This is a genomic window from Peribacillus sedimenti (assembly GCF_046237635.1).
Lineage (GTDB): Bacteria > Bacillota > Bacilli > Bacillales > DSM-1321 > Peribacillus > Peribacillus sedimenti.
On the sequence record NZ_CP143547.1, the window covers coordinates 360001 to 417671 of the forward strand.

The 57671-nt window shown below is 42.1% G+C and carries 52 protein-coding genes, 1 tRNA gene, 3 rRNA genes, 1 pseudogene and 3 riboswitches (2 of these 60 only partly in view); of the genes and pseudogenes, 39 read left to right on the forward strand and 18 right to left on the reverse strand.

Going from position 1 to position 57671, the window contains the following annotated elements:
• The 5 genes from V1500_RS01970 to tsaD all read left to right on the forward strand — a co-directional run.
• A tRNA-Met gene (locus V1500_RS01970) sits at positions 1 to 37 on the forward strand (it extends 37 nt beyond the left edge of the window).
• A 154-nt stretch (positions 38 to 191) separates the two neighbouring features.
• On the forward strand, positions 192 to 644 hold the full coding sequence (gene tsaE, locus V1500_RS01975) for a tRNA (adenosine(37)-N6)-threonylcarbamoyltransferase complex ATPase subunit type 1 TsaE (RefSeq protein WP_409305890.1): 453 nt from the start codon (positions 192 to 194) through the stop codon (positions 642 to 644).
• A complete protein-coding gene (tsaB, locus tag V1500_RS01980; RefSeq protein ID WP_409303969.1) occupies positions 644 to 1336 on the forward strand; it encodes a tRNA (adenosine(37)-N6)-threonylcarbamoyltransferase complex dimerization subunit type 1 TsaB in 693 nt (230 codons plus the stop codon). The genes tsaE and tsaB overlap by 1 nt, the downstream gene beginning before the upstream one ends.
• A 23-nt stretch (positions 1337 to 1359) precedes the next feature.
• Entirely contained in the window at positions 1360 to 1809 is a 450-nt protein-coding gene (rimI, locus tag V1500_RS01985; RefSeq protein ID WP_409303970.1) for a ribosomal protein S18-alanine N-acetyltransferase, read from the forward strand.
• Between the two features lie 11 nt (positions 1810 to 1820).
• The gene (gene tsaD / locus V1500_RS01990) at positions 1821 to 2822 is read left to right on the forward strand and encodes a tRNA (adenosine(37)-N6)-threonylcarbamoyltransferase complex transferase subunit TsaD (protein ID WP_409305891.1); all 1002 of its coding nucleotides are present in this window, start codon (positions 1821 to 1823) and stop codon (positions 2820 to 2822) included.
• Positions 2823 to 3084: 262 nt separating this feature from the next.
• Here tsaD and V1500_RS01995 read toward each other — a convergent pair whose 3' ends face one another.
• Positions 3085 to 5010 carry an ABC-F family ATP-binding cassette domain-containing protein gene (locus V1500_RS01995; RefSeq protein WP_409303971.1) on the reverse strand — a complete coding sequence of 642 codons (1926 nt, stop codon included), beginning with the start codon at positions 5008 to 5010 and terminating at the stop codon, positions 3085 to 3087.
• Between the two features lie 142 nt (positions 5011 to 5152).
• On the opposite strand from V1500_RS01995, the gene moaC reads away from it, so the two are divergent.
• Positions 5153 to 5650 (forward strand): cyclic pyranopterin monophosphate synthase MoaC, encoded by a 498-nt coding sequence (gene moaC / locus V1500_RS02000; RefSeq protein ID WP_409303972.1) that lies wholly within the window; start codon positions 5153 to 5155, stop codon positions 5648 to 5650.
• Positions 5651 to 5683: 33 nt separating this feature from the next.
• Entirely contained in the window at positions 5684 to 6349 is a 666-nt protein-coding gene (locus tag V1500_RS02005) for a redox-sensing transcriptional repressor Rex (RefSeq protein WP_409303973.1), read from the forward strand.
• A 205-nt stretch (positions 6350 to 6554) separates the two neighbouring features.
• Here the strand turns inward: V1500_RS02005 and V1500_RS02010 are convergent, their stop codons facing one another.
• Entirely contained in the window at positions 6555 to 6764 is a 210-nt protein-coding gene (locus V1500_RS02010) for a YdiK family protein (protein ID WP_409303974.1), read from the reverse strand.
• Positions 6761 to 7495, reverse strand: coding sequence for a lysostaphin resistance A-like protein (locus tag V1500_RS02015; RefSeq protein WP_409303975.1), 735 nt, complete (start codon positions 7493 to 7495; stop codon positions 6761 to 6763). The genes V1500_RS02010 and V1500_RS02015 overlap by 4 nt, the downstream gene beginning before the upstream one ends.
• A gap of 384 nt (positions 7496 to 7879) precedes the next feature.
• On the opposite strand from V1500_RS02015, the gene groES reads away from it, so the two are divergent.
• From groES to V1500_RS02060, 9 genes are all read left to right on the forward strand, one after another.
• Positions 7880 to 8164, forward strand: coding sequence for a co-chaperone GroES (gene groES, locus V1500_RS02020; RefSeq protein WP_409303976.1), 285 nt, complete (start codon positions 7880 to 7882; stop codon positions 8162 to 8164).
• A 58-nt stretch (positions 8165 to 8222) separates the two neighbouring features.
• Positions 8223 to 9854, forward strand: a complete 1632-nt coding sequence (gene groL / locus V1500_RS02025) for a chaperonin GroEL (protein ID WP_409303977.1) — start codon at positions 8223 to 8225, stop codon at positions 9852 to 9854.
• Positions 9855 to 10269: 415 nt separating this feature from the next.
• Positions 10270 to 11496 carry a Bcr/CflA family multidrug efflux MFS transporter gene (locus V1500_RS02030; RefSeq protein WP_409303978.1) on the forward strand — a complete coding sequence of 409 codons (1227 nt, stop codon included), beginning with the start codon at positions 10270 to 10272 and terminating at the stop codon, positions 11494 to 11496.
• 423 nt (positions 11497 to 11919) lie between these two features.
• Positions 11920 to 12627, forward strand: a complete 708-nt coding sequence (locus tag V1500_RS02035; RefSeq protein WP_409303979.1) for a hypothetical protein — start codon at positions 11920 to 11922, stop codon at positions 12625 to 12627.
• A 565-nt stretch (positions 12628 to 13192) separates the two neighbouring features.
• Positions 13193 to 13399, forward strand: a complete 207-nt coding sequence (locus V1500_RS02040; RefSeq protein ID WP_409303980.1) for a histidine phosphatase family protein — start codon at positions 13193 to 13195, stop codon at positions 13397 to 13399.
• Positions 13400 to 13409: 10 nt separating this feature from the next.
• Positions 13410 to 13715, forward strand: coding sequence for a histidine phosphatase family protein (locus V1500_RS02045; RefSeq protein ID WP_409303981.1), 306 nt, complete (start codon positions 13410 to 13412; stop codon positions 13713 to 13715).
• 761 nt (positions 13716 to 14476) lie between these two features.
• Positions 14477 to 14755, forward strand: coding sequence for a hypothetical protein (locus V1500_RS02050; protein WP_409303982.1), 279 nt, complete (start codon positions 14477 to 14479; stop codon positions 14753 to 14755).
• A gap of 141 nt (positions 14756 to 14896) precedes the next feature.
• A complete protein-coding gene (locus V1500_RS02055) occupies positions 14897 to 15382 on the forward strand; it encodes a hypothetical protein (protein WP_409303983.1) in 486 nt (161 codons plus the stop codon).
• Between the two features lie 927 nt (positions 15383 to 16309).
• The gene (locus V1500_RS02060) at positions 16310 to 17407 is read left to right on the forward strand and encodes an L-dopachrome tautomerase-related protein (RefSeq protein ID WP_409303984.1); all 1098 of its coding nucleotides are present in this window, start codon (positions 16310 to 16312) and stop codon (positions 17405 to 17407) included.
• A 584-nt stretch (positions 17408 to 17991) separates the two neighbouring features.
• Here the strand turns inward: V1500_RS02060 and V1500_RS02065 are convergent.
• From V1500_RS02065 to V1500_RS02080, 4 genes are all read right to left on the reverse strand, one after another.
• On the reverse strand, positions 17992 to 19128 hold the full coding sequence (locus tag V1500_RS02065) for a zinc-dependent alcohol dehydrogenase (protein ID WP_409303985.1): 1137 nt from the start codon (positions 19126 to 19128) through the stop codon (positions 17992 to 17994).
• Positions 19129 to 19146: 18 nt separating this feature from the next.
• Complete coding sequence (locus tag V1500_RS02070) at positions 19147 to 19515, reverse strand: spore coat protein (RefSeq protein ID WP_409303986.1); 369 nt, start codon at positions 19513 to 19515, stop codon at positions 19147 to 19149.
• Positions 19505 to 19750 (reverse strand): spore coat protein, encoded by a 246-nt coding sequence (locus V1500_RS02075; protein ID WP_409303987.1) that lies wholly within the window; start codon positions 19748 to 19750, stop codon positions 19505 to 19507. Before V1500_RS02075 ends, V1500_RS02070 begins: the two co-directional genes overlap by 11 nt.
• A 78-nt stretch (positions 19751 to 19828) precedes the next feature.
• The gene (locus tag V1500_RS02080; RefSeq protein ID WP_409303988.1) at positions 19829 to 19951 is read right to left on the reverse strand and encodes a hypothetical protein; all 123 of its coding nucleotides are present in this window, start codon (positions 19949 to 19951) and stop codon (positions 19829 to 19831) included.
• 187 nt (positions 19952 to 20138) lie between these two features.
• Here V1500_RS02080 and V1500_RS02085 point away from each other — a divergent pair, with 187 nt between their 5' ends.
• Both V1500_RS02085 and V1500_RS02090 read left to right on the forward strand, forming a co-directional pair.
• Positions 20139 to 20348: a hypothetical protein gene (locus V1500_RS02085; RefSeq protein WP_409303989.1), complete on the forward strand. Its 210-nt coding sequence runs from the start codon at positions 20139 to 20141 to the stop codon at positions 20346 to 20348.
• The gene (locus V1500_RS02090; RefSeq protein ID WP_409303990.1) at positions 20345 to 20644 is read left to right on the forward strand and encodes a spore coat protein; all 300 of its coding nucleotides are present in this window, start codon (positions 20345 to 20347) and stop codon (positions 20642 to 20644) included. The genes V1500_RS02085 and V1500_RS02090 overlap by 4 nt, the downstream gene beginning before the upstream one ends.
• 1052 nt (positions 20645 to 21696) lie before the next feature.
• On the opposite strand, the gene V1500_RS02095 is transcribed toward V1500_RS02090, so the two are convergent.
• Positions 21697 to 22185, reverse strand: coding sequence for a VOC family protein (locus V1500_RS02095; RefSeq protein WP_409303991.1), 489 nt, complete (start codon positions 22183 to 22185; stop codon positions 21697 to 21699).
• 11 nt (positions 22186 to 22196) lie between these two features.
• The gene (locus V1500_RS02100; protein ID WP_409303992.1) at positions 22197 to 22373 is read right to left on the reverse strand and encodes a hypothetical protein; all 177 of its coding nucleotides are present in this window, start codon (positions 22371 to 22373) and stop codon (positions 22197 to 22199) included.
• A gap of 295 nt (positions 22374 to 22668) precedes the next feature.
• Between V1500_RS02100 and V1500_RS02105 the strand changes: the two are divergent.
• Positions 22669 to 23086 (forward strand): annotated as a pseudogene (locus V1500_RS02105) (cytidine deaminase).
• A gap of 310 nt (positions 23087 to 23396) precedes the next feature.
• On the opposite strand, the gene V1500_RS02110 reads toward V1500_RS02105, so the two are convergent.
• From V1500_RS02110 to V1500_RS02120, 3 genes are all read right to left on the reverse strand, one after another.
• Entirely contained in the window at positions 23397 to 24713 is a 1317-nt protein-coding gene (locus V1500_RS02110; protein WP_409303993.1) for a hemolysin family protein, read from the reverse strand.
• A 63-nt stretch (positions 24714 to 24776) separates the two neighbouring features.
• A complete protein-coding gene (locus tag V1500_RS02115; RefSeq protein ID WP_409303994.1) occupies positions 24777 to 25466 on the reverse strand; it encodes a zinc metallopeptidase in 690 nt (229 codons plus the stop codon).
• A 16-nt stretch (positions 25467 to 25482) separates the two neighbouring features.
• Positions 25483 to 25857 (reverse strand): MerR family transcriptional regulator, encoded by a 375-nt coding sequence (locus tag V1500_RS02120; RefSeq protein ID WP_409305892.1) that lies wholly within the window; start codon positions 25855 to 25857, stop codon positions 25483 to 25485.
• 236 nt (positions 25858 to 26093) lie between these two features.
• On the opposite strand from V1500_RS02120, the gene V1500_RS02125 reads away from it, so the two are divergent.
• Entirely contained in the window at positions 26094 to 27413 is a 1320-nt protein-coding gene (locus tag V1500_RS02125; RefSeq protein WP_409303995.1) for a hemolysin family protein, read from the forward strand.
• 389 nt (positions 27414 to 27802) lie between these two features.
• Here the strand turns inward: V1500_RS02125 and V1500_RS02130 are convergent, their stop codons facing one another.
• Positions 27803 to 28402, reverse strand: a complete 600-nt coding sequence (locus V1500_RS02130; protein ID WP_409303996.1) for a lysozyme family protein — start codon at positions 28400 to 28402, stop codon at positions 27803 to 27805.
• 272 nt (positions 28403 to 28674) lie between these two features.
• Between V1500_RS02130 and V1500_RS02135 the strand changes: the two genes are divergently transcribed.
• Together V1500_RS02135 and V1500_RS02140 are read left to right on the forward strand one after the other, a co-directional pair.
• Positions 28675 to 29133, forward strand: coding sequence for a C40 family peptidase (locus V1500_RS02135; RefSeq protein WP_409303997.1), 459 nt, complete (start codon positions 28675 to 28677; stop codon positions 29131 to 29133).
• A gap of 143 nt (positions 29134 to 29276) precedes the next feature.
• Positions 29277 to 29435, forward strand: coding sequence for a hypothetical protein (locus V1500_RS02140; RefSeq protein WP_409303998.1), 159 nt, complete (start codon positions 29277 to 29279; stop codon positions 29433 to 29435).
• A 254-nt stretch (positions 29436 to 29689) separates the two neighbouring features.
• On the opposite strand, the gene V1500_RS02145 is transcribed toward V1500_RS02140, so the two are convergent.
• The 3 genes from V1500_RS02145 to cidR form a co-directional block, all read right to left on the reverse strand.
• Positions 29690 to 30061, reverse strand: coding sequence for a hypothetical protein (locus V1500_RS02145; protein WP_409303999.1), 372 nt, complete (start codon positions 30059 to 30061; stop codon positions 29690 to 29692).
• A 15-nt stretch (positions 30062 to 30076) separates the two neighbouring features.
• The gene (locus tag V1500_RS02150; RefSeq protein WP_409304000.1) at positions 30077 to 30595 is read right to left on the reverse strand and encodes an acyl-CoA thioesterase; all 519 of its coding nucleotides are present in this window, start codon (positions 30593 to 30595) and stop codon (positions 30077 to 30079) included.
• 225 nt (positions 30596 to 30820) lie between these two features.
• Complete coding sequence (gene cidR / locus V1500_RS02155) at positions 30821 to 31717, reverse strand: cidABC operon transcriptional activator CidR (RefSeq protein WP_409304001.1); 897 nt, start codon at positions 31715 to 31717, stop codon at positions 30821 to 30823.
• A gap of 267 nt (positions 31718 to 31984) precedes the next feature.
• On the opposite strand from cidR, the gene V1500_RS02160 reads away from it, so the two are divergent.
• The 11 genes from V1500_RS02160 (at position 31985) to rrf (ending at position 50770) form a co-directional block, all read left to right on the forward strand.
• Positions 31985 to 33040: a sulfite oxidase gene (locus tag V1500_RS02160; protein ID WP_409304002.1), complete on the forward strand. Its 1056-nt coding sequence runs from the start codon at positions 31985 to 31987 to the stop codon at positions 33038 to 33040.
• 973 nt (positions 33041 to 34013) lie between these two features.
• The gene (locus V1500_RS02165; RefSeq protein ID WP_409304003.1) at positions 34014 to 34970 is read left to right on the forward strand and encodes an AAA family ATPase; all 957 of its coding nucleotides are present in this window, start codon (positions 34014 to 34016) and stop codon (positions 34968 to 34970) included.
• Positions 34970 to 36187, forward strand: coding sequence for a DUF58 domain-containing protein (locus V1500_RS02170; RefSeq protein WP_409304004.1), 1218 nt, complete (start codon positions 34970 to 34972; stop codon positions 36185 to 36187). Before V1500_RS02165 ends, V1500_RS02170 begins: the two co-directional genes overlap by 1 nt.
• Complete coding sequence (locus V1500_RS02175; protein ID WP_409304005.1) at positions 36184 to 38379, forward strand: DUF4129 domain-containing transglutaminase family protein; 2196 nt, start codon at positions 36184 to 36186, stop codon at positions 38377 to 38379. Before V1500_RS02170 ends, V1500_RS02175 begins: the two co-directional genes overlap by 4 nt.
• A 127-nt stretch (positions 38380 to 38506) precedes the next feature.
• Positions 38507 to 38608, forward strand: a riboswitch (purine riboswitch).
• A gap of 124 nt (positions 38609 to 38732) precedes the next feature.
• Positions 38733 to 40304: a glutamine-hydrolyzing GMP synthase gene (gene guaA / locus V1500_RS02180; protein ID WP_409304006.1), complete on the forward strand. Its 1572-nt coding sequence runs from the start codon at positions 38733 to 38735 to the stop codon at positions 40302 to 40304.
• Between the two features lie 91 nt (positions 40305 to 40395).
• Positions 40396 to 40497: riboswitch (purine riboswitch) on the forward strand.
• A gap of 103 nt (positions 40498 to 40600) precedes the next feature.
• Positions 40601 to 41932 carry an NCS2 family permease gene (locus V1500_RS02185; protein ID WP_409304007.1) on the forward strand — a complete coding sequence of 444 codons (1332 nt, stop codon included), beginning with the start codon at positions 40601 to 40603 and terminating at the stop codon, positions 41930 to 41932.
• Between the two features lie 156 nt (positions 41933 to 42088).
• Positions 42089 to 42931: a glucose PTS transporter transcription antiterminator GlcT gene (glcT, locus tag V1500_RS02190; protein ID WP_409304008.1), complete on the forward strand. Its 843-nt coding sequence runs from the start codon at positions 42089 to 42091 to the stop codon at positions 42929 to 42931.
• A gap of 182 nt (positions 42932 to 43113) precedes the next feature.
• Positions 43114 to 45183, forward strand: coding sequence for a glucose-specific PTS transporter subunit IIBC (ptsG, locus tag V1500_RS02195; protein ID WP_409304009.1), 2070 nt, complete (start codon positions 43114 to 43116; stop codon positions 45181 to 45183).
• A gap of 439 nt (positions 45184 to 45622) precedes the next feature.
• A 16S ribosomal RNA gene (locus V1500_RS02200) occupies positions 45623 to 47172 on the forward strand.
• Positions 47173 to 47517: 345 nt separating this feature from the next.
• Positions 47518 to 50463 (forward strand): 23S ribosomal RNA (locus V1500_RS02205).
• Positions 50464 to 50653: 190 nt separating this feature from the next.
• A 5S ribosomal RNA gene (rrf, locus tag V1500_RS02210) occupies positions 50654 to 50770 on the forward strand.
• The 16S, 23S and 5S rRNA genes sit together here, the layout of an rRNA operon.
• 454 nt (positions 50771 to 51224) lie before the next feature.
• On the opposite strand, the gene V1500_RS02215 is transcribed toward rrf, so the two are convergent.
• On the reverse strand, positions 51225 to 52100 hold the full coding sequence (locus tag V1500_RS02215) for an IS3 family transposase (RefSeq protein WP_409305893.1): 876 nt from the start codon (positions 52098 to 52100) through the stop codon (positions 51225 to 51227).
• The gene (locus V1500_RS02220) at positions 52097 to 52390 is read right to left on the reverse strand and encodes a transposase (RefSeq protein WP_409300131.1); all 294 of its coding nucleotides are present in this window, start codon (positions 52388 to 52390) and stop codon (positions 52097 to 52099) included. Before V1500_RS02220 ends, V1500_RS02215 begins: the two co-directional genes overlap by 4 nt.
• A gap of 881 nt (positions 52391 to 53271) precedes the next feature.
• On the opposite strand from V1500_RS02220, the gene V1500_RS02225 reads away from it, so the two are divergent.
• The 6 genes from V1500_RS02225 to purS all read left to right on the forward strand — a co-directional run.
• On the forward strand, positions 53272 to 53478 hold the full coding sequence (locus V1500_RS02225) for an NETI motif-containing protein (RefSeq protein ID WP_409304010.1): 207 nt from the start codon (positions 53272 to 53274) through the stop codon (positions 53476 to 53478).
• Positions 53479 to 53571: 93 nt separating this feature from the next.
• A riboswitch (purine riboswitch) is annotated at positions 53572 to 53673 on the forward strand.
• Between the two features lie 125 nt (positions 53674 to 53798).
• Entirely contained in the window at positions 53799 to 54287 is a 489-nt protein-coding gene (gene purE / locus V1500_RS02230; RefSeq protein WP_409304011.1) for a 5-(carboxyamino)imidazole ribonucleotide mutase, read from the forward strand.
• Positions 54271 to 55431, forward strand: a complete 1161-nt coding sequence (purK, locus tag V1500_RS02235) for a 5-(carboxyamino)imidazole ribonucleotide synthase (protein ID WP_409304012.1) — start codon at positions 54271 to 54273, stop codon at positions 55429 to 55431. Before purE ends, purK begins: the two co-directional genes overlap by 17 nt.
• Entirely contained in the window at positions 55428 to 56720 is a 1293-nt protein-coding gene (gene purB / locus V1500_RS02240; protein ID WP_409304013.1) for an adenylosuccinate lyase, read from the forward strand. Before purK ends, purB begins: the two co-directional genes overlap by 4 nt.
• A gap of 74 nt (positions 56721 to 56794) precedes the next feature.
• A complete protein-coding gene (gene purC, locus V1500_RS02245) occupies positions 56795 to 57514 on the forward strand; it encodes a phosphoribosylaminoimidazolesuccinocarboxamide synthase (RefSeq protein ID WP_409304014.1) in 720 nt (239 codons plus the stop codon).
• Positions 57507 to 57671 carry the 5' portion of a phosphoribosylformylglycinamidine synthase subunit PurS gene (purS, locus tag V1500_RS02250; protein ID WP_409304015.1) on the forward strand. The gene runs 90 nt beyond the window's last position, so the window shows 165 of its 255 coding nt (coding positions 1-165); it begins with the start codon at positions 57507 to 57509; the stop codon falls past the right edge of the window. Before purC ends, purS begins: the two co-directional genes overlap by 8 nt.

Below are 57671 nucleotides of genomic sequence, written 5' to 3' on the forward strand. Positions count from 1 at the left end.
AACCCGAAGGTCGCAGGTTCAAATCCTGTCCCCGCAATCGTCAAAAAGCGAAACGTTGTTTCGCTTTTTTTTATGTCCAAATGGTGCAGTCAATGGATGATTTGTTTTACCACGCAAAAAAAGGTAAACTATCCATATACTTGTTTGCCTATCAAACAAACATAATGTCAATTAACATAAAAGGTGAGTTTATGCAGTCATACGAATTTATCTCTAATAGTGAACAAGAGACTGGTGAGCTGGCAAGGAGGATTGCAGAAATAGTCGTTCCTGGTGATGTCATCGCCCTTGAAGGGGATTTGGGGGCTGGGAAAACGGCTTTTACTAAAGGTATTGCGCAAGGCCTGGGAATAACGCGAACTGTTAACAGCCCCACTTTCACTATTATTAAAGAGTATCACGGCAAAATGCCGTTATATCACATGGATGTCTATCGAGTAAGTGATGATGAAGAGGACTTAGGATTTGATGAGTACTTTGAAGGACCAGGGCTTACAGTCATTGAGTGGGCACATTTAATAAAGGATCAGCTCCCTTCTGAACTTTTGACCATTTATATTTACAGGACCGGGGATACTAGCAGACGCTTGGTTTTGGAACCACAAGGTGAGAGATACCATAGATTATGTAAGGAGATTCTTTGATGAAGGTGCTAGCCATTGATACATCGAATTATGCTTTAGGCATAGCTTTAACTCAACAAGATACAATATTGGGCGAGTATATAACTAATATGAAAATCAATCATTCTGTCCGTGTTATGCCTGCGATTGAACAATTATTAAAGGATTGTGATACGGTTGCGGCTGATTTGGATAAGATTGTTGTGGCAAAAGGCCCTGGTTCCTATACTGGTGTCCGAATAGGCGTGACTATTGCCAAAACGCTGGCATGGACATTAAATATTCCTTTATCCGGAGTTTCCAGCCTGGAAGCATTGGCTGCCAGTGGACGATACTTTGATGGGCTGATTTCTCCATTATTTGATGCCAGGCGAGGACAGTTATATACAGGTTTATATCAATACAAGAACGACCGTCTGGAGTCCATACTAGAGGATACCAATATTCTGAATACGGATTGGGCGGAGCAGCTAAATGGATATAATGAAAAGGTATTATTTCTAGGATCAGATATAGAACTGCACCGGGAGCCACTGACGGAAATACTTGAAAATAAGGCAGTGTTTTCCCCTGTGCAGCTGAATAATCCAAGGCCGGGGGAACTTGCCTTTTTGGGAATGGAACGACCAAATGAAGATATCCACAGCTTTGTGCCAAATTATCTGCGTTTAGCCGAAGCAGAGGCTAAATGGCTTGAGAAGCACGGTAAATAAACAAAGGAAGAGGACAATCGCTGATGAATAATACGATGACTTTTCGGTATATGAGAGAAGAGGATATTGATCAGATTTTGATTGTAGAGAAGCTCTCGTTTACAATGCCATGGAGCAGGGATGCCTTTTATAATGAACTGCATCACAACCAATTTGCCAAATACATTGTACTAGAGGACGAGGGGAAAATAGTAGGGTATTGCGGCGCATGGCTGGTCATAGACGAGGCCCATATTACAAATATAGCCATACTGCCGGAGTACCGGGGCAAGAAGCTGGGGGAAGCCCTTTTGCTTAAAATGATGGAAATCGCGAAGAGACATGGTATTATACGAATGACTTTGGAAGTAAGGGTCAGCAATGTTGTCGCTCAGCGCCTGTACGAAAAACTTGGATTCCAAAGAGGAGGAATCCGGAAAAATTACTATACCGATAATCTTGAAGATGCTTATGTTATGTGGGTGAATATATAGTGAAAGACCTAATGGTACTAGGAATCGAAACCAGCTGCGATGAAACAGCGGCAGCAGTCATTAAAAACGGAACTGAAATAGTAAGCAATGTGGTTGCGTCCCAAATAGAAAGCCATAAACGTTTTGGAGGAGTAGTCCCTGAGATAGCATCCCGGCATCATGTTGAACAAATGACAATAGTGCTTGAGGAAGCACTGAACCAGGCTGGGATTACATACTCCGAATTAGATGCGATTGCAGTGACAGAAGGGCCTGGATTGGTAGGGGCCCTCCTTATTGGTGTCAATGCCGCCAAAGCGGTAGCGTTTGCCCATAATATCCCGCTGGTAGGAGTACATCATATTGCCGGACATATATATGCAAACAGACTTACTGCCGAAATGAAATTTCCTGCTTTATCTCTTGTTGTTTCTGGAGGGCATACGGAACTTGTGCTGCTTGAGGAACATGGCTCTTTTAAAGTGATTGGAGAAACAAGAGATGATGCTGCAGGAGAGGCTTATGACAAAGTAGCAAGAACTTTGAATCTTCCATATCCGGGAGGACCACATATTGATCGCCTTGCGCATGAAGGCAGTCCAGTTATACCGCTTCCGCGTGCGTGGCTGGAAGGATCCTATGATTTTAGCTTCAGCGGTTTAAAATCTGCAGTGATTAATACCCTGCACAATGCAGAACAGCGTGGGGAGAAGATTAATCCGGCGGACCTTGCTGCCAGCTTTCAAGAAAGTGTCATTGATGTCCTGGTATCCAAGACCGTTAAGGCTGCCCAAGAATATAATGTGAAGCAGGTTCTGCTGGCTGGCGGAGTAGCGGCAAATAAGGGCTTGCGGAATGCCTTAACGGAGGCTTTCGCTTCCATGCCAGAAAGGGAATTAATTATTCCCCCCTTGTACCTCTGTACAGATAACGCTGCGATGATAGGTGCAGCAGGAAGTGTTTTATTTGAGCAGGGTAAAAGGTCAAATCTGGCTTTGAATGGAAATCCCGGATTAGATCTGCAGCAAATGTAAGAAAGCTGTGGATAATTTAAGCATATGACTAAGATCTGACATCTTAAAACATGTCAGATCTTTTTTTGTGGACAACTTTTAAAATTCTGATAAAAACACATGTGAATAACTGGTGATTTTGTGGATAAATAGCATAATAAATGTGGATGGTGTGGAAAAGTATAAAAGATGCTGTATCAATAACCCCCAGGCTGTGAACAAGTCAGTGGATAACTACAAATAAAAACCGAAGCTTCAATGCTTCGGTTTATCGTGCATGTATCTAACTGTTAATCTCTTCGAGTTCAGCCCATTCTTCCAGAAGGGTGTCGATCTCCGCTTGCGTGCTATCAAGCTTCTGTTGAATCTGAAGAACTTTTTCGTGATTCTGGAATATCTCCGGGTCACATAAAAGTTCATTATACTTCTGCATTTCTGCCTCGAGCTTTTCCATGGTAAGCTCTATTTCGTCAAGCCTGCGCTTTCGCTGCCTTTCAATCTTCTTTGCTTCTTTATCAATTTTAAAATTGTTCTTCTCTACGGATAATTCTAACGGGATGCTTCTTTCTTGCTCCTCCAGCTGTTTTAACTCAGCCTGTTCCTGTTTCTTTTCAAGATAGTAATCGTAGTCCCCTAGGAATTCTTCACTGCCATCCTCGGATAATTCGATTACCTTGGTTGCAATGCGGTTAATGAAATACCTATCGTGAGACACAAAGAGTATGGTTCCGGGATAGTTAATCAACGCATTTTCAAGCACCATTTTGCTTTCCAGGTCCAGATGGTTGGTCGGCTCGTCCAAAATCAAAAGATTACCCTTTTCCATCATCATTTTGGCGAGGGCAAGCCTTGCCTTTTCTCCACCGCTAAGTGCGGATACAGGTTTTAAAACGTCATCTCCAGAAAAAAGAAAATTTCCTAAAATAGTTCGAATATCTTTTTCCGGCTTTATAGGATGTTCATCCCATAATTCATTCAGCACTCTTTTGTTCGATTTTAAATTGGCTTGTTCCTGATCGTAATAGCTTAACTGAACGTTGGTTCCAAAATGAAACTCGCCGTTTATGGGTGTCAGCTTCCCAATTAACGTCTTTAACAGAGTGGATTTTCCTACTCCATTCGGGCCTACTAAAGCTATGCTCTCGCCCTTTGTTATACGCATAGAAATGTTGCGCGAAATCGGCTTGTCATATCCTATGGAAAGCTGATTGATATTCAAAACTTCATTTCCGCTTTGCCGCTCAATTTCAAAAGAGAAGGAAGTGGATTTTTCATCTCCCTGCGGCCTTTCCAGCACTTCCATTTTCTCCAGCTGCTTTCTGCGGCTTTGAGCACGCTTCGTTGTGGACGCGCGGGTAATATTTTTTTGAATAAAATCACGCAGCTTATCTATTTCATCCTGCTGTTTTTCATATAGCTTTAAATCGCGCTCGTAGTCTTCTGCTTTCCGTTGCAGGTACGTACTATAGTTTCCATGGTATTTTTTAATGGAATGCCTTGAAATTTCATATACCTGATTGACTACTTTATCTAGAAAATAACGATCATGAGATACGATTAGCACGGCGCCATGGTAAGCTTGAAGATATTGTTCAAGCCAGGCAAGTGTTTCGATATCCAGGTGGTTTGTAGGCTCATCCAGGATCAGTATATCTGGCTTCTTTAGCAGAAGTTTCCCCAATGCCAGCCTGGTTTTCTGCCCCCCGCTAAGGCTTGAGATGGGGGTGTTAACATTAAAATCAGCAAATTGAAGGCCATGCAGTACTGAGCGAATGTCCGCCTCGTATTGATAGCCTCCTTGTTCCTTGAATTTGACCTGAAGCTCATCATAGTCTCTTAATACCTTTTGATAAGCCCCGTCATTTTCGAAAACGTCGGGATTGGACATTTCTGTTTCGAGCCGTCTTAGCTGTTTCTCCTGCAGGATCAAATCCTCAAATACTGTCAGCATCTCTTCCCAGATGGAAAGCTCCGATTCGAGTCCGGTATCCTGGGCAAGGTATCCGATGGTGACTCCTTTGGGGCGCAGGATTTCGCCGCTATCATAAGAGAGCTGTCCTGAAATCATCTTTAATAGCGTAGACTTGCCAGCCCCGTTACGCCCTACCAATGCAATTCTATCTCTATTTTGAACTTCGAGCTTCATATTAGATAGGATCAGTTCTGCTCCGAAGTATTTTGAAAGTTGGTTAACCTGTAACAAAATCATTGTTTTTCACCTCTATCACATTATAATAAGTGTAACGTATTAGCGGGTTTATCGGCAACAGGGTTGATTATGTGAAAAACAAAACAAACGTAAACAAAAATAGGGTAAAATAGTGTATGATTTAAAAGAGAGGTGTTTTTTTGTGGCTGAATTTTCACATTTTAATGACCAGGGAAGAGCTAAAATGGTAGATGTCAGTTCCAAGCCGGAAACGGTGAGGACTGCGACTGCGAAATCCAGCATTCTTTTAAATGCTGAAATATACGAGAAAATTTCGAACAATTCAATGAAAAAAGGCGACGTTCTTGCAGTTGCCCAGGTAGCCGGGATTATGGCGGCAAAGAATACTTCAAATATTATTCCTATGTGCCATCCAATTCCTTTGCACGGTGTTGATATTTCTTTTGAGTGGGTAAAGGAGAATGAAAGCCATAGACTGGTGATCACTGTAACAGCAAAGACAAAAGGAAGTACAGGTATCGAAATGGAAGCGCTGACAGCTGCAAGTGCCGCTGCATTGACGGTATATGATATGTGCAAGGCTGTGGATAAAGGAATGGTCATCGGACAAACGTATTTGGTTGAAAAAACAGGCGGAGTTTCAAGCCCCGACTATAAACGGCAGGTCCAGCCTGATTAGTGTCAACGATGAAAGCTGAAAGTGGGGAGATTTATGAGCCAGGAACATTTGAGGATACCACAGGCAACTGCAAAGAGGCTGCCTCTATATTATCGTTTCTTAAAGAATCTACATTCCTCTGGAAAGCAGCGGGTTTCTTCGGCTGAGCTCAGTGAAGCAGTGAAAGTTGATTCTGCGACGATCAGGAGAGACTTTTCCTATTTCGGAGCGTTGGGGAAAAAAGGATACGGATATAATGTTAATTACCTTTTGTCCTTTTTTAGAAAAACACTGGACCAGGACGAATTGACAAAGGTAACTTTGATAGGTGTCGGAAACTTGGGGACAGCATTCCTGAACTATAACTTTTTAAAAAATAATAATACCAAGATCGCCCTGGCTTTTGATGTCGATGAAGATAAGGTGGGTACCGAAATTAGCGGAGTCCCGGTATATCATATGGATGAAATTGAACAAAGACTTAAGGAAGAAGATGTGTCTGTTGCGATCCTTACTGTGCCTGCCGGAGTTGCCCAACATATCACAGATAGGCTTGTACAGTCTGAAATAAGGGGGATATTAAATTTTACCCCGGCCCGGCTGAATGCGCCGTCCACCATTAGGGTCCATCATATTGACCTTGCTGTCGAACTGCAATCATTAGTGTATTTTTTAAAACATTATCCTGTGATGAGTGATGAACCAGTATTGGAGGACTAAAAAGGGCGCTGCCAAAAGCAGCGCCTTTTTTTAAAAGTATTAAGAAGTTGTATCTTTTGATGGTCGGACTTGCACAGAATGCGCTGACCTCGGCGTTTGCCAGTTCACACACGAAGTGGGACCAGTTACCGTTGTTACGGGATGCAACGTACTTAGCTGACCCTTTATATATGGCAGTAATTAGTCGAGGGTCATTTTAGGGTGTTTATTTCTTTTTATTCTGAATGGATTTGATTTTGAAATGCAGCATGAGCATTCGGATTCCTGATCCAAAATCCAGGGTAGCCAAAAGAACAAGGAAATAGGCAAAAAAGCCCCAGCCTGATTGTGATACATGCTGCACTGCAAATACGGTGAACAGGACTCCGATTGCCATATATATTAAACCTACTGTTAATGGTGACTGACGTCTCATAATAAACCTCCGATAAAGCTTTGAGCTTGCTCCATATCTTTCATCATTTTTTCAATATCATCCTTATAGGCCGATTGTAAGATGACTACTAAAGTGTTCATTGCAACATGGGCAAATATGGGCACGATTATTCGATTTGTCTTGACATATAAGAAGGCAAACGTAAAGCCCATTGCTGAATAAAGCAGAATATGCACAAGCTCAAAATGTGCCACGCCAAAGATGATAGAGCTTATTAAAGCGGAAATGAAGAAATTAAATCTTTTATATAGTGAACCAAATATAATTTTTCGGAAGATTAATTCTTCTAATATCGGTCCGATGATGGAGCTTACTAAAATGACTGCAGGAACAGATTTGATTAACTGCAGAATTTCCTGTGTATTTTCTGACCCGGTTTCTATTCCGAGCATCTTTTCAATCATTCCTGCCACCGATTGGGAGAATAGTGCGAGGAACACGCCGCCAACCGCCCAGGCTAGTGATACTCCCGGAGATGACTGCCTTCTATTGTCTATATTGTTTCTAATATCTTTGCGCAATAAAAATAGGATGACGATAAGAGCGACGATAAAACTGAAGACAATCCAATACGCCCCAGCTTTATGTTGGATCTCATCCAATGGAACACCAAGCGCCATCCCCAGAAACATCATGATTGGGATGCCTACTATGCCAGATAGCTGCATAGCAATATAGGCGATGATGACAAACCAATATTCTTTTCTCAAAAATGAAATCCCCTTTTACGTATAATGTACCTGTACCTTCTATTTTACACGAACGGCCAAGCTTTGATGAATCTTTTGAGTATTTTCTGGTTAGGGTAATATAGGATATTCTCTGGTGTAATAAATCTGCATCAGTAAAATCGTATCAAAAAACAAGCGATAACTCCAATAAAGCGATACATATTTGTCCATATTGTTTCTTAACAGTTCATTTTTATAAAATAATATGTAAGTTTTCATTAGGAAATTAATGTGAAATTTTTGGTTTTGATACTTGCAAAAGGCAGATGATTTATTTAATATAATAATTGTGTTAGCACTCAGTGTGAATGAGTGCTAATAAATAAACCAACAATCAATTAGAATTTGAGGAGGTTGTTTCACTTGTTAAAACCATTAGGTGATCGCGTAGTAATTGAACTTGTTCAATCTGAGGAAAAGACTTCAAGCGGTATCGTTTTGCCGGATACTGCAAAGGAAAAGCCTCAAGAAGGTAAAGTAGTTGCCGTTGGAACAGGCCGTGTGCTTGAAAACGGAGAACGTGTTGCTTTAGAGGTTGCCGAAGGCGATACTATTATCTTCTCAAAATACGCTGGTACTGAAGTAAAATATGAAGGCACTGAATACTTAATCTTGCGCGAAAGCGACATTTTGGCTGTAATCGGCTAATAACAAAAATACTTAACTCTACAATAAATAATTTATAACGATTGGGAGGATTCATAAAATGGCTAAAGATATTAAATTTAGTGAAGACGCTCGCCGTGCCATGCTTCGCGGGGTAGATGCCCTTGCGAACGCTGTAAAAGTAACGCTTGGACCAAAAGGACGCAACGTGGTTCTTGAAAAGAAATTCGGCTCACCTCTTATCACAAATGACGGTGTGACAATCGCAAAAGAAATCGAGCTTGAAGATGCTTTTGAAAACATGGGCGCGAAGCTTGTTGCTGAAGTTGCAAGCAAAACGAATGATGTTGCTGGTGACGGTACAACTACTGCTACTGTTCTTGCACAGGCCATGATCCGTGAAGGTCTTAAGAACGTAACTGCGGGCGCTAACCCAATGGGTATCCGTAAAGGTATTGAAAAAGCGGTTAACGCTGCAATCGAGGAATTAAAAGCGATCTCCAAGCCAATCGAAGGCAAAGCTTCTATCGCACAAGTTGCTGCTATCTCTTCTGCTGACGAAGAAGTTGGCCAACTGATTGCTGAAGCAATGGAACGCGTTGGCAACGACGGTGTTATTACAATTGAAGAATCCAAAGGCTTCACTACTGAATTGGACGTTGTAGAAGGTATGCAATTCGACCGCGGTTATGCTTCTCCTTATATGGTAACTGATTCAGATAAAATGGAAGCGGTTTTGGAAAATCCATATATCCTGATCACTGACAAGAAGATTGCAAGCATCCAGGAAATCCTTCCTGTTCTTGAGCAAGTAGTGCAGCAAGGCAAGCCTCTATTATTGATTGCTGAAGATGTTGAAGGTGAAGCACTTGCAACTCTAGTTGTGAATAAGCTTCGCGGAACATTCAATGCTGTAGCAGTTAAGGCACCTGGCTTCGGTGACCGCCGTAAGGCTATGCTGGAAGACATCGCTGCATTAACTGGCGGTGAAGTAATTACTGAAGAAGTCGGCCTTGACCTTAAATCTGCTACAATTCAATCACTGGGCCGTGCAGCTAAGGTTGTAGTTTCTAAAGAAAACACTACAATCGTAGAAGGTGCTGGAGAAACTGATAAAATCCAGGCTCGCGTAAGCCAAATCCGTGTTCAATTAGAAGAAACTACTTCTGAATTTGACCGTGAAAAGCTTCAAGAGCGTCTTGCTAAATTAGCAGGCGGTGTAGCTGTAATCAAAGTTGGTGCTGCTACAGAGACTGAATTGAAAGAGCGCAAGCTTCGTATCGAAGATGCTTTAAACTCTACTCGTGCAGCTGTTGAAGAAGGTATCGTAGCCGGTGGTGGTACAGCACTTCTAAACGTGTACAATAAAGTGTCTGAAGTCCAGGCTGAAGGAGACGAAGCTACTGGTGTAAACATCGTACTTCGTGCAATCGAAGAGCCAGTTCGCCAAATCGCTCACAACGCAGGCCTTGAAGGTTCTGTAATCGTTGAACGCTTAAAGCGCGAACAAGTTGGCACAGGCTTCAATGCTGCTACAGGCGAATGGGTAAACATGATCGAAGCTGGTATCGTTGACCCTACAAAGGTAACTCGTTCAGCTCTTCAAAACGCTGGTTCAGTTGCAGCTATGTTCCTAACAACTGAAGCAGTTGTAGCTGATAAGCCAGAAGAAAACGCTGGTGCTGGAATGCCTGACATGGGCGGAATGGGCGGAATGGGCGGCATGATGTAATTAGGGTTAGCAAACCCTTTTAGATCATGGATTTAGAGCCTGTCAGAACCTGATATGTCCGTGATTTATACGCAATTAAATATATGACTGTAAGAGAAGGTCTTTCATCAGTTTAGTAAACTGTTGGGAGGCCTTTTCTTTCTATTTGCGGTCATTATGGTATTGTTATTCGTATGATCTAACCCCTGGATTTCCTTAAGCCCTGCCTCAGGTGGGGAAAATTCCTTCTTTCGTGCCCCGCCTTAACCGGTCAGGGCTGATCAGGCTGGCACTTTTCTAATTTAATATTTAATATTAAATTGTTTACCAACAGGCAAGTTTCCAGTTATAATGAAGGGAATTAATTTCGGTTCTCGAAACATTTATGATTGTGTATTGAGGATGTAAAAATTAAATAAAGAAAGGCGAGAGCATCTTGGATAAATCTAGCCGAAAGAAGCGACTGCAGCTTGCTGTACTTTTAGGATCTCTGGGAATTTTGGGTCCTTTTACAATCGATACGTATTTGCCGTCCTTTCCTACCATTGTAAAAGATTATCATACGACCGCTTCACTCGTTCAGATTAGTTTGACATCCTGCTTATTGGGTCTTGGTTTAGGGCAATTAGTCATTGGGCCATTAAGTGATGTGAAGGGACGCCGGAAACCTTTGTTGTTTTTCCTTGGATTGTACGTCCTGGCATCCCTTGCATGCTCATTTTCACCCAATATCTATTTCCTTATTGGGTGCCGATTTGTGCAGGGGTTTGCGGCGTCAGGTGGAATTGTTATATCAAGGGCAATCGTAAGGGACCTTTATAGCGGAAAGGAACTGACAAAGTTTTTTTCTTTAATGGTGTTAGTCGGGAACCTCGGACCAATCTTAGCCCCGATTGCCGGAGGAGCGATCCTTGCTTTTAATGATTGGAATTGGGTTTTTATTGCTCTGGCATGTATTGGAACCATATTGATCTTTACCGTTTCATTTAAGTTAAAAGAGACACTGCCAACTGAAAAGCGTGTCCCAAGTAATTTGCCTTATGTATTGAGCAATTTTGGCAAATTATTTAAAAATAAAGAGTTCATGGGCTATGCATTAACTCAGGGGTTTATCACTGCCGGTATTTTTGCCTATGTTTCTGGTATTCCGTTTGTCTATCAGAATGTTTACGGAGTGACCCCCCAACAATTTAGTCTTTTGTTTGGGTTCAATGGGTTGGCTTTAATCATTGGGAGTCAGTCAGTCGGCCGCTTAACCGACACTATTTCGGAAGGGACTTTCCTGAAAATAGGTCTCGCCATTGCGAATGTATCAGGTTTATGGTTATTGATTGCACTCTTACTAAAAGCCCCGCTTATTGGTGTCGCTATCCCAGTTTTCTTCTTTATATCATCCATTAGTATGATTGGGACGACGTCTTTTACTTTGGCCATACAGTCACAAGGACATATGGCGGGCAGCGCTTCTGCCTTATTGGGGGTATTGCCTTTTGTCATGGGCTCTCTATCTGCCCCGCTTGTAGGGATTGGCGGACCCGACACAGGAGTTCCTATGGCCGCAGTCATTTTTGGCGCCAGCGTTTTGGCTTTCCTTTGTTATTTCACCCTGGTAAGAAAAGCCAAAGCCAAGGAGACGCTTCAGGTGGTCAATCGGAAAGCTTGAAAAACAAGAAATGGTATTATTTTAGACTTTCATAGTCTAACAACACATGAAATATTTATGTGTCCTGTTGAATCAGGGGCATAAGCTTATTGTAAAAAAGGATAGAAAAGGGCATTTCATTGCTGCTCATCTATCCTTTGTTTTTTATTGCATCTAAAGTCTCCTTTGGTGCCCTCCTTTATGTCCTCCGATGTTTTATAAGAAGGGAATAGGCGGCATTATGTAATAAATCTCATAGAGCTTTGATTTACCGAGGTTTTATAAGAGAAGGGCTTTACACGGTTTATTAACTGTCGGGCGACCTTCTTTTTTTGTACTAGTCATGTAGGCAAAATCAATATCGCTCCACTAAGATAGATATAGGCGATATGACTCTTGTAAATCAATTTCATAACCTGCATATTGAGGGGGAGGAGGTCCGATATGCGACACGATATACAACCTAATGAACGAGCTTTCTCTTCAAAGGAAGTAGCAGAAGAAGTGGGCATTGCAACTCCCACAGTTCGAAAGTATGGACAGATCTTAGAGCGGAATGGATATGAGTTTTTGAAGGATGGCGACCGGCGCATTTTTGTTCAATCTGACATTAAAGCGCTTATGGCGTTACGCGATACAGAAAAGCCACTCGACGATACAGCTAAAGATCTTGTGGATCAGCAAAAAGAAAGATTAACAGGACCTAACAAAACAGAGATAGCGTTAAATGATACATACGAACAATTATCACATGACCCCAGTCATTTAAAAGAGGTCTTAATGTTTTTAGCCAATGAATTGGCCGCCACACGTGAAATGAATAACCAGCTGGCAAACGATATGTCAGAGCTTAAAACAAAGGTAGCGAGGCTTCAACAGGATCATCATGTTATAAGTTCAAGCATTGGAAATTCCGCACAAAGAACGAATGCCAAAATTGAAAAATTTATTGAACAGCAAAAGAGCCATTATGAAGCAATGCTGCAGCAAGAAAAACAAAGAAGTGAACTTTTGCAAAGAGAAATACAAAGTATGCGGGATGAACAGAAACAAGAATGGATTTCACAAAACCATTTTAATAGACGCTTGGAAGTAGAGATACAAAGACGTAAAGTAAAATGGGGAGGGCTTTTCTCGATATTTAGGAAGTAAGTGCCTGTTAAGCCGTTTGCTTAAACGTTGCGTATCGCCCTCCGATATATGAATTACAGGCATGGTGAAAACCATCTTTGCTGACCTTTATAGAAATGTCAGAATAGCGGAACGATGTATCGAAAAGACCCTAGAGGAACGAGCTTATGTATAACAAAAGTCAATTGAGAAGCCAATAAGATAAAATTATCGTTTCACCGTCTATATAAGGGATCCTAGTGATAAATAATATTAATCGATGATCACGTAACAGCGGCACATGAAGTAATGTCCGGCTAAGTTTATGCAGCAACGTTTCCGCATAATCACAAAATAAGTATTAATTCTTTATTCAGCTTTTACATTGCGTTAATGAATTTTGTAACCTTTAAGGAATCGTTATAAACTTAATACTTGGGTCACTTAGCCAATGTAACACCAATATTCAACAATTTCCCGAGAAATATTACAAAGCCTGACTAGCTATCGACAAGCTTGAAAATTCTAAATAATTGTTTTGCCGCTAAGGAAGCCGCATAGTATCATTGTCAAAAAAGACTATTTTGATGGCGGAAGAGGTAGATCAATGAATACCGAAGTTTATTTTGTAAGACATGCACATTCTTTATTTTCATTAGAACATGAAGAAACAAGGGAGCTGTCCGAACAAGGATGGAAGGATGCTAAGAGAATAACTGAAATATTAATAAAAGAGAATATCGAACATATTATTTCCAGTTCTTATGTAAGGGCGAGACAAACGGGTAGAAGGGTTATCAAAATACATAGATAAAGAGGTAGAATTGGACTGGCGCTTCCGGGAAAGAGATTTGGCAGCTAGAGATCATTATTTCAACAATCCAAATGAAGCGATGCAATATGTTTTTGAGCACCCAGATTTTAAATATCCCGGCGGCGAGTCCAACCAAGAAGTGCAGGAACGTGGAATCCGTGCATTAAGGGATGTTATTTCTAAGTACCAGGGGAAGAGAGTGGCTATTGGTATACATGGTAATATCATGACCTGCACACTGCACTGCAGTATTTTAACAGAGAATTTGATTTCGACTTTTGGAAAAGGACAACAAAGCCGGATATTTATAAATTAACGATTGATAAACATTTCAATCTTTTAGCATTTGAAAGGCTTTGGGAGGAAGCGCAGCTTACGATTTAACTGGCGCAGCATATTTAACGGTATTTGCCATTGGTCCCTAATATGATTGCCATTATGATCATTAATAGTAGTGTTTTGCGCATGCAGTAACATTTATCAAAAAATAGGATCCTGAAGCGTAAAGGATTCCTTTTCGAGGTGCAAAAACAAAAAAATGCCCAAAATGGCAACTGAATTGAATTAATAATGGTGCAACAAAGTCAAAACCCTCGGTCATATTGACGAGGATTTTGACTTTTCTTTTATAAAGTTCTTTACTTTAAACCAACCAAATTGACTCTTATTGCCTAATGTACGTAATGGGCCAGGTTAATGAAAGAAGGATTAACTGCAATTACAGCGAACTATATCCCTATTCATTTACGGCGGCTTAAAAGCTTCTGGAATCGTTTGCGGACTACGAATTGAAATATTGATTAGATTAAATGACTTTTATAGTTAACAGCCCATATCCAACTAAAGTCATCAATATAAACAGTAATAACCGACGCATAAAAATCCACCCTAAACAGACTGACACTTTTAATTATAATGTAAACATTGCGTTTTTAGGATTTTTCTGACTGCAATAACGGAAAGGTTAATTGAAGAAGAACTTCCTGCAAAAATATTGAAACAAATTATGTCATCATGTCGTATTTAAGGTAACACAAATGGTCGCCATAACAGTTACTTAAACAAAGGAGTTTTTTTATGAACCGTATAATTGCTAAAGGAGATGGTAATACCCATACTCTTCTGGACGTAATTCTTGTCCTGCTTGCCGTTACATTTGCAAGAATTTTATATGAATTTGATTTAGATCCCATGTTCAACTTCTTGTTTATCTTAGCTATCGCTGCATTATACAAAATTATATTTCCTACAACAGAAAAAAAACAAAGATGGAAACTTGGGAGAATTGAGATTACTCCTGGTCTGTATACGACTTTTGTTATTATTATTGTATCTTTCTGTTTAATTTTGTTTTAGGCATTTAATCGATATAAAGGAGGTTAATCTCAAGATGGTTGAGGCTTTAGGTAGCTTTTTTGGAGCAATTGCAACGGCTCTGCTTGGAAAGGACAAAAATTCATTTAAGTGAGATAGCTGTTTAGAAAAGGAGCATTTTCCTTGAATAGAGAAGAGAGAAAAAAGCGTCTAGAACATCTACTCCAAGAAAGAAAGAAGCAAGAAGAAGAATTGCATAAAGAGCAACAAATTACGGAGATATTAGAGGTGTTCCACGAAAAGGACAAAGTGGATATATTGGATGAGAGCGAAAGCGACAGGATTACAAGTAATATGACCAGTTGTTTTCCTATTGCATTTTGGGGAAGAATTGATTGGGAAAAGGTGAAAAACAAACTTGTTCTTACTTCAGAAGATATACTGACGATTCCTGCTGTCCTTTCTAACCTTTCATTGGACATATCAGTACCTGTTTACCTTATTGCTGGTGAATATAATTCCCCAGTGGTAAAAACCTCCTTATCCACCATACTGGAGAACGTTGAGGCTGTTATGTATATGGGTCCAGATCAATGGATTTATGGTCCAGATCTAAAATACATAATTGAATTTTGTCATGATGGCGTAATAACAATAGGATGGATTTGATGTGTTATAAACAAACTTGTTCTTGAGTAATTAGAGCCGCCATTGGCGGTTTTTTCTTGTTCCATTAACGGGGCGGAGATTTGTTGAAGAAAAATGCACTTATTATTATAAAATTGAAGAAAGTGCCTATATACTTGTCATAGACAGGGTCATATAAGCACCCGAGCTCAACTTCTTGCTAATTTTGTAAGGGACCGGGAAGCAATGATTGTTAAAGCTGATAGCATAGTAAATGCAATAGTCCAATAAAACAAAGGGAAAAATTTTACATTATGTGAAGTCATATAAATATTGTGACAGAAAAACAATAGAAAAAAGAATAAAGGGACATATTTTGGTTTCTTAATCTTATGAGAAAGAATCAATGAGATAATAATAATAAGCATTGGAACGATTATAGGCATACTTCACCTCCTTTTTATCCTTTGGTATATTATACCATTATATACATACAGTGACTATAACAAGGATATTAATCCAGACGGATTGCTGCCTTTGTTGTAAAAGCTCTTATTATTGGTAGATTAGTTGAAAAGGGGCTGTTCTACCCCCAAGCCTTCTCCGGTTAGCTGTAACGAAGAAGGTAAGTAAACTTGGCTGGAAAAATTGTGCTTAAATTAACAAGTGCAAGAGTTAAAGATAAACGGCTGCCATTGAGGCAGCTTTTCTTATTGTGATAAAGGGCAGTTTAGTTGAAATTTTTTCTAATTTTTATTTATAACAGTTTAACGTTGATTCGGGAATATTGAACTTTGAGTCCTCTTCATCTGGAGACGTTTAACAAATGCTTTCTTTCTTCTGACAGACTTATTAAATTTTGAAAACAATATCATCTTTTCGTAAAGAAAAATTATTAAGAAACATGCACTAGAAAAAATATAAATCATATATAGGAGATATCCCGTTTGAATGCTTGAGGAGGATATTATGAAACCTATGTTACCTAGTGAAAAATATTTCGGCAATTTAGAACTAGTTTATACATTTTATGGGGCTATGCCTACAGGTGTTACGGTTTCAGAAACCGGTCGTATTTTCATTTGCTTTCCGAAATGGGGAGACGATGTTAAATTTACGGTGGCAGAAATTGTGGAGGATAAATTGCAGCCTTATCCCAATTTACAAACCAATTTGGTTAACCCCGAGAATGTCACAATGACTTTCATCAGTGTCCAAAGTGTAGTTGTTGATGGAAGGGGAACGCTTTGGATATTAGATACAGCGGCACCGAATTTTTCTGAGCCTATTAAAGGGGGGGCAAAATTAGTCGCTGTTGATTTAGAATCCAATACAATAAGAAAAGTATATACCTTTACAGAAGATGTTGTTCTGCCTACAACTTATCTTAATGATGTCCGTTTTGATTTTCGTGTTGGAAAAGCAGGTTATGCCTATATAACGGATTCTTCCTCAAGAGGACCAGGAGCTATTATCGTCGTAGATTTATCAAATGGAAACGCGTTTAGAAGGTTAAATGGGGCAAATTCAACTTCACCCGATCCCTATTTTTTACCGAAAGTAGAAGGTCAAATTTTAATGAATCGAAACAAAGACGGTTCAACTTCTCCATTTAGATTGGCGTCTGATAGTCTTGCGATTTCTCCCAATGGAAAGGTATTATTTTTTGCTCCACTAACCAGTCGCCATTTGTTCTCGATTTCAACAGAAGCCCTGAGAGACAGAATGATACCGGACATGGATTTACCTTATCATGTGGAGTATTGGGGAGAAAAAGGTGCATCTGATGGAATGATCACCGATGCAAAGGGAACTGTTTATGCGGGAGATTATGAAAACAACAGTATCCGTAAGATATTGCCAAACGGCATAATGGAAACTATCGCACATGATCCGAGAATTTTATGGCCCGATACTTTTTCAATTGGTCCGGATCAATATTTGTATGTCATTGTGAACCAATTGCATCGGCAGCCTAGATTTCATTATGGAAAAGACTTACGACAGAAACCATATAGTTTACTTCGTATCAAAATTGATGAATTTCCTGCTCCGACCTTTTCATAATAAAAATAGGTCAATTAATTGTTTTCATTATATGTGTAAAGCAAACACGAGTAAGCAAGAAGTATTAACTTTATTTACTTCTGCCAAATAAACTCAAAATGGTTGAATAGGAACAGTTTATTTGGTGAGTGTTAAACTGTTCCTGGAAATTTTTTGTAATGTCGGTAAGTTCAATGCTGCTTTGATATTATTTAAATCAAACCGGATCTGTTCGTTTGTATCCCAAGCATGGTATACCCTTTTTCTACCATATATGCGGTGACCGTAATAGATGCTTATCAGAACTTTTTACATAAGTTTAATGGATTTAAACATTTTTTTACTCTCTTAATCACGAAATTTTGATTGGAATGAGACTGTATCCTCTAAATTTAGTATCAAAATTTGTACTGGAAAAATTAAGTGATGCATTTAGCACTTAGTTGGCTTTCCGGATGTTGTCTTGTTCTTACACTTATGAATCGCCTTTAGGCCAGTGCTATGTTAGTAAGACATATATTCTTTTATTTAAGCGGAACTAAAGGCCTTTTTCATGAATGTACGGTTTAAGCCGGAGTTGGGGAAAAAGATTCCCACTTTCCTCCTTATGGCTTCAGGATCACCTTAATGCAGTTATCTGTTCTGGTATCAAAATATTCATAGCCTTTTTCTGCCTGATCCAGCGGCAGAACATGTGTGACCACATCGCCGATATCGACTTTCCCCTGGGAAACAAGATCGTAGATAAAAGGCATATAATGGATTACAGGAGCTTGTCCTGTTCTTATATTCACATTCCGCTGGAAGATGTCTCCTAGAGGGAATGCATTATAACGGCCCCCATAAACACCCGTAACCTGGATCGTGCCGCCTTTTCTAACCGCCTGGCTTGCGATGACCAGTGCACTCATGGTACCGCCCTGAAGCTTCAGGCCGGTACCCAGGTATTCCATCGGTGTCATTTTTCCGTCCATTCCTACGGCATCAATGACAACATCGGCTCCGCCCCCTGTTATTTCCTTCAGGTATTCTCCTGTATTTTCATGCTGTTCGAAGTTGACGATTTCAACCTTGTTCGTCCTTTTGGCATGCTCCAGGCGATAGTTGATGTAATCCACGGCGATGACTCTTTTTGCCCCCTTGAACCAGGCCCATTTCTGGGCAAGGAGTCCTACTGGGCCGCAGCCAAGGATTACGACCGTGTCACCGGATTTTACCCCTGCGTTATCCACTGACCAAAAGGCCGTCGAAGCGGCGTCGGCAAGCAGCACCAATTGTTCATCTGCCACTTCACTGTTTTCCGGGATCTTAAATGGGGTAAAATTCGCAAAAGGCACCCTGAGAAACTCAGCCTGCCCCCCAGGATAGCCGCCCGTCAAGTCCGAGTAGCCGAAGAATCCTCCCATTTCACCATTATCATTTGAATTATCGCATTGGCTCTCCAAATGATTCTTACAGTAGAAACATTCTCCGCATGCCACATTGAACGGGATGATTACGCGGTCGCCCTTTTTTAATTTGGTCACATCCGGACCGACCTCTTCGACAATCCCCATCGGCTCATGGCCGATGATATAATCCTCGGGAAAATTCGGAATCATTCCATGTATTAAATGAAGATCGGAGCCGCAAATCGCTGAGGTGGTAATTTTCACAATAATATCGTCTTTTTTCTCAATCTTCGGATCCGGGACTTCCTTTACCCTGACATCCTTAATGCCCTGAAAGGTAACAGCTTTCATTTCTTTTCATCCTCCCTATTATTCATCACTGTCTATTTGTGCCATCATTCCAAGACGGGAGGTATCCCCAGGGAACAGATTCATACCGCCTATCATTAAGGCTCCCTTTACAGACTTAAGGTCCATCTTGTATTGATCCTGCAAGTTGTATGGATGCAGCCATCCTTTTTCTATCATGAAGCTGGACAGTTCCCCGTGCAGGGCGAGGCCCGCTTCCATTTGAGACCTGAACGCCTCTCTCAGTTCGGGTGTGGCCGTTTCCGCCAATGCATTTGCTGCATTCCGCACGCCTGTTTTTATCGTTAACAAGAATTCCATCGCTAAAGAAGCGTCAGCCAGCTCGGGCATCCCCTCGGCATTTTCGACTTCCATATAATCATTGATCATTATAATTCACCTCATTCACCGGGTTTGGCACTTTATACAGCTTCTGCAATGACTCCAATGCCTGCATGGATTGCTGCACATCTTTTTCCATTAATGCTTTCAGATCCTGGTCAAAGACTACCCCTGACATCATTTTGGACTTGACCACGCATGTGGTCTTAAAATTGAGCATTTCATGCAGCTCAAGCGTTTCGTGATTTGCTAAATTACTTGAATCCAATAGGTTCACCTCCATGTAAATAACACAGCTATTTTCTGCTATAGTTGTTTTCTCTATACGTTACGGGGCTATTTTGATCACTGCAGATTTCTCTCATTTATTCTTTGAGTCTGTGTTCTTCTTAGGGTCATTCTTACTGGGTCTTTCTTTTACTTCCCTGTTCGGGTCAAAGTTTTCTACATTGGCATAGCCATGTGTTCCTTTTCCGTTTGGCATCTTTTCATCCTGCTCCTTTCCAGTGACTGTAAGTGTAACTTTCTTTATTAATGTATATATTTCCTTAAAAAATATTAGAGGGAGTAGGTGGAACAAAATGGGGGACCTTTAGTGGATAGAGGTTTTTGTATAAAAGGAATACAGCGGAGAGAATATAAACTACGTAATTAATTAAGGAGGAGATAATATGCAAGGGAATTTAGGGCTTCATGAAACTCTCGAGATGCATGAATTACTGATTTTTAAAAATACTTGTTTAACAAAGTCTGCTTCCATGGGTGCTCTGGCACAGGACCCTGCCTTAAAAGCCATTCTTGAACAAGACGTTACCCAATCACAACAGGCTGTACAACAGCTTCAGAATTTACTTTCCGCAAACGGAGGTCAATTACAATGAACCAAATCGTCCAGAACCTAATTGGGATGGGAGATATTACAGACCAGGTGATCGCATCTGATTTGCTGATCTCTGCCAAGTCAGGAATTAAAAACTATGCTTTTGCCCTTACAGAGGCTGCGACTCCAGAAGTACGTGAAGCCCTTCACCAGCAGTTAAATGACGCCATTGATCTGCACGGCAACATAAGCGATTACATGATAAACAGCGGATATTATCATCCCCGGAATGTTAATGAACAGCTTGCAGTGGATGCCCAAACAACAAACACAGCGTTAAATATCCCGAAGCCTTAAAAATTAGATTGTACGTAGGTATTGTGTAAGCTGCTCAGCTCAAACTGGATCACAGCTTTGCCGATTCATTGGTTCCATTCGTATGGGCCATACAGCTATGAGCTACAATCCGAATCATTCCTCAATAATAAAGGCTCTGTTCTCTTTTTAGACCGAAACAACCAGAAGTATCGCAATATCCATGATGAAACCTAACACAAATGGAATAGTAATCCCGAAGCCCAGTCAGCCCTTTTGTGATGTGATTCCTTCCCCAAATACAGTTGTAATATGTCATTACAAACTCTGGCTCAGTTAAGGGAATGTTTCTTTTTCAGTAAAGCGGCCGGGATATGGAGTTTTCCCGGCGACATGCAGATATCCAGGGTAAAAAGTTGTTAAATGTGTCAAACCATCAGTAGATTTCTTCTTCTTCGACTAACTATAATTGACAATCTAGAGCTGCTTTTCTACAGCTTTTTCTTATTTGCCAAGGGGACAGGTTAGTTTGCCTTTTTCTTATGAATGTGCGCCCGGCATGAGTGCAGTCTTTAGGGTGTAAGTACGGAGCCATGAAGGCAGTAGTAGTGGTTAGCTTAACGCAAGGGTGTCCATGGTGACGCGGAATCTGAAGGAAGCGAGCGGCAAACCTTCGATCTTAGGAATCCGAACTTTATACAAGGCTAGGTACCATTGGATGAGTTTGCATTAAAACTAAGTCCTTACTGCCGACGTTTTTTCAACGGGGGTGATGAGGAATTTTGATTTACTTAACCATACCGATAAGAATAGACAGCGATTCCTCTTAAGCCGTTCTCTTTTGGAGTACCCGCATAGGAAAAAACATATATAAGAACAAGTAAAAAAGCAGTGGATTTTGCATTCAAAATCGCACTGCTTTTAGCAGTTTATACGTGTAATATAATAAAACTTCCTAGGAAGCTTCTTCTTCAAATAACTGGGCAGGTTAAGGAAGAAAAAGAGATAAAAGCAGGAAAATGAAATGAACCTATCTGTGTGGCTAATCTTAAAGGATTCAATATGATTCTGCGTTTTATTCCATGTCCCGAGCCTCAATTACGCGAATATGCCGCATTTATTCGTTCCATGGAAAGTTTGGTCATACCGAATATTGCATCTGTAACTCGCTGCGATTTGGCTGGGTCGGGATCATTCACTAACTCCCACGCATTGGATGGAGCTATTTGCCAGGATACACCGAATTTATCCTTCAGCCAACCACATTCCTGCTTCTCACCGCCATCAGAGAGTTTCTCCCACAACATATCAATTTCTTGCTGGGAGTCACAGGCAAAATACAAAGAAACACCGTCTCCAATCACAAATGAGGGTCCGCCATTCGCAGCCATCATTTCATGCCCGTCAAGCACGAAGCTGATTGTTCTGACGGCACCTGGAGTTCCGTATTGTTCCTCTTCCGAAACACGAGTGACATTTCGAATCCATGAGTTTTTGAAGATGGACACATAATAGTTTGCAGCTTCCTCAGCTTGATGGTCGAAGCACAAACAGGGCGTAATTTTCGGCAATTTAATCCCCATACGTTTTCCTCCTAAATGAATATGATTTCCAGTATGCTGATTGTTATATCCGTTCTTTTTACTTTCTGTGGGGCTGACATCTCGAGCCACCTTACAATAGGCGGCTCTTTTTTGGACTTTCGCAGCACCAACGACCAAAAAAAATCAGATGCAATTCCTTTTTTCTTCACCCAAACAATGTTTAGCATTTTGGCTCGCCTTAGCGGCTTCTTTTGAGAACTCGGGTTGGGTCACTCGCAAAAATCTGTTGTGCAGTAATTCTTCTATCTAACATGCCAAGATTCCCTCCTCAAAGAAAAATTTTCAATATAAAAAATTCGACACAACTACTGCATACATCTGTTCCGGAATGGAGGCTTGTTTAAAATAAGAGGGACGAACACAGTTGGGGTCCGGCTCCCGTTGCGGTCTCCGTATCTAAGGTGACAAGGTCGGTTTCATATCAGCTTCTGAAGTTCGAAGTCCGATTCATGGAGAATTATTATGTTAGAAGTAAGACCAGTAGAAAATATAGATTATGTAATGATTAATGAAGCAGAAGAAGTTATTGAAAAGAATTATAAATACGAACGACATCACAGTGGTTTAGCGTTAAAGACGAAAACGGGAAAGATTTACTCAGCAGTACACGTTTTAAGCGAATGTTGGAAGAATTACATTATGTGGCGAAGCAATGGCTATTGGTAAGTCTATATCTGAGGGAGACCATGAGTTTGAAACGATTGTTGATACGAGGATATAGAAAAATGTTGGGTGGTTGCACCATATGGTATGTGTCGTGAGTGAGTAAGCGATTATGGAAAAGATATAGATGCAATCATTTCTTATAAAGGGAAGCTAGTAAAGTGTAATGCAATTACTACCAGAAAAATATATAAGCATACTGAATGACTTTCTTTAGTTAACGGGTGCTTATATTCAAGGTAGCACAGCGGCAAAATAAATCTGCCGCTGTTTTTTAAATGGATGTAATAGCATGCTAAATCCCATGCCAATCGCACCTGTCTAATATTTTTTAGACAGGCTGCTATTCAGCATGCGATTATAGATGTAATTTAAACCATAACTAAGAAAGTGTTGCTAATTCAATAAGAAAGCAGAACGAATTCATATACGAATTGCTCTGCTATTTTAGTTACTTTTATATGTGTTTTTATACCTGTTGGTACTCCAAAAGAGAACGGCTTAGATCCCTCTCGCTGGTCTTTCGTTTATGCTTCCATTTGTTCGACAGTTGATGTTTTCACTTCGATTCGGGTGATATGATGGCCTTCGATTTCCAAAATCTTAAACGAATATCCTTCCTGAATAATAACATCGCCGACTTTGGCATCATAATTTTGGGACAGAAACCAGCCACCGATGGTATCTACATCTTCTTCATCCAAGTTGGTGCCCAGTAGATCATTGACTTCGCTGATCAATACCTTACTCTCGAGCAGGTAATGGCCTTCTGAGACTTCTTTAATATCTGGGATTTCATCCGTGTCAAATTCATCTCGGATCTCTCCTACGATTTCCTCCAGGATGTCCTCCACGGTCACAAGGCCGGATGTTCCGCCGTATTCATCGCTTAAAATCGCCATATGAGTTCTTTCCCTTTGCATCTTAAGAAGCAAGTCATGAACCGGTATCGTTTCAATCACTCGAATAACTGGCTTTATGAAAGCAGAAATATCCTGGACTTTACCTATAGATGTTCCCGGCACCATGCTGGTTAATACATCCTTAATGTTCAGGACACCCAGGATGTTGTCCTTATCCCCATCGATAACCGGATAACGTGTATACTTTTCCTCACGGATGACTTTGAAGACATCTTCCAGGTGATCTTCGAAGGAGATGCTGACCATTTCGGTCCGGGGAATCATGATTTCTTTGGCAATACGGTTATCGAATTCAAAGATGTTATTCACATACGTAAGCTCTGATTGATTGATTTCTCCACTTTTATAACTCTCGGAGAGAATTAATCGCAATTCCTCTTCAGAGTGTGACCCTTCATGTTCCGTAGCTGGCTTTAGTCCGAATAATCCAACCAGTAGTCTGGCAGAACCATTGAGGATCCAGATAAACGGATACATGATGCGATAAAACCAGATGATCGGTTTCGAGAATAACAGAGTGACAGCTTCCGCCTTTTGAATCGCTACCGTCTTTGGAGCGAGTTCACCTACCACCACGTGTAAAAACGTAACAGAGGCAAACGCAATACCAAAGGATAAGATGTGTGTCACTGATTCATTCAAGTTGAAATAGGCGAAGAGAGGATGCAAGAGCTTTTCCACAGTCGGTTCACCAAGCCACCCCAAGCCGAGGGCCGTTACAGTAATCCCTAATTGGCAGGCAGACAAATATTCATCTAAATGAGTGATGACATGCTTGGCTGCCTTCGCCCCTGGTTTGTTCTCTTCAATCAATTGGTCGATACGGGTACTCCTTACTTTTACCACGGCAAACTCGGTTGCCACGAAGAAAGCTGTTAATGCGATTAATACTGCGATGAGAAATAAATTCAATATGTCCAAATAAGGGCCTTACTAAGTAAGGCGTACACCTCCGAAAGACTGATGAAGCAGTCCAGTTAATTTTTACTCTTCGTCCTGGTTTCCTTGAAAGAAAATCATTACGTATTTAATCAGTTCCAAAAGGGAGATCAATGCTGCGGCCACATAGGTTAAGGCAGCTGCGTTCAATACTTTATTGACGCCCCTTTCTTCATCGTTATAAATCATGCCCTCGGCAAGCATCAGTTTCTTGGCACGCGAGCTGGCATTAAATTCTACGGGCAAGGTGATTAGTTGGAAGGCAACAGCTGCCGAGAAGAAAATAATCCCGACACCGATCAAGGATAGGCTCTGGAATAAAAATCCGCCTAATAATAGAAATGGTGCCACTCCGGACGTCAAGTTGACTAGTGGGAACATACGGTGACGCCATACAAGGGCACCATATGATTGGGCATGCTGAATGGCATGGCCGACTTCATGGGCTGCAACAGACACGGATGCAATGGAAGCTCCGTAATACACAGCCTCTGATAAACGAACCGTTTTGCTTAGCGGGTCATAATGGTCTGACAGGGTACCGGGCACCACTTCAATCGGAATGTGGCTTAACCCGTTGTTATCAAGGATTCGTCTTGCTACGTCCGCACCCGTCATGTGAGAACGTGTGGGAACCTCTGCCCATTTGTTAAAATTGCCTTTTACTCTGAACTGGGCCCAGATGGAAACTCCAAAGGCAATCAAAATTAAAAAATCCATTGGATGAAAAAACATGATTCTCTATCTCCTCCTAAACTAGTAAAAGTAAAAGCGAATGAAGTAATGACAGACCTTCAGGGGAAAGATACTTGGTCCGTAAATCGTCCTTGGTGATTTTGTTTTCTTTCAGTAAAGTCAGCACATCTGAAAGCTGCTGCTCCAAATCCTGAATTTTAATAGTTACTTCCTGTGCATCTGCCTTCCGATGGTCAATCAATTTTTCCTTGATCTCTTCAAGGGAAAGGTGACTTTGCTTACATTGCTCAATAAAACGAAGTTTCTCGACTGAATCCTGCGTGTAATACCGATAATTGGATGCGGAACGTTCTGCTTTCAACAAACCCATATTCGTGTAGTAATCAATGGTTCGCTTCGTAACATTGGCTTGTGCCGCTAATTCCCCGATCTTTAGTTTCTCGTTCCCATGATTAAACCCTCCAAACTATCACGTGATGGTTTCTTATATCATACATTGTTTCAATAGATTTCGACAATTTATAATACCTGTGTTCATTGAATATTCACATTTCTATGATCTGGCAGCTCGGATGGTTTTGGGATACGCCAGGTCTGGCAGGACATACTAAGCTAGACTGCTCTGTCTATTTTTTGGCGGACCACCTATGTAGGAGTTGAAGTTCTATGGAGTTCATGAATTTATTCTTTTTGGCGGTTTTGATCGCCTTAACTGCATTCTTTGTCGCAACGGAATTTGCTATCATACGAGTCCGGCCATCGCGGGTGGAGCAATTGATTTCAGAAGGACGTAACGGGGCACGTGCAGCTAAGGAAGTCATCTCCCATTTAGATGAATACTTGTCCGCCTGCCAATTGGGAATTACGGTGACGGCTCTTGGATTAGGATGGCTTGGAGAACCGACGATTGAAAATCTGCTTCATCCCCTGTTTGAGGTGCTGCACTTGAACGAGGATTTGACCAATATTGTTTCATTTATCATTGCTTTTGTTATTGTCACCTTTCTTCATGTGGTAATCGGCGAATTAGCCCCCAAAACCGTTGCCATACAAAAAGCCGAGACGGTAACGCTCTTGTTTTCAAAGCCAATCATCTGGTTTTCTAAGATTATGTTTCCGTTCATCTGGGCATTAAACGGAGCGGCGCGTTTGGTGACAAGGATGTTTGGGTTGGAGCCTGCCTCGGAGCATGAGGTCGCCCATTCCGAAGAGGAGCTGCGTTTTCTGTTGTCTGAAAGCTATGAAAGCGGCGAAATCAACCAGACAGAAATGAAATACGTGAATAATATCTTTGAGTTTGACGAACGGGTGGCAAGGGAGATCATGGTACCGAGGACAGAAATTGTGACGTTATCTATTGAGGATGATATGGATACCATCCTTGATGTCATACGCCGTGAACAATACACCCGGTATCCGGTCGTAAAAGAGGATAAAGATCATATTTTAGGCCTCGTGAACATTAAACGGATCCTGACAGCTGAAATTTCCGGCGAAACAAGCGAGTTCCGATTAAGCACGTATGTACGGCCCATCATTCAGGTTTTAGAAACGGTTCCTATCCAGGAATTGCTTGTTGCGATGCAAAAGCAACGGGTACATATGGCGATTTTGTATGATGAATATGGGGGTACGTCAGGACTTGTGACCGTCGAAGATATCCTCGAGGAAATCGTGGGGGAAATCAGGGACGAATTCGATGCGGAAGAAGTACCGGAAGTGAGAAAGGTGAAACCAGGACAATACATCTTTGAGGCCAAAATCTCTCTTAGACAGGTGAATGAGATACTGGGGACCAGCCTGTCTGAAGAAAACGTGGAAACTTTGGGAGGATGGTTTCTTGCACAGCGTCTGGATGTGAAGCGTGGAGATGAGATTTTGGAAGGCCAATACGTATTCACCGTAAAGGAGGTGGAAGGCCATCATATCTATTATATTGAGGCGAAAACTCCTAATACAAGCAACCCTGATGGGGCATCTTCCTAGGTACTTATAAATGGCATATAGCTACAAATTATAGTCCAGAACTGATAATATTAACACACAAGAGAAAACTTAGTGTAAGGAGGAATTGGATGGTAGGCAATTTCTTATACACATGGACTATGGGTTTATATGACGATTTTTCCTGGCATTTGAGGGTCATGTTATTATTTCTAAATGCAGCCGTATTTATCTGGGATAGAAAATCAGCATGGCATTATTTGCAGCATGAAAATCATTAAATCTTATTACATCTGCGACAATAGATTAAATGTTGTTCGAATAGTAGGAGCTAATACTAAACCAAGATTTTTCCCTATTTGAATCCAGCCCTGAGCTGGATTTTTTTATATGGAACCATACAAGAATGCACCAACTGATGAAATAGGACCTTATCGCAGGGCTGTCTTTATATTGGACAGTTTCTCATTCACCTTTTGGGCATAAGAAAAGTCTCCGAAACAATAGGGATATCTAAAATTGCGTATATCGTTTCCACAGGTGTATAGAGAAGGGGATTTTTCGACCTGGGATTTAGAGTAGGATTTTGCTAATTTTTCACTATGCCGATATCCGTTATGTGCTACAAAATGAATATAACCAGGGCCCATATTATAACTTTGTATAATGGTGTTTAAATCCACTTTCATTTTGGTTCCGTATTTATACATTTGACTAAAATGGTAGACCCCTTGTTTAATACTCTTATTTGGATTGGTAATACTATTTCTTTTCAAACCTGCTGATTCTGAGGACTGCATGGGATCGTTCCCTTTTCCGTGGCTTTCCTGATCCATTATTGCCAGTAAAACTGGTGTCAGTTCATCCAATCCATATTTTTTTAGTTCATTCGCTACGGTTGGTTCATATTCAACCAAGCGATTTTCGGTCGCTTTATTGGTTATTAGGATATGCAGGGATGGATACCCTACCAAAAAAAGAAGCAAAAAAGCTATAAACCTATATATTTTCTTTTTGAAGGTAAATTTCATGGTGACCACCTGATGATATCGAAATATAATGCTCCATACGGTTCTAAGTTTAGTAAACTATTTCTCTCAAATCAATTACAAATGTATGATTTTGTTTATTATCTTGTGAAGCAGGTGATCTATTCGTGAAGTGGGTGAAATCATCTGGGATCTGGAAGGAAACGGACAACAATCATAATTTTTGTAATATAACTGTAATTCTCCTGTGATGACTTTGTTTTGAAAAATCCATTATAGTGGGTTTAGCAAATCACTCCAGGGGGTAAACAAATTTGTTCAAGAAATTTATCGCGACATTAGCCATGACAGCGACGCTAAGCATTGGGTTTACAGCTGTGGGTGACACACAGCAGGCAGAAGCAGCATCTTACCACACGAAAGCCATCTCGGTTGCAAAAAGCAACTTGGGAGTTAAATATAAATGGGGCGGTATTACGCCAAGCGGGTTTGATTGTTCAGGTTTACTCAAATATTCTTTCGCAAAAGCAGGGAAGACTCTTCCTCGTACAGCAAGAGATATGTACACAAAAGGGACAAGGGTCAGCTCAAGTTCCTTAAAACCGGGTGACCTCCTTTTCTATGCTCCGACTAAAGCGTCAAGGCCAACTCATGTGGCTATGTATGTAGGGAGTGGAAAAGTGATCAATTCATCTTCATCAAAAGGTGTATCATACTTTTACACTAACAATTCATATTGGAAACCAAAATTCTTAGGGGCCAAAAGAATATAAGATATAGATGAAGAGCCATTTTTGTGGCTCTTTTTTGTTTGTGCGTTTTTTTATTTCCCTATCAGGGGAGGTTAGTAAAAAAAGGTGTTTTTATTAATTTTAATGAACTAGTTAGATAGAGAAAATATAGAGGGGGCTTTTATATGAAAAAAGATCTGCTTGAATACATAAAGGTTGCAAGTTTTGTTATAATGGCGTTTAGTTTATTTGTTATTGCTTGGAATTCCTCGAAGGAAGTTTCATATCTCCAGGGAATTGAAGCACATTTAAGTGGCATTTTCGAAGCACTGAATAATCTTTAACAATGATAGTATTTGACACCTTATTTGGCATTGATGCTTCATTGTACAATAAGTATTGTCATAAGTGGAGAATAGTCTAGACATTTAGGTGTCATTTTTTATCCTAACTAGAATAAACGTTGATATAAAAAGAAAAAGACACTCGTTAATTCGAGTGCCAATTTACTATCATTTATTAAGTCTGCAAGTCTGCACCTCAAGACGGAATCCTTTATCCCCAAGAGGCCTGCTTTTTTAAAGAATATTGGAGAAAATTATCTAACGCTGGATGGACCAACTAATGATTCGGGTGCCATACCCAGTACTAGCTGGCTGATTTTTGCATAGCCTGTTTGTTTGAATTGTGAAAAGGTTTGTTTCAAGACTTCGCAATCCTGATCATCTTTTAATTTTTGTACTTCTTTTTTGTACAGGCGAAGGACGGAGCCATATACAAATTTAGGGGTGCATTTGCTTGCATCCTCGTCCATAACAAGGCATCCAAGATAGTCATAATTAAATTGGAATGCGCGTGTAAGATTCACCATATCCGACAGTTTTTCAAAAAGGGCCGGATAGTCTTTCTGTAACTTATCAAGTGCTTCTTTAGCAGCTTTTAACTCATCAATATTGGATAAAGTTATCATTTACTATTCCTCCTTTTATTTGTCCCAAGGTTTCTCAAGGGAGATGTATGCAGCCAGTTCCTTACTCTTTTGCCTTCTGAATCTACGGATTTCTGCTCTTTCTTTAGCTGTTTCGTAAAGGAATTTTTCTTCCTCTGTTTCTGGTATGACCTCTGGGACCTCCACAGGACGCTTGGTTTCATCCAGGGCTACAAAAGTCAAAAATGCTGTAGCTGCGATACGGCGCTCGCCAGTCATGATATCTTCAGCTATGACTTTACAGAAAATCTCCATAGAAGTTTTTCCCGTATATGTTACAAATGACTCAACACAAACTGAATCCGTTTGGTGGATCGGACATAAGAAATCGATGGAGTCTGTTGATGCAGTGACACATTCTTTAATTCGGGAATGCCTGCGTGCAGATAATGTGGCAGCATCGTCCAGCTTCTTCATCAAAACTCCGCCAAACAATGTATTATAATTATTTAAATCACAAGATAACACTTGTGCTGTATTAACAATGCGGCTTTCTTTGGCTTTTTTTGCTTCCATAATGTTGCATCCTTTCATGATGTGGATTCTCAGTTGAAATTCCAATCCATGTTGTAAAAAGCTTGAAGTTCCATGCCTGACACAAGTTTACGCCTCATTTCCGTGATAGTAAAATGGTTATATTTTATCCTTAATATAGCTTTTATCTATGTAAATGCTTACAGTTATGCATTTTATAAATAAAAAAAACGCCTCTTTTGGAAGCGTTAGTCTAACTTTCATAAGCTATTCTTTTCGGTAGGCCTTGGTCAGCTTTTCTTTCGTAAAATTAAGCCATTCTTTGGCGGCATAGGATAAATAATGGTGCTTGCTCCATATAAGTGCCAAATTCCAGCTTATGGAAGGGTTTGCAACCCTGACAGCCTTTACATCTCCATTTAGATGATCGCAAACACTTTCCGGCAAAAGGGAAACACCTAGTTTGCTTGCTACCATTTCCTCGATAAAAGACCGCTGGGAGCTTTCGGAAATAATATGCGGAGTAAATCCTTTTGAATTACATGAAGAAATAATCCGGTCATTCAGAACAAAGTCCTTGTTAAATAGAATAAATGATTCTTTGGCCAACTCAACTAAATGCACTTCTTCTCTTTCTGCAAACGGATGTGATGGGTGGATGAGCAGTTTCAAATCCTCTACCATAAAAGGAAAATGTTCAAAGAGATCACTCTTGGTAGGGAGAACAATGACTCCGATATCCAGAAGATTGTTTGCCACATCTTCCTCAATTTTTTTCGATCCATCCTCGACCAGCTGAAACGTAATGCCAGGATATTTTTCGTGAAACGCACCAACAATCTTCAGAAATATATGGGCATTAAAGATTGGCGGCAAACCGATTCGAATATGCCCTTTTTTCAATCCAGTTAGGTTGTCCAATTCCATTTCTAAATTCTTGAAAGCTTTATCAATTAATTTGGCCTGTTCCAAAATGGTTTTCCCGGCATCTGTCAGGACCAATTGCTTCCTGGAACGGTCGAACAGAGCAACTCCAAGCTCCGTCTCCAGGTTCTTGATCATCTTGCTGATGGTAGGCTGAGTAATGAATAAATGCTCGGCTGCCCGTGAAAAGCTGTTGAATCTGGTTACTTCTATGAAATATTGTAAATGCTTGATGTCCATGAGCGTACACCTTCTTGTTCCAATTGATAAAGGGGAATGATAGATAAGTTAAGTTTATCACGAAGTGCCAGCTTTCTATAGGAACTTATCCCTCACTTTTATTGGAAATGGATCTAAAATTTGTCCTGCAAAGCCTGCCTGTGGAAATGTTATTTTTTATCAGTATTTCTTCATCATGACCGTACATATTCATTATTATAGGCATTCCAGCAGAAGGAGCATTTAAGGGATGTTTGGGACATCAGGAAACGAAAGGAAAGGGGATTAATGAATATACGGCAAGAAAAACCTTATTTGACCACACGAAAACTGCATCCTGAAAATCAGGAATCTCCGGTTCATTTTTTGGAATTAGAAACATATCCGGAAAAATACTTCTACAAACGAAATCATTTCGCGTATCCCAATCTGACTTCTGATGCATTATTTTTGCCAGTTTCAGGCCATGTAGAGCATACTTTGGTCTTTACATTAGAACAGATAAGGCAGATGCCCTCAAAGACAATCAAGACCATACTCGAATGTTCAGGCAATAAACGCCAATTCTTTCGCCCTGAGGTTTATGGGGAACAGTGGGAAAAGGGAGCTTTAAGCCAAGGGGATTGGACTGGTGTTCCGCTTCGGCACTTGCTGCAGAATGCGGGTATTTTATCGGGGACGCAGGAAGTTGTATTTGAAGCATATGATTTTGGACAGAGGAAGGATTTAGATGGCAGTTTTTATTTTGCGAGAAGCCTGCCGATGGATATTGCGTTACATCCAGATACAATCATCGCCTTTGAATATAATGGGATGCCAATTCCTTTCAAGCATGGATTTCCTTTCAGGGTTATTGTACCGGGCTGGTATGCCATGGCCTCTGTTAAATGGCTTAAGCGTATCATAGTAATTGATAAAAAGTTTAACGGTCCTTATCAAACGATAGACTATGTCTTTTATCCTCATAAAGAGAAGGATGAAGGAAGATTCCCAGTCACCTACATGAATGTGAACTCCGCAATCCAGCGGCCACAGAGTTTGCAGGAATTACAGACAGGGGTGCAGGTGATCAAGGGAATGGCCTGGACCGGCCAAGGGATTGTGGATAAAGTAGAAATCAGTTTAGATAACGGCAAAACCTGGGCATCTGCTACCCTCTCGCCCGGACGACATTACTCTTTTTCCCGATGGAATTACACATGGCTGGCAGAAGAGCCAGGTGAATTTGAAATCCTGTCAAGAGCAACAGACTCCGCTGGAAGGGTGCAGCCGGAGATGCCCTTCTGGAATCGAAAGGGGTATGGGTATAATGCGATTGATAGAGTGAAGGTAAAGGTGCTGTGATCTGTGCTAAAAAACACTGGCCGTAACGCCACATTTGTGTTACGCCAGCCAGTGCTCCACTTCTACTATCATAAAATATGAAACGCGTTTCAGGGCAATGGGTTTTTTAGAAAATTTAATCAAACGATTGATTAAATTTTCATTTTCTAATTCTGAAAGGGTTGAAAATCATCCCTTTCTCTTTTATCTTCTTTGCAGTTGTCGTTGATATTGTTATTACTAAACAGAATTATTTAGACACCAAAGTGTAATGATGTTTATATCGATGATTATTTTACTCTGCTTGTCTCAAAATTTTTGCTGCTTACCATGTTGCTGCCATTGCAAAAATCGTGGTGTCACTAATGTCTACTCGGAATGGAAGCCGGCTGAAGAACGATATATATGAAGGTGAGCGGTCATTCATGTCCTTCAAAAAGACAGTAGGGGATGGCTGTTCTTACTATTGGTGCCTTTCTTTTATGGCATATACATACCTGTATCTTAATAGTAGAAAGGGTATCAGGATGGTAATTTCCTCTTTAGGCTTCATTCGTTGGTACTCCGCTTCAATTTATATGTAAAGATCTTATTAAAGCAACACTGGAGCTAAACAAAGCGCAGAATATGATATGAGGGTTTCACCAAAAAATAATATATTCGCGAAAATAAAGCAGTGTATTTAGATACATTGCCTTTTTTGTGTTTTTTGAAAAATAGGACAATATACCCGGGAACAAATAAAAGATTAATACGTAGATAGAAGTGAATGGCTAATAGGCTATAAGCTGTCTCTTGGAATCTTTAACCGTGATGTAATAGGAAGATACTAGATAGATGTTAACCAGGGTAACCGCTCTTGGCCGTTGGTCAGGGGCCAATTCATAGAAAAAAACTGGACTGGTTGGATAGGAATTTTGGAGGATTTTGTAAGGGGCATAGCGAATATTTAAAAGATAACTTTTAACTTAAAACACAATCCCAGGAGGGCCAGATGATATACGAAACGAAGCAGCCTAAACTAGAAATGATTCTGCGTAACATTGAAAAGGTGATCATTGGAAAGAGAGATATTGCAGAGCTTAGCCTCGTCGCATTGCTTGCTGAAGGGCATGTGCTGCTTGAGGATGTGCCGGGTGTCGGCAAGACTATGATGGTCCGTGCCCTGGCTAAGTCCATTAGTGCGAGCTTTAAACGGATTCAGTTTACCCCCGACCTATTGCCCTCCGACGTAACCGGTGTCTCCATCTTCAATCCGAAGGAGCAGGAATTTATCTTTCGTGCAGGCCCTATTATGGGAAATATCATTTTGGCAGATGAAATTAACCGCACATCCCCTAAGACCCAATCCGCTCTGCTAGAGGGAATGGAGGAAGCGAGTGTAACCGTAGATGGAGTAACAAGGACGCTCGATAGACCGTTTTTTGTAATGGCTACCCAGAACCCGATTGAATACGAAGGGACATACCCGCTTCCGGAAGCTCAGCTGGACCGTTTTCTATTAAAGATAAAAATGGGCTATCCAGAGCTTGCTGAGGAGATTGAGGTCTTAACTCGCGCGCAAAAAGTTCCCCCCATCGAGGAGCTGGACCCCGTGATTACTCTCCAGGAATTGCGGGAACTGCAGCAGGAAGTGAAAAATGTCCATGTTGAAGATTCAATTAAAAGGTATATTGTGGAGCTAGCCAGGCGTACTCGGAATCACAACAGTGTATATCTGGGAGCCAGCCCAAGGGGTTCGATTGCACTGATGAAAGCGGCACAGGCGTTTGCCTTTCTGAATGGACGGGATTATGTGCTTCCTGATGATGTCCAGTACTTGGCCCCAACCGTGTTCAGCCATCGTATTATCCTTAAATCGGAGGCTAAATATGAAGGGATGACTGCTGAAACAGTTATCAATGAAATTATGCTCAAGATTCCAGTTCCTGTTAAAAGGCTTGTGAAGTAATGAAGAGGATTGCTTTTACTAGCGGCTGGAAATCTTCTGTGAAATTGGCGGGCCTTTGCGGATTGATTGCTGCCACCTTTGTTTTTGCGATGTTCCAGGGGGGCTTTGTCAGTTGGTTTCTGTTTGCAAGCTTTCTTCCATTTGCTATTTATTCCATTGCCTTGTCTTTTTATTCCATCCATGATTTTACGGTGGACAGGATTGTCAGCAAAAGTGAATTCAGGGCGGGAGATAATTTGGAAGTAGAGCTAAATATTCAGAGGAAAATACCCTTTCCCTTGTATTATTTACTTATAGAGGAACAGCTTCCAGAGAAACTTGAAAAGAATACCTCCGCAAAGAAAAAAATCCTGGTGTTTCCATGGTTCAAACGCAATGTGTCCTTGCTGTATACGATCAGTACCCTTCCCCGCGGTGAACATATTCTTAAAAGCGTCCGCATTAAAACGGGTGACTTCCTGGGTCTATTTGAAAAGGAGACAGAGTTTCCCATATATAATAAACTTCTTGTCTTCCCGGCCTATTATGAGCTTCCCTACAGGCAGCTCGATAATCTATTTGACCAGGGGCAGGCTGGAAAAGCAAATCGCCTCCAGCGTGAAAACTCCATTGTAACCGGGGTTCGTGAATATCAGCAAGGAGACCAGTTCTCGTGGATTAACTGGAAGGCTACTGCCAAGAAGAATGATTTTATGACCAAGGAATTTGAGGAACGAAAGAGCCATGACCTGTTCCTTGTGCTGGATGAAACTGCGTCAGAATGTTTTGAAGACATGATATCCTATACTGCATCGTTCGTGCATTCTATCATAAAAAAAGGGATTCAGACTGGTTTTTTTAGCCTTGGGGCAAATGGGGGACAGCCTCTTTCGGTAAAAGGAGGAGAAATGCAGAAACAGAGGATTTTCTATAGCCTGGCCTTAGCAGAAGAAACGGCAGGACCTCCTATAGAGAAGATTGTAGAAACCAATAAACATATGATTCCATCAAGCGCAGCCTTGATTATTGTGACAAGCAGCCTGTCTTATTTCACGATTGAAACGCTTGCCAGTTTTAAAACGAGTCAGCAAATCACCGTATTTTCTATAAAAAATAAATCAGCGCTTACCAGGGAAGAAATCATGTTAAGAGAGGCCTCACTGGCAAGGGGGATAGGGGTAAAATATATTAACAAAGGACAAATTTTGTCCAGCCTTTCAGGGGTGATTGCGCAGTGATACAAGAAACAAGAATGAATCGAAACATGCATGCCCTATTATATATTTTAGCTTTCTTTTTATTATGGGAATGGCTTGGGCCTGTAAAACAGCTCATGGAGTCAAGTAAAACAACTGTGTTTGTTGTTTTTATGGGATTGTCGCTGCTCTTCCATTATCTAAGAATCCGGTTCCTTCTGCGATTTATCGTTTTAACGGGCTATACCCTTTTGGCTGTGCGGCAGCTGTATTATGACCATTCCATTTTTGATCTTACCTGGATTTTTGATTTTGTCGGAAGTCTTTTTGAGAATATTTCATATATGGTAAGTGGGGATTTTAGGGAGTTTAGTTTTGAATTCCAAACGATCTTGGTATTCGTGTTGCTGTGGCTGGTAACATATCTCCTGCATTACTGGATTCGTGTCAAAAAGAATATATTTTTATTTTTCTTGCTGACGGTCATTTATGTCTCTGTGCTTGATACTTTTACTCCGTATGTCGGAACATATGCTATTATCCGGCTTGTAGTCATTGGCTTTTCGATGCTTGGAATTCTGGCGCTTTTCCGTTTGGCGGATGTAGAACGCTTCGCAATTTCTGTTTCGGATCTTCGTAAATGGCTGGTCCCGCTGGCTGTAATGGTGGGATTCAGTTCTTATGTTGGATTAGCGGCACCAAAGCTGGAACCTCAATGGTCGGATCCCGTACCTTTTATAAAGTCATACTCCGATAAGGTCAGCGGAAACGGCACAGGCGGAGGAGTTAATAAGATAGGGTACGATGAGGATGACTCTGCGCTTGGCGGAGGATTTATAGGTGATGATTCCGTCGTATTCCAGGCAAAGGCAACCGAAAAGCATTATTGGAAGGTGGAGCATAAGGACTACTATACAGGAAAAGGATGGGAATACCTTAATCCGGATGAAGAGTTTACACAATTTAACGACGGCGAGCAGACAAACTTTTCCGCTTATAGTCCGGATGTAAAAACAACGGAGGAAACTGCGGAAGTCACAGTAAGCGAGCTGCACCGTCATGTGGTTTATCCTGAGCCTTTGGGGATTACTAAATTAACCACTTCAAATGGCTCCATGTTCCGCTACTATTTACAATCGGAACGAATCACGGCCCATAATTATGCGGGTAATTCGAGAAGGCTTAAACAATACAAAATAGAATATCAAATTCCAAGTTTTGATACGGAGGAATTAAAAAAGGTTAAAAGCCTGGATGAGCTGCCTCCTGGCCAACTAATGGAGAAATACCTTCAACTGCCTGAACAGCTCCCTGCACGGGTGAGGCAGCTGGCTGAAGAAATAACGTCGGGAAAGACCAATTGGTACGATAAGGCGAAGGCCGTTGAGGATTACTTTGATGGAGGACAGTTTGTCTATGATCAGAATGACATTCCATATCCATCTGCTGAACAAGACTATGTAGACCAGTTTTTATTTGAAACCATGAGAGGTTATTGTGACAATTTCTCCACTTCCATGGTAGTCCTTCTGCGTTCGGCAGGTATTCCCGCCAGATGGGTGAAAGGATATACATCCGGAGATGAGGTTCTGATAGGCAGTGACAGAGTGTACCAGGTAACGAATAACAATGCCCATTCATGGGTGGAGGTATATTTCCCGAATGCTGGTTGGGTGCCTTTTGAACCTACGAAGGGATATACCAATCAAGCAATTTTTGTATCTTCAAGCACGGCTGACGCGGGAGGGACAATCGGACCTGACGAAGAACCGCCTGTGCGAGATATAAAAAAACCGGAAACCGATCAGGCTGAGGTGGACAAGGCTGCTGTCGGCAGTTCATTGGAACAGAAGAACTGGTTTGCAGAAAACCGTAAGATCATCATCTTTTCGGTAATCATATTGACCGTCGCTGCTCTAATTTTCTATAGAACAAGGAGAAAGTGGCTGCCTAAGCTGATTATCCTCATTTATAGCAGGAATCAGGATGACAAGGCATTTGAGAAGGCATATTCCATTCTGTTGAAACAGCTGAAAAGAAGCGGGTTAAAACGGCCTGAAGGCCAGACATTGAGAGAATATGCAGATTATATAGATACGTATTTCTTTACCAATGAGATGAAGCAGCTTACCCAAAGCTATGAAAGATCTATATACCGCGGGGATTCAGCAACTCAGGAATGGCAAAAGAGCCGAAAATTATGGGAAAATTTAATTAAAACGACAGCCTCTTGACCAAATTTTCGATTTGTTGTTACAATGAGATTAACGACAATGTTCATCATTTTTCTACAAATACATGGTCTATTGCCATATGTTTGAGGAATGGATGTCATATCTGTTTTCGCAATTACATCCATAATAAAAATTTGCATTTCACCTTCATATATCCTCGATAATATGGATCGAAAGTATCTACCGGACTACCGTAAATGGTCTGACTATGAAGGCAGGGTTTATTTGGTTTACCAACTAGGATTCTGCTTTTATATTGAAGCAGGGTTCTAGTTTTTTTTGTGTTAATCAGCCAATTAAGACAAATAATAGTTTTATCCAACTCCCGCTCTACTTTTGGAGCGGGTGAATATATGATTGAGGTGACCGCAGTGCCGGGGAAACAAGAGTTGCAACACCAGGAAATGATTGTTGTTCTTGACTTTGGAAGTCAGTATAATCAGCTAATTACGCGGAGGATCCGTGAGTTCGGGGTTTACAGTGAATTGCATCCGCATACTATTACTGCCGAGGAAATCAAAGAGATGAATCCATCTGGAATTATTTTTTCAGGCGGGCCGAACAGCGTTTATGATGCTTCCGCGTTTGGATGTGATGAGCGCATATTCGAAATGGGACTTCCTATTTTGGGGATTTGCTATGGGATGCAGTTAATGACCAAGCATTTTGGAGGCAGAGTAGAGCCTGCCAAAAACCGTGAATACGGAAAAGCCGCTTTAACTGTACAAAGTAACTCTTTACTTTTCAAGAATCTCCCTGAAGAGCAAATCGTTTGGATGAGCCACGGAGATTTAGTTGTAGAAGCGCCAGAAGGGTTTACGGTGGCAGGTACAAACCCGCACTGTCCTATCGCGGCTATGAGCGATGAATCACGAGGTCTTTATGCTGTACAATTCCACCCGGAGGTCCGTCATTCTGTATATGGAATTGAGATGTTAAAAAACTTTGTATTCGGGATCTGTGAATGCAAGGGTGATTGGTCGATGGAAAACTTCATTGAAATCGAAATGGAAAAAATCCGCCAGTCCGTAGGGAATAAGAAAGTATTATGTGCATTGAGCGGCGGAGTGGATTCTTCAGTTGTTGCGGTTTTGATCCATAAAGCCATCGGCGACCAGCTAACATGCATTTTTGTTGATCATGGTCTTCTGCGCAAGGGTGAAGCTGACAGTGTAATGAAAACATTCAGTGAAGGCTTCAATATGAATGTTATAAAGGTGGATGCGAAAGATCGCTTCCTTAACAAACTTGCAGGAGTATCAGACCCGGAGGAAAAGCGAAAGATCATTGGCAATGAATTCATTTATGTGTTTGATGACGAGGCTGCAAAGCTTGAGGGCATTGACTTCCTTGCTCAAGGTACATTATATACAGATATCATAGAGAGCGGTACAGCGACTGCCCAAACCATAAAATCCCATCACAACGTCGGCGGGCTTCCTGAGGATATGCAGTTTAAACTCATTGAACCTTTAAATACACTGTTCAAGGATGAAGTGCGCGCTCTTGGTACTGAGCTGGGCATTTCGGATGAGGTTGTGTGGAGACAGCCGTTCCCAGGACCGGGACTTGGCATCAGGGTTCTTGGTGAAATAACAGAAGAAAAGTTAGAAATTGTACGGGAATCGGATTATATTCTTCGAGAAGAAATAAAAAAAGCGGGGCTGGAACGGGAAATCTGGCAGTACTTCACAGTTCTTCCTGATATCAGAAGTGTAGGAGTTATGGGAGATGCCCGGACTTATGATTATACGATCGGGATTCGTGCTGTGACATCCATTGATGGAATGACATCGGATTGGGCTCGTATTCCATGGGATGTTCTGGAAGTTATTTCCACCAGGATCGTTAACGAAGTGAGCCATGTAAACCGGGTAGTTTATGACATTACCAGCAAGCCGCCTGCAACTATTGAATGGGAATAAATACGAACATTAAATTAAAAAAATAAAAAAATATTCGTGATTAGTATTGACTATCCCTATCCAATTTGGTACTATAGTCATATAATCAATGAATAATTTAATCAAATTTCGTCGTATAATATTGGGGATATGGCCCAAAAGTTTCTACCAGGCTGCCGTTAACAGCTTGACTACGATGTTGGCATTTTGGGAGATTCCCTTTATGGTATTTCTTCCTTATTGTCCATTCATCATGTCAAGCTCCGTTCGGTAGGAACGGGGCTTTTCCTTATTTTATTCGATGCGGAGGGATAGGAATGCAAAAATATTTTCAGTTCGATGAACTCGGCACGAATTACCGCCGGGAATTTATTGGGGGAATAACAACCTTTTTATCCATGGCTTATATACTGATTGTCAATCCGCTGACATTGACATTAGGCAGCGTAAAGGATCTGCCGGATGCATTAAGGATGGATTATGGTGCAGTGTTTGTGGCTACCGCGTTAGCTGCCGCCATTGGATCGATTTTAATGGGCCTCATTGCAAGGTATCCTATTGCGCTTGCACCTGGAATGGGCTTGAATGCATTCTTCGCCTATACAGTTGTATTGCAATACGGGATCGCATGGCAGACTGCTTTGACTGGTGTGCTGATTTCAGGTATTATCTTTGTGTTATTGACTCTCTCAGGTATCCGCGAAAAAATAATTAATGCGATTCCCGTGGAATTAAAATATGCAGTCAGTGCCGGGATTGGATTATTTATTACATTTGTCGGTTTCCAGAGTGTTGGAATCATCGTGAATAATGATGCTGTTTTAGTTGGTCTTGGTGACTTAACCAAGGGAAATACTTTATTGGCTGTTTTCGGAATTATTGTAACTGTTATTCTTTTGACTAGAGGCGTTCATGCAGGGATTTTTATTGGAATGGTAGTAACTGCGATTGCCGGGATGATCTTTGGTTTAATTGATGCACCATCCAAGGTTGTTGGTGCTGTACCAAGTCTTGCTCCTACATTTGGGGCAGCCTTTGACGCTTTTGCGGACCCGGGTCAATTGTTCTCTGGACAGATTCTAGTTGTTATTTTAACTTTCCTTTTTGTAGCATTCTTTGATACAGCGGGTACTCTTGTGGGGGTTGCCACACAAGCAGGATTAATGAAGGGGAATGAGCTCCCTCGAGTAGGGAAAGGATTATTTGCAGATTCCCTTTCCATAGTGTTTGGAGCTATCTTGGGAACTTCAACTACTACATCTTACGTAGAATCTGCAGCAGGTGTTGGAGCAGGTGCACGTACAGGTTTTGCAGCAATCGTGACAGGCATACTGTTTGTCTTATCATTGTTCTTCTTCCCGCTTCTTGAAGTGGTTACATCGGCCGTAACAGCTCCGGCTCTTATTGTAGTAGGTGTACTAATGGTATCTTCATTGAAGAATATTGAGTGGGACAGATTCGAAGTAGCAGTACCGGCATTTTTTACAGTCTTGGCAATGCCTCTGACATACAGTATCGCAACAGGTATCGCAATGGGCTTTGTGTTTTACCCAATCACGATGATCATGAAGGGCAAAGCGAAAGAAATTCATCCTATCATGTACTTCTTGTGTGTAGTATTTATCCTATACTTCATATTTTTGGTATAATAAAATGGTCAAAAAAAGGGACTCAGTCAAACGAGTCCCTTTTTTGGTTTAGTGGTCTCATATCGCTGAAATATCGCTTCCACTTTACTTACATGTATTATCCATATATTATTTTGTAGTGGAGCATTTAATTCTGCCAACGAAGAGGTATGTACTATGTCTGCTTTTATTGTAAGAAAAGTGCTGAATAACAACGTGGTCATAGCCAATCATCCTTTGTATGGTGAGGTGATTCTCATCGGAAAAGGGATTGGTTTCTCCCGAAAAAAAGATGATGAGATTGCCGTGGAGCTTGCTGAAAAAATGTTCGTGCTAAAGAATCAGCAAGAGCAGGAAAATTATAAAAAACTCCTGCCCCAGCTGGACGAAGAAACACAGACGGCGATTATTGAAGCAATCCAGCATATTAGCAGGCGGGTAACAGGGCAATTAAACGAGCACATCCATGTAGGTTTAACAGACCATTTAATATTTTCAATCAATCGATTGATTAACGGTTTGGAAATTAAGAATCCTTTTCTCGTCGAGACAATCAATCTCTATCCCTTTGAGTATGAAGTGGCACGAGAAGTCGTGGAAATAATAAAAGAAAAAACAGGATTCGGACTTCCTGATGGAGAGGTAGGTTTCATCGCTCTTCATATTCATAGTGCCATGACTAACAAAGCACTGGCCGAAATCAATCAGCACTCCCAGTTAGTGACTCGGATGCTGGATGTAATCGAGGAACAGCTGGACATAAGGATCAATAAAGACAGCATTGATTATATGCGGCTTGTCCGGCATTTGCGCTTTGCTATAGACCGGATCCTGACAGGTGAGAAGGTGGAAGAGCCAGAAAGTATATCTTTATTATTGAAAGAAACCTATCCGGTATGCTATACTCTTTCGTGGAAACTGATTAAGATCATGCAGCAGGTATTACAGAAACCGGTTTACGATGCAGAGGCCGTATACCTGACTATGCATTTACAGCGTTTACAAAAGAAAAGTAAATAACCGTAACCTTTACGTGTTACTGATTCGATCAGGCATAAGTGAAGAAGGGTAATTAAAAGTAGTCAACAGTGGGTATATTATATCCATCTACCTATTTTTAGTCCTTTTTCCTTATGCCTTTTTATTTTGTCTGTTTGATGTAAACGCTTCATCAGTTTAAAAAAAATTGGAGGTTGGTTGCCTTGTTCAAAAAGTTGTTTGGCGTTTTACAAAAGGTTGGTAGAGCCTTGATGCTTCCTGTTGCCATCCTGCCTGCTGCAGGTATTTTGCTGGCGTTTGGTAATGCGCTGCAAAATCCGACTTTGATTGACCTTGCGCCATTCCTAAACAATAGCGGCGTAGAGATGGTCGCTTCTGTCATGGAAAACGCAGGAAGTATCATATTCGGAAATCTGGCATTGTTATTTGCTGTAGGGGTAGCAATTGGTTTAGCTGGTGGAGATGGTGTTGCCGGATTGGCTGCTATCATCGGATTCCTGATTATGAATGTAACAATGGGTACTGTTTTGGGCATCGATGCCAATGATTTAAAGGACAGTATGGAATATACAAGCGTCTTAGGTATACCAACATTGTCGACCGGTGTATTCGGCGGTATTATCGTCGGTATTATTGCAGCAGCAATGTATAACAGATTCTTTGAAATTGAATTGCCTTCTTATTTAGGATTCTTTGCCGGAAAGCGGTTTGTACCGATCATTACAGCAGCAAGCGCAGTAATCCTTGGGTTGATTATGATTGTGATATGGCCTCCAATCCAGCACGGATTGAATACTTTTTCGGAAAATATGCTTGGAGCGAACCTTACTCTTTCAGCATTTATCTTCGGTTTAATTGAAAGATCATTAATTCCTTTTGGTTTGCACCATATTTTCTATTCCCCATTCTGGTTTGAGTTTGGTCGTTATACCAATGAAGCCGGTGAAGTCGTTAAAGGGGACCAGGCCATTTTTATGGCACAAATTAAAGATGGCGTACAAAATTTAACCGCCGGAACATTTATGACAGGGAAGTTCCCATTTATGATGTTTGGTCTTCCTGCAGCTGCTTTGGCGATCTATCATGAAGCTCGCCCGGAACGAAAGAAGGTTGTCGGGGGCCTAATGGCATCAGCTGCATTGACTTCTTTCCTGACTGGTATTACAGAACCACTTGAATTTTCATTCCTTTTCGTAGCACCTGTATTATTTGGTATTCATGCGATCTTTGCGGGTCTTTCTTTTATGACCATGCATCTGTTGAACGTGAAAATTGGTATGACCTTCTCTGGAGGATTGATTGACTATATCCTGTTTGGGCTGATCAACCCTCAGACAAATGCATGGCTGGTAATCCCAGTAGGTTTAGTGTTTGCGGTAATTTACTACTTTGGTTTCCGTTTTGCAATCAGAAAGTTCAACTTAGCGACACCTGGCCGTGAAGCAGAAGTTAATAATGAAGAAGATCAAGCTGCTGACACACCTAAAGGAGGAAGCCTTGCTGGGGATATCCTTCAGGCAATGGGTGGCCAGGAAAATATCGCTCATCTTGATGCATGTATCACACGACTTCGTGTATCTGTGAATGATGTGAAAGAAGTAGATAAAGACAGATTGAAAAAGCTTGGTGCTGCCGGAGTACTGGAAGTTGGAAATAATATTCAGGCTATCTTTGGACCGCGCTCCGAGACAATTAAAGGACAAATGAAAGATATCATGGCCGGCAAGAAACCAAGAACGGTCGAAGCCTCACAGGAAAAAGAAGTGCAGAAAAATGTCGAGGCTGTTAATCCGGAAGCCCTTCGTAATGAAAACATTGCAGAAGAAACAATAGTGTCTCCAATTAGAGGAGAAATCAAGCCGTTAAGCGAAGTGCCAGATCCGGTGTTTGCTGAAAAAATGATGGGCGACGGATTTGCAATCGTACCGGCAGAGGGAACAGTGGTCTCTCCTGTAGATGGAAAAATTGTAAATGTATTCCCTACTAAGCATGCCATTGGCATTGAATCTAACAGCGGCCGTGAAATACTGATTCACTTTGGAATCGATACGGTCAAATTAGAAGGAAAAGGGTTTGAAAGCCTAGTTTCTCAAGGGGATAACGTAGTGAAGGGACAGCCTTTATTGAAAGTAGACCTTGATTATGTGGCTGGGAATGCCAGATCTACTATAACTCCAATTATCTTTACGAACCTTACAGAAGGACAAGAAGTGAAGATTGAGAAGTCTGGTTCGGTAAACCTTCAAGAGGAAGACATTATTTCTATTAAATAAATGATTGGTTTTGCTCTCAGCCCCTTTTGGTTATCTCGAGGTAACCAAAAGGGGCTTTTTAGTAACTTGGTTTATAAGATATTAGTACAATAAATTTGCTTCGAAATGCCCCTGCGTTCTCCAAACTCCCTGAACATTTTTTCAATTATTTTCCATATTTATTTTCCTGGATTCTCGTTGACTTGTTAAAGTGGGGATGCTACTATATGTAATACACACGAGATAATCACCTTCAACAAATATTAATTAAAAAACTTGTTGACGAAAAGATTTGTGTGTGATATATTAATAAAGTCGCTTCTGAGAGAAACGACATTGAGATTGCTCTTTGAAAACTGAACAAAACAAGCGCCAGATTCTTATTTCTTCTAGGAGAAATAAGACGTCTAAATAATAGTGAGTACACACTGAAAAAACAAAAATGAGCAAGTCAGACATTTCTTCGGAGAGTTTGATCCTGGCTCAGGACGAACGCTGGCGGCGTGCCTAATACATGCAAGTCGAGCGGACAGAAGGGAGCTTGCTCCCGGAAGTCAGCGGCGGACGGGTGAGTAACACGTGGGCAACCTGCCTGTAAGACTGGGATAACTTCGGGAAACCGGAGCTAATACCGGATAGGTTCTTCCCCCGCATGGGGGAAGATGGAAAGACGGTTTCGGCTGTCACTTACAGATGGGCCCGCGGCGCATTAGCTAGTTGGTGGGGTAATGGCCCACCAAGGCGACGATGCGTAGCCGACCTGAGAGGGTGATCGGCCACACTGGGACTGAGACACGGCCCAGACTCCTACGGGAGGCAGCAGTAGGGAATCTTCCGCAATGGACGAAAGTCTGACGGAGCAACGCCGCGTGAGCGAAGAAGGCCTTCGGGTCGTAAAGCTCTGTTGTCAGGGAAGAACAAGTGCCAGAGTAACTGCTGGCACCTTGACGGTACCTGACCAGAAAGCCACGGCTAACTACGTGCCAGCAGCCGCGGTAATACGTAGGTGGCAAGCGTTGTCCGGAATTATTGGGCGTAAAGCGCGCGCAGGCGGTCCTTTAAGTCTGATGTGAAAGCCCACGGCTCAACCGTGGAGGGTCATTGGAAACTGGGGGACTTGAGTGCAGAAGAGGAGAGTGGAATTCCACGTGTAGCGGTGAAATGCGTAGAGATGTGGAGGAACACCAGTGGCGAAGGCGACTCTCTGGTCTGTAACTGACGCTGAGGCGCGAAAGCGTGGGGAGCGAACAGGATTAGATACCCTGGTAGTCCACGCCGTAAACGATGAGTGCTAAGTGTTAGAGGGTTTCCGCCCTTTAGTGCTGCAGCAAACGCATTAAGCACTCCGCCTGGGGAGTACGGCCGCAAGGCTGAAACTCAAAGGAATTGACGGGGGCCCGCACAAGCGGTGGAGCATGTGGTTTAATTCGAAGCAACGCGAAGAACCTTACCAGGTCTTGACATCCTCTGACTTCCCTAGAGATAGGGCGTTCCCCTTCGGGGGACAGAGTGACAGGTGGTGCATGGTTGTCGTCAGCTCGTGTCGTGAGATGTTGGGTTAAGTCCCGCAACGAGCGCAACCCTTGATCTTAGTTGCCAGCATTCAGTTGGGCACTCTAAGGTGACTGCCGGTGACAAACCGGAGGAAGGTGGGGATGACGTCAAATCATCATGCCCCTTATGACCTGGGCTACACACGTGCTACAATGGATGGTACAAAGGGCAGCGAAGCCGCGAGGCCGAGCCAATCCCATAAAGCCATTCTCAGTTCGGATTGCAGGCTGCAACTCGCCTGCATGAAGCCGGAATCGCTAGTAATCGCGGATCAGCATGCCGCGGTGAATACGTTCCCGGGCCTTGTACACACCGCCCGTCACACCACGAGAGTTTGTAACACCCGAAGTCGGTGAGGTAACCTTTTGGAGCCAGCCGCCTAAGGTGGGACAGATGATTGGGGTGAAGTCGTAACAAGGTAGCCGTATCGGAAGGTGCGGCTGGATCACCTCCTTTCTAAGGATATACAGACGTCAGGCGCTTATGTTTTGTTCAGTTTTGAAAGAAGCAATTCTTTCAAACCAATAATTACCTTACAGTTCTCATGACGAATGTGTTATGATGGGCAAGTCGCTTTCGCGACATAAGGTAATGAACATTGTTCTTTGAAAACTAGATAACAGTAATAAGGCGAATTTTTTGCGTCAATTTTCAAAACACCGAGATGTAAAAACTGATAATTTGTCAGGACCGAGGGATTCGAGGAAGCAATCGAGCGAGCACCGGAGCGTATTACACATACGTGAGGAGTGAGCGAGTGAAGCTGACGAAGAAGGCCGACGGTCATCACAAATTAGCAATGGTTAAGTTAGAAAGGGCGCACGGTGGATGCCTTGGCACTAGGAGCCGATGAAGGACGGGACTAACACCGATATGCTTCGGGGAGCTGTAAGTAAGCTTTGATCCGGAGATTTCCGAATGGGGAAACCCGCTGCCCGTAATGGGGCAGTATCCTTACCTGAATAAATAGGGTATGGAAGGCAGACCCGGGGAACTGAAACATCTAAGTACCCGGAGGAAGAGAAAGCAAACGCGATTTCCTGAGTAGCGGCGAGCGAAACGGAATTAGCCCAAACCAGAAGGCTTGCCTTCTGGGGTTGTAGGACACTCTATATGGAGTTACAAAGGAACGGGGTAGATGAAGAGGCCTGGAAAGGCCCGTCAGAGAAGGTAAAAACCCTGTAGTCGAAACTTCGTTCCCTCCTGAGTGGATCCTGAGTACGGCGGGACACGTGAAATCCCGTCGGAAGCAGGGAGGACCATCTCCCAAGGCTAAATACTCCCTAGTGACCGATAGTGAACCAGTACCGTGAGGGAAAGGTGAAAAGCACCCCGGAAGGGGAGTGAAACAGATCCTGAAACCGTGTGCCTACAAGTAGTCAGAGCCCTATGGTCTTTTTAAGACAACGGGTGATGGCGTGCCTTTTGTAGAATGAACCGGCGAGTTACGATTTCATGCAAGGTTAAGTTGATGAGACGGAGCCGCAGCGAAAGCGAGTCTGAACAGGGCGAATGAGTATGAGGTCGTAGACCCGAAACCAGGTGATCTACCCATGTCCAGGGTGAAGTTCAGGTAACACTGAATGGAGGCCCGAACCCACGCACGTTGAAAAGTGCGGGGATGAGGTGTGGGTAGCGGAGAAATTCCAATCGAACCTGGAGATAGCTGGTTCTCTCCGAAATAGCTTTAGGGCTAGCCTCAGCGTAAGAGTCTTGGAGGTAGAGCACTGATTGGACTAGGGGCCCCCATCGGGTTACCGAATTCAGTCAAACTCCGAATGCCAAAGACTTGTCGCTGGGAGTCAGACTGCGAGTGATAAGATCCGTAGTCGAAAGGGAAACAGCCCAGACCGCCAGCTAAGGTCCCAAAGTATACGTTAAGTGGAAAAGGATGTGGAGTTGCTTAGACAACCAGGATGTTGGCTTAGAAGCAGCCACCATTTAAAGAGTGCGTAATAGCTCACTGGTCGAGTGACTCCGCGCCGAAAATGTACCGGGGCTAAACGTATCACCGAAGCTGCGGATTGACACCGATGGTGTCAGTGGTAGGAGAGCGTTCTAAGGGCGTCGAAGCCAGACCGGAAGGACTGGTGGAGCGCTTAGAAGTGAGAATGCCGGTATGAGTAGCGAAAGAAGGGTGAGAATCCCTTCCACCGAATGCCTAAGGTTTCCTGAGGAAGGCTCGTCCGCTCAGGGTTAGTCGGGACCTAAGCCGAGGCCGAAAGGCGTAGGCGATGGACAACAGGTTGATATTCCTGTACCACCACTTCATCGTTTGAGTGATGGGGGGACGCAGGAGGATAGGGCAAGCGCGCTGTTGGATATGCGCGTCCAAGCAGTCAGGCCGGAAACGAGGCAAATCCCGTTTCCACAAAGGCTGAGCTGTGATGGCGAGGGAAATATAGTACCGAAGTTCCTGATTCCACACTGCCAAGAAAAGCCTCTAGCGAGATGAATGGTGCCCGTACCGCAAACCGACACAGGTAGGCGAGGAGAGAATCCTAAGGTGTTCGAGAGAACTCTCGTTAAGGAACTCGGCAAAATGACCCCGTAACTTCGGGAGAAGGGGTGCTTTTTAGGGTGAATAGCCCGGAAAAGCCGCAGTGAATAGGCCCAGGCGACTGTTTAGCAAAAACACAGGTCTCTGCGAAGCCGCAAGGCGAAGTATAGGGGCTGACGCCTGCCCGGTGCTGGAAGGTTAAGGGGAGAGGTTAGCGTAAGCGAAGCTTTGAACCGAAGCCCCAGTAAACGGCGGCCGTAACTATAACGGTCCTAAGGTAGCGAAATTCCTTGTCGGGTAAGTTCCGACCCGCACGAAAGGCGTAACGATCTGGGCACTGTCTCAACGAGAGACTCGGTGAAATTATAGTACCTGTGAAGATGCAGGTTACCCGCGACAGGACGGAAAGACCCCGTGGAGCTTTACTGCAGCCTGATATTGAATTTTGGTACAGCTTGTACAGGATAGGTAGGAGCCTTTGAAGCCGGAGCGCAAGCTTCGGTGGAGGCGTCGGTGGGATACTACCCTGGCTGTATTGAAATTCTAACCCGCGCCCCTCATCGGGGCGGGAGACAGTGTCAGGCGGGCAGTTTGACTGGGGCGGTCGCCTCCTAAAAGGTAACGGAGGCGCCCAAAGGTTCCCTCAGAATGGTTGGAAATCATTCGCAGAGTGTAAAGGCACAAGGGAGCTTGACTGCGAGACCTACAAGTCGAGCAGGGACGAAAGTCGGGCTTAGTGATCCGGTGGTTCCGCATGGAAGGGCCATCGCTCAACGGATAAAAGCTACCCCGGGGATAACAGGCTTATCTCCCCCAAGAGTCCACATCGACGGGGAGGTTTGGCACCTCGATGTCGGCTCATCGCATCCTGGGGCTGTAGTCGGTCCCAAGGGTTGGGCTGTTCGCCCATTAAAGCGGTACGCGAGCTGGGTTCAGAACGTCGTGAGACAGTTCGGTCCCTATCCGTCGCGGGCGCAGGAAATTTGAGAGGAGCTGTCCTTAGTACGAGAGGACCGGGATGGACGCACCGCTGGTGTACCAGTTGTCTTGCCAAAGGCATCGCTGGGTAGCTATGTGCGGACGGGATAAGTGCTGAAAGCATCTAAGCATGAAGCCCCCCTCAAGATGAGATTTCCCATGGCGCAAGCTGGTAAGATCCCTGAAAGATGATCAGGTTGATAGGTCAGGGGTGGAAGCGTGGTGACACGTGGAGCTGACTGATACTAATAGATCGAGGACTTAACCAAACTGAAAAGCGGAGAAAGCCCGCTTAAACCGATAGGATGTTGGAGCTTCTGGCGGAAAAGACCTAAAGTCTTGCCCAGAAGAAGCGAAACAGCCGTACGGTTTGGCTTTCGCAGCTAGACACAATCATGTTTTGATACGCAAAAACCTTACCTGTTATCTAGTTTTGAAGGAACAACGTTCCTTTATATGTTTGGTGACGATGGCGAAGAGGTCACACCCGTTCCCATTCCGAACACGGAAGTTAAGCTCTTCAGCGCCGATGGTAGTTGGGGGCTCTCCCCCTGTGAGAGTAGGACGTCGCCAAGCAATGATAAGCCAGCCGAAGGCTGGTTTTTTGTTGTTTTAAAATAAACATTGGGAACTTTCCTATGGAGGAAAACCATCAGAAGCAAAATATGTGAACACATAAATACGTAGATGGGGTGGAGCAAGAGTCGAGGTGAGGAATTAGGGCAGAAGTTGTAGCGTCAAATTTTATCTTTTTAGCAAAAATTAGACTGATTTTGTTGCAGAAACCAATCATACCATTATTAGATGAAGTCATATTACATAAAGCATGATGTTATATGGCTAATGATATATATGTATAAACGACATTTTGGACTTTATTGGACTTCAGTCAAGAAAGTGGACAATAGGCTTTGATTTTATTTTGTTCTAAATCTCTAGCGCATTTCGTTTGCTGAAGGTTTCTGAAAGTGATCAGTCAAAAACCTGACTGTTCACTTCATACCCAAATGGTGAAATTATTAGTTATAAACTAGCTTGCGAAACCCATATTTCTCTCGAATTGATTAGGTGAACAGAAGCCTAAAGTCGAGTGTTTCCTTCTTTGGTTATAAAAACTGCTGATGTAGTAATTGATTGCTTTTGTTGCTTCTGCCCGAGACTTAAAACGTCTTCTATAAATTAACTCTTTTTTAATTGTCGCATGAAACGATTCTATGCAGGCATTGTCGTATGGATTGCCTTTTCTGCTCATGCTGATTTTAACGTTAAGTTCCTGCAGCCTCTCCACATACTGGTTAGAACAATACTGGGATCCTCGGTCAGAATGGTGGATTAATTCCTTTGTAGGCTGCCGCGTCAGGAGCGCCATGTTTAAAGCCTGCAGCGGCAGTTCCTTTTTCATATGGGAATCCATGCTCCATCCCACTATTTTTCGGGAAAACAAATCCATCACGGTCGACAAATAAACCCATCCTTCCAGGGTCCAAATGTATGTAATATCTGCTACCCATATCCGATCCCGCGCTTGCGCACGAAATTCTTGATTTAAAAGATTAGGATAAAGGCGCAAATCATGATTGGAATCCGTGGTCACGACAAATCTTTCTTCCGGGATAGCACGCAAACCTAAATCCTTCATGATTCGTGCGACCGTTTTTTTTGAAATCGTATATCCCCATTCGATTAAATCATGATGGACCCTGGGACTTCCATAAGTTCCTTCACTTTCATAGTAAGATTTTTTTATTTTCTGCTGGATTTCTTTCTTGTAAGCCTCTCTTTCGAGGTCGACCCTATCTTTGTTATCTATCCACTTGTAATATCCACTCTTCGATACTTTTAAGACTTTACACATCATCACCACAGTATGTTCATCCCGATGAGCATAGATGAAACTGTAAATTATGCTTGGTTTTTTGTGAAGATGTGCATAGCCTTTTTTAGAATTTCATTTTCCTCTCTTAACTGCTGAATCTCTTTTTCATGCTGTTTTTGTAGTTTTTTAAGTTCTGCAGGTGTTATATATGTCTCTTTTTCTGTCCCGTTTCTTAATTTCTTCTTATATTCACTAACCCACCTGCGAAGAGTGGGATACGGCACTTCCAGCTCGTATGCTACTTCCCGGGCTACCCGGCCCTCCTCAACCACTAATTTAGCTACATATTCTTTAAATTCCGGATCACGATGTTTCCCCACTCTGAACACGTCCTTTTAATAATTATGTTTATTATAAGTTATCTTTTTTACGTGTCCACTTTTTAGACTAACTTGATTATGCTCGATTTTTTGAGTTTAATGCTCGAAATATGAAATTAATACTCGATATTTGCAATTTTATGCTCGAAATCTAAATTTTATGCTCTAACTGCTAATTAAATGTGCAGGACGTCGCCAAGCAAGAACAGACCAGTCGAAAGGCTGGTTTTTTTGTTGCCATATTCGTTAATGAGGACCCCCTTTCCCAAAACCTATTTTTGAGACACTACAACCTGGATAGGAGAAGCAAAGGAATCAGGTTAGGGGGTTAGGAAAGGAAGCAATAGTACGACTCTTTCTAGCAAAAATAGAGATTGGTGAGGAATAATATTGTAATCAGGAAACATAATCACGTCACGAGATGGGGCAAGATGACATATAAGCATGAATTTTCGTTACTTCTCAACTACTTATGATTGGAATTTAAAGATTTGTACGATTGAAGTCTCCCAATATTATATTAGACTCGGACGGCTAACTAAATCTATCCACTGTGGAAGTAAGTGTAAAAAAGTAAAAGGTCAGTATGAAGAAGTTTAGAAGAATAAATAAACAGCTTCAGCTCATATGAATATAAAGTCTCCTTCACTATTTTTTTATACAATTTCCTTTTCTGAACCTTCTCTCATGGGCATTCTCATACCATCATAATACATCACCTGCAGCCTCACATTAGCAAAATGATGATGAACCAAAGAGGCTTCTTTTTTTCGATTTATATGTGTATAGTAAGATAAAATAAAAAGGACAAGATCGACTTATTACGTGTGTTTGATTAATAGGAAAAAGTTAACAACTATATATAGAAGGGATATGAGCAGGTGACTAAGAAAAGTAAGAAGGAGACATTCGAGGTTGCTGAAGGGGAAAGCATTGATCAGTGCCTCAACCGGATAAGAGAAGCAGGATACTTTCCTGTCCGCCGGACGGAGAAACCGGTTTTTGAAGAGAAAATGGTGGATGGGGAAGTGCAATATGAACCTATAGGCAGGCAGATTGTGTTCGAAGCTAAATTGATGGAAACCTAGAAGTAGCATTCCTAAACACGAACAATCGTAGTTCAATTCTACTTAATATTCGATTTTTACTTGACACAGTTTTCTTATCCCTGATAAGATGGGGGTGGTAAAAGCGAATTCTCTCATATAATACCGGGGATATGGCCCGAAAGTTTCTACCCAGTGACCGTAAATCGTTGGACTATGAGAGGAAGTAGATATTGAGACTGGATTAGATCCATCTTCGTCCCAAAAGATTACATCCGGGCAGACTACTTTCTCTTTAAAAAGGGTGGTCTGTCCGGTTTTTTTATTTTATAAATATATATTACTGGCGGGGAGGAGACATAATGAAACCGCAAGTTGGCGTTATAATGGGAAGTGTGTCCGATTGGGAAACTATGCAGTATGCATGTGAAACACTTGAACAGGCCGGGATTATTTTTGAGAAAAGGGTGGTTTCAGCGCACCGGACACCGGACTTGCTCTTTGAATACGCGGAGACGGCAAAGGAAAGAGGAATCAAGGTAATTATAGCTGGTGCGGGAGGAGCTGCACACCTTCCCGGTATGACAGCGGCAAAGACAGTACTGCCTGTGATAGGGGTGCCTGTAAAGACCAAGGCATTGAATGGAATGGATTCTTTGCTTTCCATTGTTCAAATGCCAGGAGGGGTGCCGGTTGCCACAGTGGCAATCGGCAAAGCTGGGGCCATAAATGCAGGCCTTCTGGCTGCTCAAATTATAGCGGTATCAGATCAAACTATTTCGGACAGGCTGGAATCATTAAGAAACGAAACTAAAGAAAAGGTGTTGCAAAGCAGTGAGCAGCTTAAATAAGAAGGTCATATTACCTGGACAGACAATCGGCATTATAGGCGGCGGGCAGCTTGGCAGAATGATGGCACTGTCGGCAAAGGCAATGGGATTCAATATTGCGGTACTCGACCCTGCGCCTAATTGTCCCTGTGGCCAGGTCGCAGATATTGAAATAACGGGCGCATATGATGATACAGAGAAATTAAAAGAGCTTGCAGCTGTAAGTGACGTCATCACCTTTGAATTTGAAAACATTAATGCTCCGGCACTGGGATGGCTAAGCAGGCATGCTTATATACCGCAAGGGGCAGAATTGCTGAAAATCACCCAGAACCGGATTTCTGAAAAGGACGCTATATCCGCTGCTGGAGTTCCTGTGGCGCCTTACTTTGTCATTAGTAATAAGGAAGATCTCGGTAGATATGCTGAACGATTAGGCTATCCATGTGTCCTCAAAACAGCCCGAGGCGGTTATGACGGAAAAGGACAATATGTTCTCCGTTCGGCTGAAGACATAGACAAAGCAACTGAAATCCTTGAAGCAGGCGAGTGCGTTCTGGAGGGCTGGGTTGCCTTTACAAAAGAAATTTCAGTCATCATCAACCGTTCAATCCATGGAGAACACAGTATACTGCCGATAGCTGAAAATATACACAAAAATAATATTCTTGATAAAAGCATTGTGCCTGCCAGAATAAGCGAAGCTGCGAGGAACAAGGCGATTCTTCAAGCAGAGAAGCTTGCAAAAGAGCTAGGATTGGTAGGCACATTAGCCGTCGAGATGTTTTTGACCGTTGATGATGAAATTATTATTAATGAGCTTGCGCCAAGACCGCATAACTCCGGGCATTACTCGATAGATGCTTGCGCAACATCGCAATTCGAACAGCATATACGGGCCGTTTGTGGCTGGCCTCTTGGCAGTACAAATCTGTTAAAGTCCGTTGTAATGGTAAATATATTAGGACAGCACGTACATCCCATCATCAATAATATCAGCAAGATATCCGACTGGAAGATTCACCTTTATGGAAAGCAGGAGGCAAAGGTGAATAGAAAGATGGGGCATGTCAATATTTTGCGCGAGACTGCGGATGAAGCATTGAAAGAATGCATGGAAAGCAAGCTTTGGGACTCAGAGGAATATATGGAGGTTTTAAGATGATTGAACGTTATACCCGCCCGGAGATGGGTGCCATTTGGACAGAAGAAAACCGCTTTAATGCCTGGCTGGAGGTCGAAATATTGGCATGTGAAGCTTGGGCGGAGCTTGGTGTGATTCCAAAGGAAGATGTGCGGCTGCTGCGCCAGAACGCTTCCTTTGATGTAGAGCGCATTAAAGAAATTGAAGAGGAAACACGCCATGATGTGGTTGCCTTTACAAGGGCCGTTTCCGAAACATTAGGTGAAGAAAGAAAATGGGTGCATTACGGGCTAACGTCCACTGATGTTGTAGATACAGCACTCTCTTATATATTAAAGCAAGCAAATGAAATCCTTTCGCAGGATCTGGACCGTTTCGTTGAAATCCTTAAGCATAAGGCAATCGAACACAAATATACAGTCATGATGGGACGTACACATGGTGTCCACGCAGAGCCTACGACATTTGGGCTTAAGCTTGGTCTATGGTATGAAGAAATGAAGCGGAATGTGGAAAGGTTTAAGGAAGCCAGAAAAGGCATCGAATTTGGGAAAATTTCAGGGGCAGTAGGGACATATGCAAACATCGATCCATTTGTTGAAAGATATGTATGTGAGAAGCTGGGACTTCAGGCTGCGCCGATTTCCACCCAGACGCTGCAGCGTGATCGGCATGCCCACTATATGAGCACCCTTGCTTTGATTGCAACGTCCATAGAAAAGTTTGCAGTAGAAATCCGCGGCCTTCAAAAAAGTGAGACGCGCGAGGTAGAGGAATTCTTCGCAAAGGGCCAAAAAGGATCATCTGCAATGCCACATAAACGCAATCCAATCGGATCTGAAAACATGACAGGGATGGCACGGGTAATCCGGGGCTACATGATGACAGCGTACGAAAATGTACCATTATGGCATGAAAGGGACATTTCTCATTCGTCAGCTGAAAGAATCATCCTTCCTGACGCTACCATTGCCCTGAACTATATGCTAAACCGTTTTGGAAACATTATTAAAAACCTGACCGTTTATCCGGAAAACATGAAGCGTAATATGGACCGTACTCTTGGCTTAATTTACTCCCAGCGTGTACTGCTTGCCTTGATTGAAAAGGGGCTCGTGCGCGAAGAAGCGTATGATACCGTTCAGCCAAAGGCAATGGAAGCATGGGAATTACAGGTGCCTTTCCGTACATTGCTTGAAAAGGATGAGAAAATCACCGGTCTACTTACAAAAGAAGAACTCGATGATTGTTTTGATTATAAGCATCACCTGAAAAATGTAGATTATATCTTTGGCCGATTAGGTTTATAAAGTGGCACTGCCAGTGAAATCTGGCAGTCCTTTACTCCAAACATTCATACTATTCCGAAGACGGAGGGCACACAATGGAAAAGAGAGAAATGCTCTATGAAGGAAAAGCAAAGAAAATCTATGCAACAGATCAAGAAGACCTGGTATGGATTGAATATAAGGACTCGGCTACAGCATTTAATGGGGTAAAAAAAGCAGAAATAACAGGAAAAGGTGTCCTGAATAATAAAATAACGAGTTTGCTATTTTCAAAGCTTGATCAAGAAAACATTCCTTCACACTTTGTGAGCCAGATTTCAGATAGGGAACAGCTAGTCAAAAAGGTCTCCATCATCCCCCTTGAAGTTGTTGTTAGGAATATCGCAGCAGGAACGCTATCCAAAAGAATCGGCCTTAAGGAAGGAACAGCGCTGAAAAGAAGTTTAGTGGAACTGTATTATAAAGACGATTCGCTTGGGGATCCGCTGCTGAATGAAGAGCATATTGAAGAATTGGGGATTGCCACGGCTGAAGAAGTCGCCGTTCTTAAACAGGAAGCTCGCAAAATTAATTCTGTTTTGACACCATTTTTTAAAGAACTTGGCATCAGCTTAATAGATTTCAAGCTGGAATTCGGAAAAACGGAAGACGGTGACATTCTGCTTGCGGATGAAATTTCGCCTGACACCTGCCGTCTTTGGGACATGTCTACGGATGAAAAGCTGGACAAGGATGTATTTCGCCGAGATTTAGGAAGTTTAACGGAAGCTTATCAAAAAATATTAACCAAGCTGGAGGGGCATCAACATGTATAAAGTGAAGGTATATGTAACATTGCGGGAAAGCGTATTGGATCCACAGGGAACAGCGGTGAAACAATCCCTGCACAGTATGGCCTATCGTGAAGTAAGCGATGTCCGGATTGGAAAATATATCGAGCTTTCCATCAAACAAGTCAGTGAAGATATTGAC

What these genes read in the sequence shown, in the direction of transcription:
- tsaE (WP_409305890.1), top strand. Translation starts at nt 192, where the DNA reads ATGCAGTCATACGAATTTATCTCTAATAGTGAACAAGAGACTGGTGAG.
- tsaB (WP_409303969.1), top strand. Translation starts at nt 644, where the DNA reads ATGAAGGTGCTAGCCATTGATACATCGAATTATGCTTTAGGCATAGCT.
- rimI (WP_409303970.1), top strand. Translation starts at nt 1,360, where the DNA reads ATGAATAATACGATGACTTTTCGGTATATGAGAGAAGAGGATATTGAT.
- tsaD (WP_409305891.1), top strand. Translation starts at nt 1,821, where the DNA reads ATGGTACTAGGAATCGAAACCAGCTGCGATGAAACAGCGGCAGCAGTC.
- V1500_RS01995 (WP_409303971.1), bottom strand. Translation starts at nt 5,010, where the DNA reads ATGATTTTGTTACAGGTTAACCAACTTTCAAAATACTTCGGAGCAGAA.
- V1500_RS02005 (WP_409303973.1), top strand. Translation starts at nt 5,684, where the DNA reads ATGAGCCAGGAACATTTGAGGATACCACAGGCAACTGCAAAGAGGCTG.
- V1500_RS02010 (WP_409303974.1), bottom strand. Translation starts at nt 6,764, where the DNA reads ATGAGACGTCAGTCACCATTAACAGTAGGTTTAATATATATGGCAATC.
- groL (WP_409303977.1), top strand. Translation starts at nt 8,223, where the DNA reads ATGGCTAAAGATATTAAATTTAGTGAAGACGCTCGCCGTGCCATGCTT.
- V1500_RS02035 (WP_409303979.1), top strand. Translation starts at nt 11,920, where the DNA reads ATGCGACACGATATACAACCTAATGAACGAGCTTTCTCTTCAAAGGAA.
- V1500_RS02040 (WP_409303980.1), top strand. Translation starts at nt 13,193, where the DNA reads ATGAATACCGAAGTTTATTTTGTAAGACATGCACATTCTTTATTTTCA.
- V1500_RS02050 (WP_409303982.1), top strand. Translation starts at nt 14,477, where the DNA reads ATGAACCGTATAATTGCTAAAGGAGATGGTAATACCCATACTCTTCTG.
- V1500_RS02060 (WP_409303984.1), top strand. Translation starts at nt 16,310, where the DNA reads ATGAAACCTATGTTACCTAGTGAAAAATATTTCGGCAATTTAGAACTA.
- V1500_RS02065 (WP_409303985.1), bottom strand. Translation starts at nt 19,128, where the DNA reads ATGAAAGCTGTTACCTTTCAGGGCATTAAGGATGTCAGGGTAAAGGAA.
- V1500_RS02070 (WP_409303986.1), bottom strand. Translation starts at nt 19,515, where the DNA reads ATGATCAATGATTATATGGAAGTCGAAAATGCCGAGGGGATGCCCGAG.
- V1500_RS02075 (WP_409303987.1), bottom strand. Translation starts at nt 19,750, where the DNA reads ATGGAGGTGAACCTATTGGATTCAAGTAATTTAGCAAATCACGAAACG.
- V1500_RS02080 (WP_409303988.1), bottom strand. Translation starts at nt 19,951, where the DNA reads ATGCCAAACGGAAAAGGAACACATGGCTATGCCAATGTAGAAAACTTT.
- V1500_RS02085 (WP_409303989.1), top strand. Translation starts at nt 20,139, where the DNA reads ATGCAAGGGAATTTAGGGCTTCATGAAACTCTCGAGATGCATGAATTA.
- V1500_RS02090 (WP_409303990.1), top strand. Translation starts at nt 20,345, where the DNA reads ATGAACCAAATCGTCCAGAACCTAATTGGGATGGGAGATATTACAGAC.
- V1500_RS02095 (WP_409303991.1), bottom strand. Translation starts at nt 22,185, where the DNA reads ATGGGGATTAAATTGCCGAAAATTACGCCCTGTTTGTGCTTCGACCAT.
- V1500_RS02100 (WP_409303992.1), bottom strand. Translation starts at nt 22,373, where the DNA reads ATGCTAAACATTGTTTGGGTGAAGAAAAAAGGAATTGCATCTGATTTT.
- V1500_RS02115 (WP_409303994.1), bottom strand. Translation starts at nt 25,466, where the DNA reads ATGTTTTTTCATCCAATGGATTTTTTAATTTTGATTGCCTTTGGAGTT.
- V1500_RS02125 (WP_409303995.1), top strand. Translation starts at nt 26,094, where the DNA reads ATGGAGTTCATGAATTTATTCTTTTTGGCGGTTTTGATCGCCTTAACT.
- V1500_RS02130 (WP_409303996.1), bottom strand. Translation starts at nt 28,402, where the DNA reads ATGAAATTTACCTTCAAAAAGAAAATATATAGGTTTATAGCTTTTTTG.
- V1500_RS02140 (WP_409303998.1), top strand. Translation starts at nt 29,277, where the DNA reads ATGAAAAAAGATCTGCTTGAATACATAAAGGTTGCAAGTTTTGTTATA.
- V1500_RS02145 (WP_409303999.1), bottom strand. Translation starts at nt 30,061, where the DNA reads ATGATAACTTTATCCAATATTGATGAGTTAAAAGCTGCTAAAGAAGCA.
- V1500_RS02150 (WP_409304000.1), bottom strand. Translation starts at nt 30,595, where the DNA reads ATGGAAGCAAAAAAAGCCAAAGAAAGCCGCATTGTTAATACAGCACAA.
- cidR (WP_409304001.1), bottom strand. Translation starts at nt 31,717, where the DNA reads ATGGACATCAAGCATTTACAATATTTCATAGAAGTAACCAGATTCAAC.
- V1500_RS02160 (WP_409304002.1), top strand. Translation starts at nt 31,985, where the DNA reads ATGAATATACGGCAAGAAAAACCTTATTTGACCACACGAAAACTGCAT.
- V1500_RS02165 (WP_409304003.1), top strand. Translation starts at nt 34,014, where the DNA reads ATGATATACGAAACGAAGCAGCCTAAACTAGAAATGATTCTGCGTAAC.
- V1500_RS02170 (WP_409304004.1), top strand. Translation starts at nt 34,970, where the DNA reads ATGAAGAGGATTGCTTTTACTAGCGGCTGGAAATCTTCTGTGAAATTG.
- guaA (WP_409304006.1), top strand. Translation starts at nt 38,733, where the DNA reads ATGATTGAGGTGACCGCAGTGCCGGGGAAACAAGAGTTGCAACACCAG.
- V1500_RS02185 (WP_409304007.1), top strand. Translation starts at nt 40,601, where the DNA reads ATGCAAAAATATTTTCAGTTCGATGAACTCGGCACGAATTACCGCCGG.
- glcT (WP_409304008.1), top strand. Translation starts at nt 42,089, where the DNA reads ATGTCTGCTTTTATTGTAAGAAAAGTGCTGAATAACAACGTGGTCATA.
- purE (WP_409304011.1), top strand. Translation starts at nt 53,799, where the DNA reads ATGAAACCGCAAGTTGGCGTTATAATGGGAAGTGTGTCCGATTGGGAA.
- purB (WP_409304013.1), top strand. Translation starts at nt 55,428, where the DNA reads ATGATTGAACGTTATACCCGCCCGGAGATGGGTGCCATTTGGACAGAA.
- purC (WP_409304014.1), top strand. Translation starts at nt 56,795, where the DNA reads ATGGAAAAGAGAGAAATGCTCTATGAAGGAAAAGCAAAGAAAATCTAT.